The sequence below is a fragment of the Pseudomonas sp. xss_2 genome (assembly GCF_043104195.1).
GTDB classification, from domain to species: domain Bacteria; phylum Pseudomonadota; class Gammaproteobacteria; order Pseudomonadales; family Pseudomonadaceae; genus Aquipseudomonas; species Aquipseudomonas urmiensis.
In genome coordinates, this window is sequence record NZ_JBICKL010000091.1 from 1 (window position 1) to 57,293 (window position 57,293).

Sequence of the window (57,293 nt, forward strand, 5' to 3'; positions counted from 1 at the left end):
GGGCTTGCCCCGCGATAGAGCCCTGACAATGAGCGATAGCTGAATTACGCACCATTACGGTGCGCAACCTTTCAAAAACGCCTCTTATCAGTGCGTCGAAGCCCGCCCATCTCTGAATAAATGCCCCTAAACGCCTGCTTTTGTCCCGCCCTCGCCATTTTTGGGCACTGGCATGCAATTTGCTCCCTTGTGAGGCAGGTAAGCTTGGCCGACTATGCGCGCCCGGCGACACCCTTTTTCCAGGGCAGCGGCCCACCGCGCTCTAGACCATCCGGAGGACAACATGTCGAAGTCGGTTCAGCTCATCAAAGATCATGACGTCAAGTGGATTGATCTGCGTTTCACGGACACCAAAGGCAAGCAGCAACACGTCACCATGCCAGCTCGCGATGCGCTGGATGATGAGTTCTTCGAAGCTGGCAAGATGTTCGATGGCTCCTCCATCGAAGGTTGGAAAGGCATCGAAGCCTCCGACATGATCCTGCTGCCGGATGACAGCACCGCCGTGCTGGACCCGTTCACCGAAGAGCCGACCCTGATCCTGGTCTGCGACGTGATCGAGCCGTCCACCATGCAAGGCTACGACCGCGACCCACGCGCTATCGCCCGTCGCGCCGAAGAGTACCTGAAGACCACCGGTATCGGTGACACCGTCTTCGTCGGTCCAGAGCCTGAGTTCTTCATCTTCGACGACGTCAAGTTCAAGTCCGACATCTCCGGTTCGATGTTCAAGATCTTCTCCGAGCAAGGCTCGTGGATGACCGACCAGGACGTCGAAGGCGGCAACAAAGGCCACCGTCCAGGCGTCAAAGGCGGCTACTTCCCGCTGCCGCCGGTCGACCACGACCACGAAATCCGCACCGCAATGTGCAACGCCCTGGAAGAAATGGGCCAGGTCGTCGAAGTTCACCACCACGAAGTGGCAACTGCCGGCCAGAACGAAATCGGCGTCAAGTTCAACACCCTGGTAGCCAAGGCTGACGAAGTTCAGACCCTGAAGTACTGCGTGCACAACGTTGCCGACGCCTACGGCCGCACCGCGACCTTCATGCCTAAGCCACTGTACGGTGACAACGGCTCGGGCATGCACGTGCACATGTCGATCGCCAAAGAAGGCAAGAACACCTTCGCTGGTGAAGGCTATGCCGGCCTGTCGGAAACCGCCCTGTACTTCATCGGCGGCATCATCAAGCACGGTAAAGCCCTGAACGGCTTCACCAACCCGGCTACCAACTCCTACAAGCGTCTGGTACCAGGCTTCGAAGCTCCGGTCATGCTGGCCTACTCGGCCCGTAACCGTTCGGCTTCGATCCGTATCCCTTACGTTTCCAGCCCGAAAGCCCGCCGCATCGAAGCGCGCTTCCCGGACCCAGCTGCCAACCCATACCTGTGCTTCGCCGCACTGCTGATGGCTGGCCTGGACGGCATCCAGAACAAGATCCACCCAGGCGATGCCGCCGACAAGAACCTGTACGACCTGCCGCCTGAAGAGGCCAAGGAAATCCCACAGGTTTGCGGTAGCCTGAAAGAAGCCCTGGAAGAGCTGGACAAGGGCCGTGCGTTCCTGACCAAGGGCGGCGTGTTCTCCGACGACTTCATCGATGCCTACATCGAACTGAAGTCGGAAGAAGAAATCCGCGTTCGCACCTTCGTCCACCCGCTGGAATACGATCTGTACTACAGCGTCTGATGCAAGCGGCGCCTGGCGCCGCAATCATCACCAAGAAACGGCCTCCTTCGCGAGGCCGTTTCTGTTTTCAGGGGCACATTTTTCGGAAGTGTCTGACTGCCGCTATTTCAGACTGACTGCACACTTCGAGGCTCCACTGCCACAGGAGACTCATCATGCGCCTTGCCTCATTTGCGCTGTGCTGCGCACTCGCCCTCACTGGCTGCAGTGCCGAGCCAGTCGATCCCGCCCTGTCCCGATTACTCGACAACATCGAACGCCGGCTGGCGATTGCCGAAGCCGTGGCCCTGCACAAGTGGGACCGCCAGCAACCGGTCCAGGCCACTGCCCGCGAGCAATCGGTGCTCGACGCCGTGCGCCGCTCAGCCCCTGCCCATCAACTCAGCGCAGAACACGCCGAGGCGTTCTTCGCCGACCAGATGGAAGCCAACAAGCTGCTGCAATACGCCTTGTTGTCGCAATGGCGACTGGATGGCGAAGCCCCTGACCTGCCGCGCCAAGACCTGCAAAGCAAGATTCGCCCACGCCTGGATGTCCTGCAGGATGATCTGCTGCGCAACCTGGCGCGGTTCCGCCAGAGCCGTTCTGCCCATTGCCCGCAACAAGTCGCCGTGGCACTGCGACAGCGCGAGGGCGACTTCCTGCATCACCTGGCGATGATCCGCGCCACTGGCCAGCTGTGTGAATGAGCCAAGCGTCGCTATGCTCTATATTGGTGCATACAAAGTCTAAGTGCCCCGTGGTGCAGCCCAATTTGGGTCACGTGAAACGATAAACCACGATTTAAATCCCCCGAATGGCGCGGCCGCAGGTGTTTCTCGGGAAATTGCGCTTCTTTTCGGAGCCTTGGTTTGTTTCTTGCATTTTCAAGCCATCACACGGATCACCAGCGCGCCCGCCCTTGGCCCAGCCAACGGCGGCCCATGTGCCAAAAGAGGTCAACGACGCCCCATGACCATCAGCGATGCACAGCACCGTCTGCTTCTGGACAACCTGACCACCGCCACGCTGCTGCTCAATGCCGAGCTGCGCCTGGAGTACATGAACCCGGCTGCGGAAATGCTGCTGGCCGTCAGTGGCCAGCGCAGCCATGGCCAGTTCATCAGCGAGCTGTTCACCGAGTCGACTGAAGCGCTCAACTCGCTGCGCCAGGCGGTGGAACAAGCCCACCCGTTTACCAAGCGCGAAGCCCAACTGACCTCGTTGACCGGCCAGAGCATCACTGTCGACTACGCCGTCACGCCGATCCTGCATCAGGGCCAGACCCTGTTGCTGCTTGAAGTTCACCCGCGCGACCGACTGCTGCGCATCACTAAAGAAGAAGCCCAGCTGTCCAAGCAGGAAACCACCAAGATGCTGGTGCGTGGCCTGGCCCACGAGATCAAGAACCCGCTAGGCGGTATTCGCGGCGCGGCACAGTTGCTCGCGCGCGAACTGCCCGAGGATGGCCTGCGCGACTACACCAACGTGATCATCGAAGAGGCCGACCGCCTGCGCAACCTGGTCGATCGTATGCTCGGTTCGAACAAACTGCCGTCGCTTGCGATGACCAACGTGCATGAAGTGCTGGAGCGGGTGTGCAGCCTGGTCGAGGCCGAGAGCCAGGGCGGCATCACTTTGGTGCGCGATTACGACCCGAGCCTGCCGGACGTGCTGATCGACCGCGAACAGATGATCCAGGCCGTCCTCAATATCGTGCGCAACGCCATGCAGGCGATCAGTGGCCAGAACGAGCTGCGCCTGGGTCGTATCACTCTGCGCAGCCGTGCGGTGCGCCAGTTCACCATCGGCCACATCCGTCATCGCCTGGTGGCTCGGGTCGAAATCACCGACAACGGCCCCGGCATCCCGGCGGAACTGCAAGACACCCTCTTCTATCCCATGGTCAGCGGACGCCCGGACGGCACCGGGCTCGGCCTGGCCATCACCCAGAACATCATCAGCCAGCACCAGGGCCTGATCGAATGTGAAAGCCACGCCGGCCACACCACCTTCTCGATCTTCCTGCCCCTGGAACAAGGAGCCACAGCCCAATGAGCCGCAGTGAAACCGTCTGGATCGTCGACGATGATCGCTCCATCCGCTGGGTCCTGGAAAAAGCCCTGCAACAAGAAGGCATGACCACCCAGAGCTTCGATAGCGCCGACGGCGTCATGGGCCGCCTGGCCCGGCAGCAGCCGGACGTGATCATCTCCGACATCCGCATGCCTGGTGCCAGTGGCCTGGACCTGTTGGCGCAGATCCGCGAACAGCATCCGCGCCTGCCGGTGATCATCATGACCGCCCATTCCGACCTAGACAGCGCCGTTGCTTCGTACCAGGGCGGCGCGTTCGAGTACCTGCCCAAGCCATTCGACGTGGACGAGGCGGTATCGCTGGTCAAGCGCGCCAATCAGCATGCCCAGGAGCAGCAAGGCCTGGACGTACCGGCAACCCTGACCCGCACCCCGGAGATCATCGGTGAAGCGCCGGCGATGCAGGAGGTGTTCCGCGCCATTGGCCGGCTCAGCCACTCCAACATCACCGTGCTGATCAACGGCGAGTCGGGCACCGGTAAAGAGCTGGTGGCCCACGCCCTGCACCGCCACAGCCCGCGCGCGGCGTCGCCGTTCATCGCCTTGAACATGGCGGCGATCCCCAAGGATTTGATGGAGTCCGAGTTGTTCGGTCACGAGAAGGGCGCCTTCACCGGCGCGGCCAACCTGCGCCGCGGCCGCTTCGAACAGGCCGACGGTGGCACCCTGTTCCTCGACGAAATCGGCGACATGCCCGCCGACACCCAGACCCGCCTGTTGCGGGTGCTGGCCGACGGCGAGTTTTACCGGGTTGGCGGCCATGTGCCGGTCAAGGTCGACGTGCGCATCATCGCCGCGACCCACCAGAATCTGGAAACCCTGGTGCAGGCCGGCAAGTTCCGGGAAGACTTGTTCCATCGCCTGAACGTCATCCGCATCCATATCCCGCGCCTGGCGGATCGCCGCGAAGATATTCCGACCTTGGCGCGACACTTCCTCGGGCGTGCGGCCCAGGAGTTGGCGGTCGAGCCCAAACTGCTCAAACCGGAGACCGAAGAGTTCATTCGCAACCTGCCGTGGCCAGGCAACGTGCGCCAGTTGGAGAACACCTGCCGCTGGATCACCGTAATGGCCTCCAGCCGCGAAGTGCTGATCGGCGACCTGCCGCCCGAGCTACTCAACCTGCCGCAGGATGCCGCGCCGGTGACCAACTGGGAGCAGGCGCTGCGTCAGTGGGCCGACCAGGCGCTGGCCCGGGGTCAGTCGAACCTGCTCGACAGCGCAGTGCCCAGTTTTGAACGGATCATGATCGAGACGGCGCTCAAGCATACGGCGGGGCGTCGGCGTGATGCTGCGGTGTTGCTGGGTTGGGGGCGCAATACCCTGACGCGCAAGATCAAGGAACTGGGGATGAAGGTCGATGGCGGGGATGATGATGAAGGCGATGAGCATTGATCTACGCTAGCCATTGACCGGCATCGCGCGGCAGCCCCTCCTCACGCGGGAGCGGGCTTGCTCCGCGATAGCATTGTTGCAGACACATCCTGCTCCAATCCTGCCTGGCAACGGTTCACATTGCGGCCTACCTTGAGAGCTCATCCTTCAAGGAGACCGACATGGATCGTCCCGCCTCCAACCGCCTGCGCCGAGGCCGCTTTTCAGAGCCCGGCCGTATCTACCTGCTGACCAGTACAACGAAGGACCGGCGGCCCATATTCGCCGATTTCGGTGCTGCCCGCTGCCTCCCCCCGCTCCTCCACCAAGCCGAAATTGAAAACGCCCTTCGCTCTCTTGCCTGGGTAATCATGCCCGATCACTTCCACTGGCTGATCGAACTGCGCGACAGCACGCTGTGTAGCTTGATGCGGCGATTCAAATCCAGAAGCCGTTGCTCGCTATACAAACAAGGCAAGGTAGAGGGACGGTTATGGCAGCCTGGCTACCATGACCGGGCACTGAGGCGCGATGAGGATGTGCGCGACTTTGCGCGCTATATCGTGTGCAATCCGCTGCGGGCAGGCCTGGCAGAGCGCCTTGGCGATTACCCTCATTGGGACGCTGTTTGGCTGTGAGGATGCGATGGCGGGGCAAGCCCGCTCCCACGTTAATGCTCGTTGTTACGGGCTGAACCGCCCTACCATACCCCGCAATTGCTGCTCCAACTGCCCCAACTCGCCTTGCGTCAGGTGTTGTAAGGCCAACGAGACTTTGCCTGGGAGCGTTTGCGTGGGAGGCCTTAACTTTGTCTGGAATCGAACTGTCTGCATGCACCGTTGCTGTGCTTCATGCACCTCGCAAAGGCACAAATCCCCTCAAACACTGGCCGAACTGTCTTGAAACGCAATGTTTCCGGGCTTTACGAAACTGGCACGACACCTGCAATAAGTACTGTATCTCCAGTTTCGGGGACCTCGGTACAGGCAGGCCGGGAATTCCCCTCTTTTATTCGTGCAGTTCGCTGCACACCCGAACGCCCAGCGTGCTCCCGGCCTATCGCCGCGCTGCACGCTCCAGTTCTGGGGACCTCGGTACAGGCAGGCCGGGAATCCCCTCTTTTATTCGTGCAGCCTCACCTGCACTCGCCAGCGTCCCGCGTCCTCTGCACCGACCCAGTCGCCCTGCAGAGGGCGCGCGGCGACCACCGTCAGCAGCAAGCCTTCCTCGCTCTTCTGCACCCGCCAACCCACTGGCTTACCCTGCAACGTCAGCTGCCCACGTTGGGATTTGCCCTGTGCTTCGAAGACCACTGCAACCGTGCCTTCGACATTCTCGCCATGCAGCTTGGGCTCTTCGTTAAACCACAGGTCCAGGCCGCCCTGCACCACTTCTATCTGCTCCAGCACGCGCTCTTCAGGGGTGGTCAGGCGGCCGATCATCAGCCCGACCATCACCCCGACGATGGCCAGGGAAAACATCACGCGCGGGAAGGCTTTCGAACGCAGGTCGGGTTCGGGGGTAGAATGCCCGTCATCTTCATGCTTGGAGCCGTGCATGTTTCACGTCATCCTTTTTCAACCAGAAATTCCGCCGAATACCGGCAATATCATCCGCCTGTGTGCCAACAGCGGCTGCGCCCTGCACCTGATCGAGCCGATCGGCTTCGAGCTGGACGACAAGCGCTTGCGCCGGGCCGGGCTGGATTACCATGAGTATGCCACGCTCAAGCGCCACCAGAGCCTGGCCGGATGCCTGGAAAGCCTCGGCCAGCCGCGCCTGTTCGCCTTCACCACCAAGGGCTCGCATCCGTTTCACGAGGTCGCCTACCAGCCAGGCGATGCGTTCTTGTTTGGGCCTGAAAGTCGCGGGTTGCCCGCCGAAGTGCTGGACAATTTGCCAGCTGAGCAGAAGCTGCGCCTGCCGATGCGGCCGGGCTGTCGCAGCTTGAACCTGTCCAATACCGTTGCAGTGACGGTCTACGAGGCGTGGCGTCAGCAAGGATTTGCCTGACGGCCATGAAAAAAGCGCCCCAAGGGGCGCTTTTCGTTTCTCGCAAGCAGTACTTACTGCAGCGACGGTGCTTCGCCAGCGGCCTGCATGCGCTCCATCTCTTGCGCATACAGGGCGTCGAAGTTGACCGGCGACAGCATCAGGGCCGGGAACGAACCACGGGTCACCAGGCTGTCCAGGGTTTCGCGCGCGTACGGGAACAGGATGTTCGGGCAGAACGCACCCAGGGTGTGGCTCATCGATGGCGCGTCGAGGTTCTTGATCAGGAAGATACCCGCCTGCTGAACTTCGGCAATGAACGCCACTTCGTCACCGTTCTTGACGGTTACCGACAGGGTCAGTACGACTTCGTGGAAGTCACCTTCCAGGGCTTTCTGACGGGTGTTCAGGTCCAGCGAAACAGCCGGTTCCCACTGCTGACGGAAGATCTGCGGGCTCTTTGGCGCTTCGAACGACAGGTCGCGCACATAGATGCGCTGCATGGAAAATTGTGGGGCGTTTTCGTCGGCGGCGGCGCCGTTATTTTGTTGGTCAGTCATGGCAGATCCTTTTCCTAATGGGGTTCTAAGCGGTGTGAATCAGGCCGCGAGAAGGCTGTCGAGCTTGCCCGCCCGCTCCAGGGCATAGAGGTCATCGCAACCACCGACATGGGTACTGCCGATCCAGATCTGCGGCACCGAGGTACGGCCGGCCTTCTGGCTCATTTCGGCGCGAACCTGTGGTTTGCCGTCGACCTTGATTTCCTCGAACGCCACGCCCTTGCTCTCGAGCAGGTACTTGGCGCGCATGCAGTAGGGGCAGTAGTCGCTGGAGTAAACGATGACGGGCTTCATATCACTTCACCAGGGGCAGGTTATCGGCTTTCCAGCTGGAAATGCCACCGCTGAGCTTGGCGGCGGTGTAACCAGCCTTGAGCAGTTCACGGCAATGGGTACCAGACTGCTGGCCCATGCTATCGACCACGATCAGGGTCTTGTCTTTGTGTTTTTCAAGCTCTGCCATGCGAGTGGCGAGCTTGTCTTGCGGGATGTTCAGCGCACCGACGATGTGCCCTGCCGAATATTCCTTGCTCGGGCGGATGTCGATCACCAGACCCTTGTCGGCATTGACCAGGGCGGTCAATTGGCCGTTGCTCAGGCTCTGCCCGCCGCGACGAATTTCATTGACCAGCAGCAGGATCAGCAGAACGAAGAAGATCGCCACCAGAATGAAGTGGTTTGTGGCAAAAGTGATCAGGTTAGCAACCATCAGGTGTGTTCCACGCGATTGAAAATGGCGGCCAGTATACACAGCCCCAAAGGCCCACCAAAGCCCGTAGGCCAGGCAGGCGAACAGCTTTCATTGCAGCTGGTCGGGACGATGGTCGGGCAGCACGATGAATTTTCGCCCCAGATGGCGTATTTGCCCTAAAATGCGTGTCTTTATCATCTTCTAGCAACCGTGAGTGGGATTGATGACGAGCACGCCTAAACCCCTGGTCCTGATCATCCTGGATGGTTTCGGTCACAGCGAAAGCCCCGAGTACAACGCCATCTTTGCAGCCAACACCCCGGTCTACGATCGCCTGCGGGCTACCCAGCCCAACGGCTTGATCTCCGGTTCTGGCATGGATGTCGGCTTGCCCGACGGCCAGATGGGCAACTCTGAGGTCGGTCACATGAACCTCGGTGCCGGGCGCGTGGTGTACCAGGACTTTACCCGGGTGACCAAGGCCATCCGTGACGGCGAGTTCTTCCACAACCCCGTGCTGACCGGTGCCGTGGACAAGGCCGCCAGCGCCGGCAAGGCGGTGCACATCCTCGGCCTGCTCTCCGACGGCGGCGTACACAGCCATCAGGACCACCTGGTCGCCATGGCCGAACTGGCCGCACAACGTGGCGCCGAGAAAATCTACCTGCACGCCTTCCTCGATGGTCGCGACACCCCGCCGCGCAGCGCCCAGTCGTCGATCGAACTGCTCGACGCGACCTTCGCCAAGTTGGGTAAAGGCCGAATCGCCAGCCTGATCGGCCGCTACTTCGCAATGGACCGTGACAACCGCTGGGACCGCGTCAGCGCCGCCTACAACCTGATCGTCGACTCGGTGGCCGATTACACTGCCGATACCGCCGTGGCAGGCCTTGAAGCCGCCTACGCACGCGACGAGAGCGATGAGTTCGTCAAAGCCACGCGCATTGGCGAAGCGGTCAAGGTTGAAGATGGCGATGCGGTGATCTTCATGAACTTCCGCGCCGACCGTGCCCGCGAGCTGTCGCGCGTGTTCGTCGAGCCGGACTTCAACGAATTCCCGCGTGCCCGCCTGCCCAAGCTTGCCGCCTACATCGGCCTGACCCAGTACTCGGCCAAGATTGCTGCCCCTGCGGCCTTTGCCCCAGCCAGCCTGGACAACGTACTGGGCGAGTACCTGGCGAAAAACGGCAAGACCCAGCTGCGTATCGCCGAGACCGAGAAATACGCCCACGTGACGTTCTTCTTCTCGGGCGGGCGTGAAGAGCCGTTCGAAGGCGAAGAGCGCATCCTGATCCCGTCGCCGAAGGTCGCCACTTACGACCTGCAGCCTGAAATGAACGCCCCTGAAGTGACCGACCGCATCGTCGAAGCCATCGAGCAGCAGCGCTTCGATGTCATCGTGGTCAACTACGCCAACGGCGACATGGTCGGCCATACCGGCGTGTTCGAGGCAGCGGTCAAGGCTGTCGAGGCGCTGGACACCTGCGTTGGGCGCATCGTCGAGGCACTGGACAAGGTTGGCGGCGAAGCGCTGATTACCGCCGACCACGGCAACGTTGAACAAATGGAAGACGAGTGCACCGGCCAGGCGCACACCGCTCATACCACCGAGCCGGTGCCGTTCATCTATGTTGGCAAGCGCAAGCTCAAGGTCCGCGAAGGCGGCGTGCTGGCGGACGTGGCGCCGACCATGCTGCAACTGCTGGGCCTGGAAAAGCCAGCAGAGATGACCGGAACCTCGATCCTGGTTGACTAATTCACCTGGGAGCGGGCTTGCCCCGCGATAGCGCCGGCAGGTTCACCCCGTGCTGAAGCTGCCGGCGCTATCGCGGGGCAAGCCCGCTCCCACGTTGCAGTTCCAGCCCACTGCCGCGATTACCAGCGCTTTCCAGACAAACGCCTCGCCGCAGATGCCGCGAGGCGTTTTTTTTGCAGGCCCAGGCGGGCATACTAGGCCAGTCTCCATCCCTGGTACGCCCAACCTCATGCTTCGCGCCCTGATTCTTCTCGCCCTGTCTTGCCTGCTCAGCCCGGCCTTCGCCGATGAGCGTGCGCAGACCCAGCAACAACTGGACGCCACCCGCCAGGACATCGCCGAGCTCAAGAAGATGCTGGGCAAGCTCCAGGAGGAAAAGTCCGGCGTGCAAAAAGACCTCAAGAGCACCGAGACCGACATCGGCGCGCTGGAAAAACAGGTGGAGGCGTTGCAGCAAGAACTAAAAAAGACCGAGGGCGAACTGGAGCGCCTTGATACCGAGAAAAAAAAACTCCAGTCCGCCCGCGTTGAACAACAACGCCTGATCGCCATTCAGGCCCGTTCGGCCTACCAGAACAATGGCCGCGAGGAATACCTCAAGCTGCTGCTCAACCAGCAGAACCCTGAGAAATTCGCCCGCACCCTGACGTACTACGATTACCTGAGCAAGGCGCGCCTGGAGCAACTGCGCACCTTCAACGAAACCCTGCGCCAGCTGGCCAATGTCGAACAGGACATCGCCAGCCAACAGGCGCAACTGCTGGCCCAGCGCGGCAATCTCGACAGCCGCCGCCAAGAACTCGAAGCCGAGCGCAGCAAGCGCCAGCAGGTGCTGGCCAAGCTCAACAGCGACCTGAAAGCGCGCGACCAGAAGCTGCAAGCCCGCGAGCAGGATCAAGCCGAGCTGGGCAAAGTCCTCAAGACCATCGAGGAAACCCTTGCTCGTCAGGCCCGCGAAGCCGAGGAGGCGCGCCAGAAGGCCTTGCTCGCTCAGCAGGAGGCTGAGAAGCGTCGCCAGCAAGAAGCCCTGGCCGCTCGCCAAGCGCCAGAGCCGCCGAAGAAAAAGGCCCTGACCACCCTCGGCCCACTGGTTTCTGGTGATGGCGCCAACTACGGCGGCGCATTTTCTGCCGCTCGGGGAAAACTTCCATGGCCAGTCAATGGTCGACTACTGGCACGCTTCGGCGATGCACGCGGTGGCGATGCCCGAGCCAAATGGGATGGCGTGATGATCAGCGCCGCCACCGGCACCCAAGTGCGCGCTGTGCACGGCGGTAGAGTGGTATTTGCCGACTGGTTGCGCGGCGCTGGACTTCTGGTCATTCTCGACCATGGTAATGGTTACCTGAGCCTGTACGGCCACAACCAGAGCCTGCTCAAGAGCGCCGGTGACGTAGTCAAGGCCGGCGAAGCCATCTCCACCGTGGGTGACAGCGGTGGCCAGGATAGCGCAGGCTTGTACTTCGCCATTCGCCAGCAGGGCCGCCCCAGCGACCCCGCGCAATGGTGCCGTGGCTAGGCATTTTATTTTTACGGTGGCTGCACCGTGGCTCCTGCGGGAGCGCCAACAGGATCAGGAGTTCGTTCGACATGCTGCACTCGCCTCGCCTCACCCAACTGGCCCTGACCATCGCCCTGGCGATCGGCGCGCCCCTGGCCGTTGCCGCCGAGCCGGCCAAGCCAGCCGCGGTGCCAGCGCCGGTGCCTGCCACCGAGGTGACGGCCAAGTCGCCGCTGCCGCTTGAGGAGCTGCGCACCTTTGCCGAGGTCATGGACCGGATCAAGGCGGCCTATGTCGAGCCGGTGGACGACAAGACCCTGTTGGAAAATGCCATCAAGGGCATGCTCAGCAACCTCGACCCACACTCCGCCTACCTCGGCCCTGAAGACTTCCAGGAGCTGCAGGAAAGCACCAGCGGCGAATTCGGCGGTTTGGGCATCGAAGTCGGCATGGAAGACGGCTTCGTCAAAGTCGTCTCGCCGATCGACGACACCCCGGCCTCCCGCGCAGGCATCGAGGCGGGCGATCTGATCGTCAAGATCAACGGCGCGCCAACCCGCGGCCAGACCATGACCGAAGCGGTCGACAAGATGCGCGGCAAGATCGGCGAAAAAATCACCCTGACCCTGGTTCGCGATGGTGGTACGCCGTTCGACGTCACCCTCGCCCGCGCGGTCATCCAGGTCAAGAGCGTCAAGAGCCAGCTGCTCGAGAACGACTACGGCTACATCCGCATCACCCAGTTCCAGGTCAAGACCGGCGATGAAGTCGGCAAGGCCCTGGCCAAGATGCGCAAGGACAACGGCAAGAAGCTGCGCGGTGTGGTCCTGGACCTGCGCAACAACCCAGGCGGCGTGCTGCAGTCGGCGGTCGAAGTGGCCGACCACTTCCTCACCAAGGGCCTGATCGTCTACACCAAGGGCCGTATCGCCAACTCCGAACTGCGCTTCTCGGCCAACGCCGCCGACGCCAGCGAAGGTGTGCCGTTGGTGGTGCTGATCAACGGTGGCAGCGCCTCGGCCTCGGAGATCGTCGCCGGCGCCCTGCAAGACCAGAAGCGCGCCGTGCTGATGGGCACCGACAGCTTCGGCAAAGGCTCGGTTCAGACCGTGCTGCCGCTGGCCAATGACCGCGCCCTGAAGCTCACCACCGCCCTGTACTTCACCCCTAACGGCCGCTCGATCCAGGCCCAGGGCATCGTTCCGGACATCGAAGTGCGCCCAGCCAAGCTGACCGCCGAAGCCGATACCGAGAACTTCAAGGAAGCCGACCTGCAAGGCCACCTGGGCAACGGCAACGGCGGCGCCGACCGCCCGACCGGAAGCAGCAAACGCAAGGATCGCCCACAGGATGATGACTTCCAGCTGAGCCAGGCCCTGAGCCTGCTCAAAGGCCTGAACATCACCAAGGGCGATTGATCCTCTCGATGCGTTATCTGCTGTTTACGCTGTTCTGGCTGCTGGCTGGCACCGCCCATGCGGCGCCAGCCAAGGCTTATATGAGCATCATCATCGACGACCTGGGCCAGAACACCGAGCGCGACAATCGCACGCTCGCCCTGCCTGGGCCGGTCACCATGGCGATCATGCCCGACACGCCGCATGCCATCGATTTCGCCCGTCAGGCGCACAAGGCCGGCAAGACGGTCATCCTGCACATGCCGATGGATCCGGCCACCGGCCCCTACGCCTGGCACCCCGATATCCCTTTGCCGGAACTCGCTAGCCGGCTCAACGCCGCCCTGGCGAAGGTGCCCCACGCTGCCGGCATCAACAATCACATGGGCAGCCGCATGACCGCCCAGCGCACGCCAATGACCTGGTTAATGGCTGAGTTGCAGCAGCGTCACCTGTTCTTCGTCGACAGCCGCACCAGTGCCGCCACGGTCGCCGCCGCCGAAGCTCAGGCGATCGGCCTGGCGCATGTGTCGCGGGATGTGTTCCTGGATGATGTGCGCACCACAGAAGCGATCACCGCCCAGCTCCAGGTGGGTATTGCCCAGGCCCGCAAGCAGGGCTCGGCGGTACTGATCGGCCACCCCTATCCACAGACGCTGGAGGTTCTGCAACGGGAAATTCCGCGCCTGAAGAGCCAGGGCGTCGAGCTGATCGAGCTTTCACAGATGATTGCCGAGCGTGGTAACCAGGCCATGCCCGGACATGGCAAAAACGGCCGCTACAGCAACCGCTGACTATCTGTCAGATCTATCTACCGCTTGCCGCCCAGGCAGTTGAAAACAATGGAACTCCAAACATTACGGAGACTTCCATGTTCAAGCGCCACCCTTTCTGCCTGGGCGCAGCCCTGATCAGCCTGGCCATAACGGCCAGCGCCGAAGATACCGTCCAGCCTTCGGCCCCCACCCCTGAGCTGCTGACCAATGCCCACGGTGAGCGTCGCCAATGGACCGGCATTGGCCGCCTGACCCGGCCAGGCGGTAGCCAATGCATTGCCAGCCTGATCGACAGCCGCGCGCCCGGAATGGCCGCATCAGGCCCCGCCTACCTGGTCACCGCGGGGCATTGCGTGGACAAACGCAACGGCGTGATCGGCCATGACACTGAGATCGAAGGCAGCATCAGCTTCAACTTCTTCGTAGACACCCAGGACCAGCGCCACACCTTCGCCCTCAAACGCACGGTGTGGAGCAGCATGCAGGGCCTCGATCTGGCCCTATTGGAGCTGGACGCGAGTCTCAGCCAGGTCATGGCGCACGGCATTGTGCCGTTAGCGCTAGCCGCAGATTCTCCCCCTGGCGCAAACGTGCATGTCATCGGCGAGTCATCCGCCAATGAGCTTGGCTTGCGCCTGACAACCTGCAGCCAGGCCACTACCGACTTCGTGATCGCAGCCCCGTGGGTATGGCGCAACATCTACAGCAACGACTGCCTAGGCCTGGGACCCGGCTCCTCCGGCAGCCCAGTGATCGATGTGCAAAGTGGCCGCCTGCTCAGCGTGCTCAACAGCGTTTCTGAACCGATAAGCGGCAAAGTTGCCCCTTGTTCACTGAGCAGCCCCTGCCAAGTGCCGGTTCAAACCGATAAACCCGCGTTGACGACGGGCTTTTCCATACCACTGGGCCGCTTGCAAGGGTGTTTCGCTCAAGGCTTTGCCAATCTGTCACTGGACAGTTGCCAACTGCTGCCGGGCTTTGAGTTGATCGTCGAAAAAAATCCCCGATCGCTCACCAAGATCGCGACCGATGCAGAGGGTAACGAGCGTCTACCCAGGTGGGGCCTTAGCTTTTCCCTGAATACGCCACGCTACCGATACAAAACCGTGCGCAACCCGCTCGCCTGTGAAAACCCTGAGGGCTACAGCGGCACTATCGCTGCTGAGCAAAATCACATTGACGAGCCCATCGGTCCAGAACCAGGCTGGCACTTCCTCTGCCTGATCGGCGTGGACTCAGCCGAGCACAAGCCCTCCCCGGCCTTGATGGGCAATAGCCTGAGCCTAGCGACCCAGCTGCTTCCCGCAGCTCCCGTGCCAGACCCCGACATGACCGTCACAGCGCTGCCCAATGGCAATGTACAAGTCAGTTGGCGCACCGCACCGCCGCACCTGACCCTGTACCGGGTAAAGCGCGGGCCACCTGCGACGACTGACTGCCAGGATCCCGCTGGCTTTCGTCACCTGCGCCATAAGCGCTATGAGTTCAAGGCCCAGCAACTACCACTGACGCTGTGCACGGTCAGTGAAGACTTGATAGAGCAACGCTCTGCAGTACGCACCGATCTGTTACAACCAGCGGCTTCAGGGAAAAAATGAGCGGCGCAACGAGAAAGGGCCCTGTTCTCACGAACAGGGCCCTTCTCTTTTGCTTCAACCGTTGTCAGCTATAGACACGGCCAAGCAACTGGCGATGGCTCTCGAACTGATCGAGCACATCACGCACCACCTGCTCCGGGGTAAAGCCCATCAGGTCGTACTCCTGGCTGCCGTCGTGCAGGTACACCTCGGCGCGGTAGAAACGCTGACGGACTTCCGGCTCACCTTCGACCGGTGCCTCGCTCGGCGCGGCCATGTAGCCGTCCAGGCTCACTTCATAGACGAATGGATTACCCTCTTCCATCATCACCCGCAGGCCCATCATGTTGCGCGACTGGCCCACTCGGGTTTCGACCTCGAAGCCCAGGGTGCGCAACTGTGCGGCGGCATCCTTGAGCGCAGGGCTGACCTGCTTGTCCATGAAGCGCTGAACCACGGCCTGAGTCGGCTGCAGGTCCATCGCACTGAGGCGCTCGCTGAAACCGCGACGACCACGGGCGGCCAGTTCGGCACGCTCCTGCTCAAGCTGCGAATCCTGCTTCATGGCCTTGTACAGGCCAAACATGAACAGCACCAACACCACCGAGAACGGCAGCCCGGCCAGTACCACCATGGTCTGCATCGCCGCGAAGTTACCCGCGAACAGCAAACCGATGGTGACCAGGGTAATCACCACCGACCAGAACACCACCATCCAATGCGGCGCGTCTTCGTCGACCTGGCCACCTTTGCACGACAGGTTGGCCATCATCACCGCGCCGGAGTCGGCTGGGGTGAGGAACAGCACGAAGCCCACGAACACCGCTACACCAATGACGATCTTGGCCGCTGGGAAATACTCCAGCAGCTGGTAGATCGACATCGACGGCTGCTCCAATGCGGTTTTGCCCAACTCCACGGCGCCATGGTTCATCACCAGGTCCAGCGCAGTGTTGCCGAAGATCGACAGCCAGGCCAGGGTGAAGCCCAGCGGGATCAACAGCACGCCCGCGACCAGCTCACGCACGGTGCGGCCTTTGGAAATACGGGCAATGAACATGCCGACGAATGGGCCCCAGGAGATCCACCAGGCCCAGTAGAACACGGTCCACAGGCCCAACCAGCGCTCGGACTTGCCGGCCTCGCCTTCATAGACGTAGAGGTCGAAGGTCTTGAGCACGATGCCGTTGAGGTAGTCGCCAATGTTCTGCACGAAGCCGTTGAGCAGGTGCAGGGTGTCACCCGCCAGCAGGACAAAGATCAACAGGCCGCTGAACAGCAGGATGTTCAGGTTGGACAGACGGCGGATGCCATTTTCCACACCGGAAACCGCCGCCACCGTGGCGACCGTGGCCATGACCAGGATCACGATCAGCAGGTTGGTCTTGCTGTGGTCCATGCCGAACAGGTATTCCAGGCCCGAGGCCACCTGCATCGAGCCGATACCCAGGTTGGTCACCAGGCCCAGCAGGGTCACGAACATACCGAAGATGTCCACTGCGTGACCGGCGCCACCCTTGACCCAACGCTCGCCCATCAATGGGTACAGCGCCGAGCGCAATGCCAGCGGCTGGTTGTGGCGGTAGGCGAAGTAACCCACGGCCAGGCCGACCAGGGCGTAGATCGCCCAGCCATGCAGGCCCCAGTGCAGGAAGGTCAGTTGCAGGCCCTGGCGCGCAGCCTCGGCGCTGGCCGAAGGTCCTTCAGGCGGATTGAAGTAGTGGTCCAGCGGCTCGGAGGCGCCAAAGTACAGCAGCGAGATACCGATACCGGAGGAGAACAACATGCCAGCCCAGGCGCCGTAGCTGAAGTCAGGCTGGTCATCCTTGCCGCCAAGCTTGAGCTTGCCGAAATTGGAGAAGGCCAGGACCACCACGAATACCAGGTATCCGCCGATCACCAGCATGTAGTACCAGCCGAAAGTGCGGGTCAGCCAAGTCTGGGCGACGTTGAGAGCTTCACCGGCTTTTTCCGGTACAGCGATAAGCAAGGCAGTCAACACAAGGATCAGCAGCGCGGAGGTGATGAACACCACGTTGTTGACCCGGACCCTCTCGGCGGGGGGTTTGGTTAGGGAGGCAGAACTCATTGCACGAATGCTCCGGGGAGTGCGGCTGTGGAGGCTAATCAGTCATTTCCCGCGCAATTGGTGCAATAGCCCTACTGCGTCAGGTGTTATAAAAGCACCTTGGAAACCGTGATCCCGAATCGAAACGTTGCAAAAAACCAGACAGATGGCCTGTGTGCGAGCCGCCTCCCATGCCTGGGTGCGCGCATTAGCCACAGCTCATCTCGCCCGCTCCAAGGGCCTGTCGCACGGTCAGTGACCGTTCGGCAGAATCTGTCATTCGCATCGCTCTAGCCCGTCAACGCCTTGTATTCCGGGGGTTACACGATTTCCTGGGGTGACAATCAGTGCCGCTTGAAACAGCTGAAAAACTGTCAATGGCACAAATTGTCGCAGAGCTTATTCTTTATTGATTGAACGTTCAATCAAAACAAAATAGACTGGCCTTCGCCGAGGCAGCCGCTTGTCGTCTGCCCGCAGGCCTGAGGAGAAAGCAAGATGCCCAAGGTCGGTATGCAACCCATCCGCCGCCAGCAGTTGATCGAAGCCACCCTGCAGGCGGTCGATCAGGTCGGACTGGGGGACGCCAGCATTGCGCTTATTGCCCGTTTGGCCGGGGTGTCGAATGGCATCATCAGTCACTACTTTCGGGACAAGAACGGCCTGATCGCAGCGACGATGCGTTACATCATGAACATGCTCAACGAAGGCGTAAGAGCACGTCGCCAGGCCCTGACGGACGACAGCCCGCGCGCTCACCTGAAGGTGATCATCGAGGGCAACTTCGATGCCAGCCAGGTGAACGGCCCGGCAATGAAAACCTGGTTGGCCTTCTGGGCTTCCAGCATGCACCAACCGGATTTGCACAGGTTGCAGCGGATCAACGATCACCGCTTGTATTCCAACCTGTGCTGTCAGTTCCGCCGCGCCCTGCCGCTCTACCATGCGCGTAAGGCAGCCCGCGGGCTGGCAGCGCTGATCGACGGCCTTTGGCTGCGTGGCGCTCTGTCGGGAGATGCATTCGACACCGAGCAGGCAATACGAATTGCCTACGAATACATGGATCTACAACTGGCTAAGCAGCACACCCTGGCCACAACCGACCAGGCCGCTGAACAAGCGCGCACGGCACTTGCCCACCCGGCAGGAGCGTGACGCGCAAAGCCAACCACACACTGCACTTGCGAGGACACTATGGCCCGTTTCGGAACGCAAAAACTCTACATCGATGGTGGTTATGTCGACGCTGGCTCTGACGCCACCTTCGAAGCCATCAACCCGGCTACCGGCGAAGTCCTCGCCCACGTGCAGCGTGCTACCCAGGCTGACGTCGAAAAAGCCGTCGAAAGCGCCGAGCGTGGCCAGAAAGTCTGGGCGGCGATGACCGCCATGCAGCGTTCGCGCATCCTGCGTCGCGCCGTCGACATCCTGCGCGAGCGCAATGACGAGCTGGCCCAGCTGGAAACCCTGGACACCGGCAAGTCGTACTCGGAAACCCGCTACGTCGACATCGTCACCGGCGCCGACGTGCTGGAATACTACGCAGGCTTGGTACCGGCCATCGAAGGCGAGCAGATCCCCCTGCGTGAAAGCTCCTTCGTCTACACCCGTCGCGAGCCGCTGGGCGTCACCGTCGGTATCGGCGCGTGGAACTACCCGATCCAGATCGCCCTGTGGAAATCCGCTCCAGCCCTGGCCGCTGGCAACGCGATGATCTTCAAGCCGTCGGAAGTCACCTCGCTGACCACCCTGAAACTGGCTGAAATCTACACCGAAGCTGGCCTGCCAAACGGCGTCTTCAACGTTCTGACCGGCAGCGGTCGCGAAGTCGGCACCTGGCTGACCGAGCACCCGCGCATCGAGAAAGTTTCCTTCACCGGCGGCACCACCACCGGCAAAAAAGTCATGGCCAGCGCTTCGAGCTCCTCGCTCAAGGAAGTGACCATGGAACTGGGCGGTAAATCGCCGCTGATCATCTGCGCCGACGCCGACCTGGACAAGGCAGCCGACATCGCCATGATGGCCAACTTCTACAGCTCCGGTCAGGTCTGCACCAACGGCACTCGGGTGTTCATCCCTGCCGCGATGAAAGCCGCCTTCGAAGCCAAGATCGCCGAGCGCGTTGCGCGCATCCGTGTCGGCAACCCAGAAGACGAGAACACCAACTTCGGCCCGCTGGTCAGCTTCCAGCACATGGAAAGCGTGCTGGGTTACATCGCCAAGGGTAAAGAAGAAGGTGCCCGCGTCCTGTGCGGCGGCGAGCGTCTGACCGAAGGTGATTTCGCCAAGGGCGCATTCGTTGCCCCAACCGTGTTCACCGACTGCACCGACGACATGACCATCGTCAAAGAAGAGATCTTCGGCCCAGTGATGAGCATCCTCTCCTACGAGAGCGAAGAAGAAGTCATCCGCCGCGCCAACGACACCGAGTACGGCCTGGCCGCTGGCGTATGCACCAACGACATCAGCCGCGCCCACCGTATCATCCACCAGCTTGAAGCTGGCATCTGCTGGATCAACGCCTGGGGTGAGTCGCCAGCTGAAATGCCAGTGGGCGGCTACAAGCAGTCGGGCGTTGGCCGTGAAAACGGCGTCAGCTCGCTGGCCCAGTACACCCGCATCAAGTCGGTCCAGGTTGAGCTGGGCGGCTACTCGTCGGTCTTCTGACCAACCGTTTCCAGCTGCTAGCTTCAAGCTGCAAGAAAGAGCCGGTCGGCGTCATGCCACCGGCCCTTGCAGGCCTCATCCATTCGCGAGCTTTGCACAACTGCTTTTCTTGCAGCTTGTAGCTTGAAGCTTGCCGCTCAAATGGGAGAAACCCATGGAATACGATTACATCATCGTCGGCGCAGGTTCGGCTGGTAACACGATCGCCACCCGCCTGACCGAAGACGCCAACGTCAGCGTACTGCTGCTCGAAGCCGGCGGTCCGGACTACCGCTTCGACTTCCGCACCCAGATGCCAGCCGCCCTGGCCTTCCCGCTGCAGGGCCGCCGCTACAACTGGGCCTACGAGACCGATCCAGAGCCACACATGGACGGCCGCCGCATGGAATGTGGCCGCGGCAAGGGCCTGGGTGGCTCCTCGCTGATCAACGGCATGTGCTACATCCGTGGCAACGCCCTGGACTTCGACGGCTGGGCCAAGTTGCCAGGGCTGGAAGACTGGACTTACCTGGACTGCCTGCCGTACTTCCGCAAAGCGGAAACCCGTGACATCGGCCCGAACGATTACCACGGCGGCGAAGGCCCGGTCAGCGTCACCACGCCTAAAGCCGGCAACAACCCGCTGTTCCACGCCATGGTCGAAGCCGGCGTGCAGGCCGGCTACCCGCGCACTGAAGACCTCAACGGCTACCAGCAGGAAGGTTTCGGTCCGATGGACCGTACCGTGACCAAGAAAGGCCGTCGCGCCAGCACCGCTCGCGGTTACCTGGACCAGGCCAAGAAGCGTCCGAACCTGACCATCGTCACCCACGCCCTGTCTGACCGCATCCTGTTCGACGGCAAGCGCGCCGTGGGCGTGACCTACCTGGTCGGCGACAGCGAAGAGCGCGTCGAAGCGCGTGCCCGCAAGGAAGTCATCGTCAGCTCCGGCGCCATCGCTTCGCCGCAACTGCTGCAACGCTCCGGCGTCGGCCCCCGCGCCCTGCTGGAAAGCCTCGACGTACCGGTGGTGCACGACCTGCCGGGCGTCGGCGAGAACCTGCAAGACCACCTGGAGCTGTACCTGCAGTACGCCTGCACCCAGCCGGTCTCGCTGTATCCGTCGCTGCTGTGGTGGAACCAGCCGGCCATTGGCGCCGAGTGGTTGTTCAATGGCACTGGCATCGGCGCCAGCAACCAGTTCGAGGCCGGTGGTTTCATCCGTACTCGTCCTGAGTTCGAGTGGCCGAACATCCAGTACCACTTCCTGCCGGTAGCGATTAACTACAACGGTTCCAATGGCGTGAAGGAACACGGCTTCCAGGCGCACATGGGCTCGATGCGTTCGCCAAGCCGCGGCCGTATCCAGCTCAAGTCCAAGGACCCGCGCCAGCACCCGAGCATCCTGTTCAACTACATGGCCACCGAGCAGGACTGGCAGGAATTCCGCGACGGCATCCGCCTGACCCGCGAGATCATGGCCCAGCCAGCGCTGGACCCGTACCGTGGTCGCGAGATCAGCCCGGGTGAGCATGTGCAAACCGACGAAGAGCTGGACAAGTTCATCCGTGAGCACGCCGAGACCGCGTTCCACCCATCCTGCTCGTGCAAGATGGGCAGCGACGAGATGGCGGTGGTCGACAACGAAGGCCGCGTGCATGGCATGCAAGGCCTGCGCGTGGTCGATGCCTCGATCATGCCGATCATCATCACCGGCAACCTCAACGCCACCACGATCATGATCGCCGAGAAAATCTCCGACAAGATCCGTGGTCGCAAGCCACTGCCGCGCAGCACGGCCAAGTACTACGTGGCTAATGGTGCACCGGTCAAAGGCAAGCCGATGCGTGAAGTCAAGCAAGGCTGATTTGCGTGTTATCCGCTTTGGGGCTGCTACGCAGCCCCAAGCTTCATCATGAGCACACGCTCAGGTTGGGATAGGGAAAAACCGCCGCATCAACGAGTCATCATCTGTCCCCAGTCGCCGCGCCAACACCTCCCGATCAAACACCTCCCCCGTACGCATCTCATACACCCTCGCCCCGGCCGGCACCTGACCCAATCCCTTCAGCCGCACCTCCATGAACCGATGGTTCGCCCCCTGCACAGCGGTCACTTTCTCGACCTGGAGATAACGCCCCGGCAGCATCAACGACTCGACCTCATCCGGCCGTCGCGAGAACGGCGCCACAGGTGTAGCCTCAACAAACACGCCTGGTTCCAGCACATACACCACCGCATGGTCATCAAATACCGTCTTGCCGCTAACCTGCGCCTGTGGGTTGTTGAACACTTCCCAAAGCGCGTAGGGGTTCTCGGTGAACGAGGTGAAATCGGTGGTCACCAGCACATCACCCACCCCTACCCCACCCTCGCGAAACACCGACGTGCCGGTACCGCGTAATACCGACGCTGCCCGGTACAGCGTTAACTGATTGTTCACCCCAATCTGGCCCAGCGCATGCGCCAGGTCGTGGCTTCGCTGAACACTGACGCTGCGCCTGCCCTCGAGCGGCAAGCCACGCCAGAGGTTGTTGTAGCGCTCCGGTGAGCTGGTGTATTCGGCGATGGCTGCCGAACCATAGCCATACTCGTCGCGGTACACCGGATAGGGCTCGCTGAAGGCATCCAGGTATTCGCCACTAGTACCCAATACATCCAGATCAGCCCAGGGCACTGCGCCCATCAGCGACTCTTGACGCGCCAGAGCGCGATCGGAATACGCCAGAAGCTCATCTGCTGCGGGCAGCATGTAACGCTCCCAGTCAGGCCCGGAAACGGCCAGTTCGCTCTGCGCGCCGATCCGCAGCGGTTGCCGCGCACCGGCAAACAACTCGCCACTGCGCATCATCGCCGCGTCCAACAAGATGAACAGGATATCCAGCACCACTGCCGACCACGCCGCTGTGCGCCAGGCCGACTTACCATTGATGGCGCGATCCAGATGCAAGCCAAGACTGCCCACGCCAAGCCCCAGCGAAGTCAGCACCACCGGCCATCCAAACGGCGCCATGGGTGCGATGATCAGGCTGGTAGCCTGCAACCCGGCCAGCCAATCCGCCTTGCGCAGTTCGGCATTACTGGTCAGGCGCTCATGGGCGTTGTTGACCAGTTGCGCCATGGCTTGCTCGCGCAAGCGTACGAACAGATCGCCAGTGATGGCCTGCCCGGCGATGCCGATATCGCCCCGCGCTTGTGCCAACAACTTCAAGTAGTTGCGCAGGCGCGGCCGCAGTGATTGCGCCAGGACATCACCGCCGATGAAGTAGCCGATCAAATGCTCACGGCCCACGGACGTGCCCGCCTGTTCGCTCAACCACGCCTGCAGTGCGTGTCGATCATCGAACACCCGTAGCGAATCCTGCTCATCCGCCAGGTACAGGCAGCGCCTGCCCGTGCCGAGCGTTCGCTGGAACAGGGTCCGGGCGGCGATGCCGCCAATGCTCAAGGCACTCCAGCCGCTCTGCGCCGAGGCCGCACAGCTGCGACGCAGCGCCTGCACAGTGATTGGCACAGTGGCTATAACGAGGCTCGCTGCCAGCACCTCGGCGCGCTCCGCCTCGGTAAGCGCCGACCGTTCAAGCGCGGCCAGAAACCGCGCCCGGGCCAGCACACAGAAGTCCTCACTGTGTTGCGCCTGAAAAGCTTGCAGCAGCTGCGTGTAGCGATCAGAGAAGTTCATCTGCCAGAACATATCCAGCACCGCTTGGGGCGCCAGGCGAACTTCGTTGCGCTCGTCATATTCGCCATGGCTGGCATCCACCCGATAGAAACCGCCATAGACAGACAGCTGGTCAGCGTCGGTTTGCTGCGCCGGACTGAATCGCTGCATCACCAGCTCAGTTAACGTCAGCGAGCGCCGCGGCGGCCCCCGATGACGCCAGCCGGTGTAACTCAGCGAGCTGCTGGCGGCCGATTCGAACTCATGCCAATAGAGCGTGTCAGGATCGAGCCAGTACCCCAGCAGGCGCTGCAGCACGTGGCCGGCAGCCTGCCGGGCAAGGCCATGCAAATCAGGAAATCGACCCAGGAAACGCTGGGCAATGTGTTCAAGTGTCTGGTTGTTGCCGCTACTCATGGTGCTCTGCCTAAGTGAAGGTGGAGCAGCACTTCAGCTCAAGTCGCCTGCCGCCATGCGGTAACGCTTTACAGCCCGCGCCGGCATCAGGTTAGAATCGATTGGCACGCAACCTGCGTGCTCGGCGTCAGCCTTCCCTTCGCGTTTCCCCCGGAGTACTGCCTTTGGATGCAAGCACCATCAATAGCCTGTTCCTGATCGGCGCATTGCTGGTGGGTGCAAGTATCCTGGTCAGTTCGCTGTCATCGCGCCTGGGCATCCCTATTCTGGTCATCATCCTCGCGGTCGGCATGGTCGCTGGAGTCGATGGTGGCGGCATCATCTTCAACAACTATCCAACCGCCTACCTGGTGGGCAACCTGGCCTTGGCGGTGATCCTGCTCGACGGCGGCCTGCGCACGCGGGTGGCGAGCTTTCGCGTAGCCTTGTGGCCGGCGTTGTCGCTGGCCACAGTGGGCGTTTTGATCACCACGGCGTTGACCGGCATGGTCGCCGCCTGGCTGTTCGACCTGAGCCTGATCCAAGGGCTGCTGATCGGCGCCATCGTCGGTTCGACCGACGCCGCAGCGGTGTTCTCGCTGCTCGGCGGCAAGGGTCTGAACGAACGGGTCACCGCTACGCTCGAGATCGAATCGGGCAGCAACGACCCGATGGCGGTGTTTCTCACCGTCACCCTGATTGACATGATCGCCAGCGGCCAGACTGGCCTGCACTGGAGCCTGTTGACCCACCTGCTGCGCGAGTTCGGCATCGGCGGCCTGCTGGGCCTGGGCGGCGGCTGGCTGATGTTGCAGCTGGTCAACCGGATCAACCTGGCCGGCGGCCTGTACCCGATCCTGGTGGTCGCCGGTGGTTTGGTGGTGTTCTCCCTGACCAACGCCCTGCATGGCAGCGGCTTCCTTGCTGTGTACCTGTGCGGCCTGGTGTTGGGCAACCGACCCATTCGCAGCCGTCACGGCATCCTGCACATGCTCGACGGCATGGCCTGGCTGGCGCAGATCGGCATGTTCCTGGTGCTCGGCCTGCTGGTCACGCCGCACGACTTGCTGCCGATCGCCCTGCCCGCGCTGGGCCTGGCGCTGTGGATGATCCTGGTCGCCCGCCCCCTTTCGGTGGTCGCCGCCCTGTTGCCGTTCAAGGCTTTCCATGGCCGCGAGAAAGGCTTCATCTCCTGGGTTGGCCTGCGCGGTGCAGTGCCGATCATTCTTGCGGTGTTCCCGCTGATGGCCGGGCTGCCGCAGGCGCAGCTGTTCTTCAACCTGGCGTTCTTCATCGTGCTGGTATCACTGCTGGTGCAGGGCACCAGCCTGCCGTGGATGGCCAAGCTGCTGAAGGTTACGGTGCCGCCGGACCCAGCGCCGATCTCCCGCTCCGCGCTGGAGGTGCACGTCACCAGCGAGTGGGAGCTGTTCGTCTACCGCCTGGGCGCTGAAAAATGGTGCATCGGCGCCGCCCTGCGCGAGCTGAAGATGCCTGAAGGCACGCGAATTGCCGCGCTGTTTCGCGGCGAGCAATTGCTCCACCCCTCGGGCAGCACCGTGCTGGAGGTGGGCGACATGCTCTGCGTAATCGGTCATGAGCACAATCTGTCGGCGCTGGGCAAACTGTTCAGCCAAGCGCCCCAGCGGGGTTTGGATCTACGCTTCTTTGGCGACTTCGTCCTTGAAGGTGATGCCGAGCTGGGTGCAGTGGCGGCACTTTATGGCCTGAAACTCGATGGCCTGGACGCGAAAATGCCGTTGGCGCAGTTCATCCGACAAAAGGTCGGAGGCGCTCCAGTAGTAGGGGATCAGATCGAATGGCACGGCACAATCTGGACCGTCGCGGTGATGGACGGGAACAAGATCCACAAAGTCGGCGTCAGATTCCCGGAAGGTACTCGGCCTGGCCCCGGGTTGTTCCTCTAGACTTCGACTTGCCTCGTTTTACAAGAACCCTGCACAAGACTCTGCCTATGTCCCTGCGCGTGTATCTCCGCGCAGCCCTGCTCGGGCTGTGCTTGTCCCTCTCGTTCGCCGTCAGCGCGGCCGAGGCTCCAACCACCGCCGGCATCCAGAACAGCCTCGACAAGATTGCCGATCGCAAGCTTCCGGAGGCCGAGCAGAAGGCTCTGCAGCAGGTCCTCGAAGACACCTTGAGCCTGCTCGGCAGCAAGGAAGACAGCGAGAAGAAGCTCGCCGCGCTCAAGCAACAGCTGGCCGACGCCCCGCGCCTGACCAGCGAAAGCCAGCGCGAACTGATCAAGCTCAAGACCAGCAAGACCGTACCGGTCGCCCAACGCTACGCCAGCCTCAGCGTGCCGCAGTTGGAACAGCTGCTCAGCGAACGCAGCACCCTTCAGGGTGAGCTGCAAAAAGCGCTGTCCGAAGCCAACAGCCTGATCATCAACTCGCAGACCCGCCCCGAGCGCGCCCAACGCGAGATCAGCAACAACCAGACTCGCGCCCAACAGATCAACAGCAGCCTCAAGTCCGGCAAGGACAACGGCAAGACCCTGTCCGCCGACCAGCGCAACCAGCTCAATGCCGAACTGGCCTCGCTCAACGCCGTGACCCTGCTGCGCCGCCAGGAACTGGCTGGCAACGGCCTGCTGCAAGACCTGGGCAACGCTCAGCACGACCTCTTGATCGAACGCGCAGCGCGTCTGGAGCAAGAAATCCAGGACCTGCAGACGCTGATCAACGACAAGCGCCTGGCCCAGTCGCAGCAAACCGTCACCCAGCAGTCGATCGAAGCGCAAAAAGCCGGTGGCAGCAGCCTGTTGGCCACCGAGAGCGCTGCCAACCTCAAGCTCTCCGACTACCTGCTCAAAAGCACCGACCGCCTCAACGAGCTGACCCAGCAGAACCTCAAGACCAAGCAGCAGCTCGATAGCCTGACCCAGGCCGACCAGGCCCTGGACGAGCAAATCAACGTGCTCAAGGGCAGCCTGCTGCTGTCCAAGATCCTCTACAAGCAGAAGCAGACCCTGCCGCACCTTAAGCTCGACCGCGACCTGGCCGACCAGATCGCCGACATCCGCCTGTACCAGTTCGAGATCAACCAGCAGCGCGAGCAGATGAGCAACCCAGTGGGCTACGTCGACCGCCTGCTGGCCACGCAGCCCGAGCAGGATGTCACCCCACAACTGCGCAAAGCCCTGCTGGAAGTGGCGATTACCCGCAGCGACCTGCTTGAACGGCTGAACCGCGAACTGTCCGCCCTGCTTAACGAGTCGATCACCCTGCAGCTCAACCAGAAGCAGCTGCTGAGCACTGCCCAGGGCCTGCGTACCACCCTGGAAGAGCAGATGTTCTGGATCCCCAGCAACAAGCCGCTGGATTGGGAATGGCTGCGCAGCGTGCCGCAACGCTTCGTCGACCAGGTCGCCAACCTGCCCTGGGGTTCGGGGATCAAGGAGCTGACTGACGGCCTGATCCAGCGGCCGCTGCTGTTCCTGCCGCTGTTCCTGGTCATCGGCGGGCTGTTGTGGCGCCGCAAATACCTGTACCAGCGGCTGGGTAAGGTTCACCAGGACATCGGCCACTTCAAGCGCGATAGCCAGTGGCATACGCCCCAAGCCATCCTGATCAACATTCTCCTGGCCTTGCCGGTCAGCATTGCCCTGGCCCTGGGCAGCTACGCACTACAGATCGACGCGCGTGGGCAGAACGCCAACCTCGGCGCGGCCCTTTGGCAACTGGCCCAGGCCTGGTTGGTGTTCTACACCGCCTATCGCATCCTTGCCCCGGGCGGAGTGGCAGAAATCCACTTCCGCTGGCACAAGCCGCAAGTCGAGTTCCTGCGTGGCTGGGTGCGCCGCCTGGGTACCGTGGTGCTGGCATTGGTCGGCGTGGTGGCGGTGGCTGAACACCAGCCCTCGGCGTTGGCCGACGACGTCCTGGGGATCGGCGTGGTGCTGACCTGCTACGCGCTGATGGCCTGGCTGCTCAGCCGACTGCTGCTCAGCAGCCCGGCGCACCGCGATACCTCGCTGTTCCGCAAAGCAGTCGGGGTGGCCTTCACGGCCCTGCCGATCGCGCTGTTCGTGGCCGTGTGCTTTGGTTACTACTACACCGCGCTGAAGCTCACCGACCGGCTAATCTACACCCTCTACCTGCTGCTGTTCTGGCTGGTGATCGAGGCCGCCTTCGTCCGGGGCCTGTCGGTGGCCGCTCGGCGCCTGGCCTACCAACGTGCGCTGAGCAAGCGCCAGGCGACCAAGGAAGGGCTCGATGGCGAGGTCATCGCCGAGGAGCCGACGCTGGACATCGAGCAGGTCAACCAGCAGTCGCTGCGCCTGATTCGCCTGGCCCTGCTTGGGGGGTTCATTGGCGGCCTGTACTGGGTCTGGTCGGACCTGATCACGGTGTTCGCCTACCTCAACAACTTCACCCTCTACGAGTACACCAGCGGCACCGGTGCCGCCGCCAGCATGGTGCCGATCAGCCTCGGCGATCTGCTTGGCGCGCTGGTGATAGTCGGTATCACCTTCGCCCTGGCGGGCAACTTGCCTGGCTTGCTGGAAGTGTTGGTGCTGTCGCGCTTGAACCTGGCCCAGGGCAGCGCCTACGCCACCACCACGTTGCTGTCGTATGTGATTGCCGGGGTGGGCTTCGTCAGTACCCTGTCGACCCTCGGGGTGAGCTGGGACAAGTTGCAATGGCTGGTCGCCGCGCTATCGGTGGGTCTGGGCTTTGGCATGCAGGAGATCTTCGCCAATTTCATCTCCGGCATCATGATCCTGTTCGAACGCCCGGTGCGCATCGGCGACACCATCACCATCGGCAACCTGTCCGGCACGGTGAGCAAGATCCGCATCCGCGCCACCACCATCACCGACTTCGACCGCAAGGACATCATCGTCCCCAACAAGACCTTTATCACCGGCCAGCTGATCAACTGGTCGCTGACCGACACGGTCACCCGGGTGACCTTGAAGCTGGGCATCGACTACGGTTCGGACCTGGACCTGGTGCGCGACCTGCTGCTCAAGGGCGCCCATGAGAACCCGCGGGTGCTCAAGGATCCGGAGCCGCTGGTGTACTTCCTCAACTTCGGCGAAAGCTCGCTCGATCACGAGCTGCGCATGCACGTGCGCGATCTAGGCGACCGCAACCCGACCCTGGATGAGATCAACCGCTACATCAACCGCGAGTTCAAGGCGCACAACATCAAGATTTCGGTACGTCAGGTCGAGGTGTTCCTGATGGATACCCAGGGGCAGAAGCAGAAGTTGATTGCTGTCGAGGGGGGTGATGGCACTGCACCGCAGAGCACTCGGCCGGTGTAACTGGACTCCAAAGGGCGTGAACCGCAGAATTGCGTCGAGGGCTACGCCCTCGTTCGCAGGCAAGCCCGCCCCACAGGAGCCGCATAATCCCTGTAGGCGCGGGCTTGCCTGCGAAGGGCCGCACCGCGGCCGCCAATTCTCCAACCAGGAGCCGGCCCTTGAAAGCCCTCGACCAACTGACCTTCGACAACCGCTTCGCTCGCCTGGGCGATGCGTTCTCCACCCAGGTCTTGCCCGACCCGATCGCCGACCCACGGCTGGTCGTCGCCAGCCACTCAGCCATGGCCCTGCTCGACCTCGACCCCGCGCAAGCCGAGCTGGCGCTGTTCGCCGAGCTGTTCAGCGGGCACAAGTCATGGCAAGACGCCGACCCACGGGCGATGGTCTATTCGGGCCACCAGTTCGGCTCCTACAACCCACGCCTGGGCGACGGCCGCGGCCTGCTGCTCGGCGAAGTGGTCAACGATGCTGGCGAGCACTGGGACCTGCACCTCAAGGGCGCCGGCCAGACCCCTTACTCACGCATGGGCGATGGCCGCGCGGTGCTACGCTCGTCGATCCGCGAGTTCCTTGGCTCCGAAGCCCTGCACGCCTTGGGTATCCCCAGCAGCCGTGCCCTGTGCGTAGTCGGCTCCAGCACGCCGGTCTGGCGCGAAACCCGCGAAAGCGCGGCGATGCTCCTGCGCGTTGCTCAAAGCCATGTCCGTTTCGGCCACTTCGAGTATTTCTACTACACCCGTCAGCCAGAACAGCAACAGCTGCTGATCGATCATGTGCTGGAACAGCATTACCGCGAATGCCGCGAGGCCGAGCAGCCGTACCTGGCCATGTTCCGCAGCATCGTCGAGCGCAATGCCGAGCTGATTGCCCGCTGGCAAGCCTATGGCTTCTGCCACGGGGTGATGAACACCGACAACATGTCGATTCTGGGTATCACCTTCGACTTCGGCCCGTTCGCCTTCCTCGACGACTTCGACGCCAATTTCATCTGCAACCACTCCGATGACCGAGGCCGCTACAGCTACTCCAACCAGGTGCCAATCGCCCACTGGAACCTCAGCGCCCTGGCCCAGGCCCTGACACCCTACATCGAGGTCGAGGCGCTCAAACAAGCGCTTGGGCTGTTCCTGCCGCTGTACCAGGCGCATTACCTGGACCTGATGCGCCGCCGCCTGGGTTTGACCAGCGCCGAGGACGATGACCTGGCGCTGGTCGAGCGCTTGCTGCAACGCATGCAAAGCGGCGGCGTCGACTACACGCTGTTCTTCCGCCGGCTTGGCGAGCAGCCGGTGGCCGAGGCGCTGAAGGTGGTGCGTGATGATTTCATCGACCTCGCCGGCTTCGATGCCTGGGGCGCAGATTATCTGGCCCGCTGCGAGCGGGAGCCTGGCAATGCCGAAGGGCGGCGTGAGCGGATGCATGCGGTGAATCCGCTGTATGTGCTGCGCAACTACCTGGCGCAGAAAGCCATCGAAGCGGCTGAGGGCGGCGATTACAGTGAAGTGCGGCGGTTGCATCAGGTGCTGAGCAACCCCTTCGAAGAACAACCCGGGATGCAGGCCTATGCTGAACGGCCGCCAGAGTGGGGTAAGCATCTGGAGATCAGTTGCTCATCGTAAACGGACCACTTTCGGGGGCGCAAAGCGGCCCAAAAACACCCAGGAGTTTCTATGTCAGAACCATTACTGATCCCCTGCCCGCACTGCAACGGCCTCAACCGCCTGCCCGCCGCACGCCTGAACGACGCCCCCAAATGCGGCCGTTGCAAACAGAACGTACTCCTGAACAAACCCTTCGACCTCAGCGAAAGCAGCTACACCAGCCAGATCAAAGGCGACCTGCCGCTCCTGCTGGACGTGTGGGCCGACTGGTGCGGCCCATGCAAATCCTTCGCACCGATCTTTGAACAGGCTGCCAGCCAACTCAGCGGCCGCTGCCGCCTGGCCAAGCTCGACAGCGAGGCCAATCGCAACCTCGCCGGGCAACTGGGCATCCGCTCGATTCCCAGCCTGATCCTGTTCAACAATGGCCGCGAAATCTGCCGCCAAGCGGGCGCCTTGCCACTCCAGTCATTGCTGGAGTGGTTGCGGAGCCAAGGGGTCTAGAGGGAAAACCTGGAGATGCTGGCGCTATTGATCAGGTGCCAGCCAAGAGAGACTCATACGGAATGCGCAGCCCATCATGAAGACGTTTGATCATGGACAGGCTCAGCCCGCGCTTGCCATTCAACACTTCAGAAACCCGTCCGCTTGGCCCGATGAATCGCTCCAGATCTCGCGGAGTCAGGCCCTGTTGATCCATGCAGAACTTAATGGCCTCAACAGGATTTGCGGGATGGATTGGATAGTGCTTGTTCTCATAGACCTCAATGAGGGTCACCAGCACTTCCATTTCGTCAGCTTCCGACGTTCCGGCATCTGCCTGGAAGATTGCCTCCAGCCGCTGAAAAGCAGCTCGCAGGTCCTCATCATTACGGATCGGTTTAATATTCATTGATCGTCTCCACGTCTATTTCGTCATAGCGCTTGTGCGTACCGATGAATTTCACCCAAGCGATACCGGCTCGATACTGCATCTCAACCACCAGCCGGTACTTGTTGCCCCCAATGTTGAAGACCACACGATTGTTGCCACAGATACTGGCATTACCGATATGTGCCTTGACGTCCTGTGGCGTCCGCCAATCAGCTTTCAGGGTTAAATCGTGCCAGCTTTCCAACGGTGCCTTGGAATCCTCGAACCCGGGTATTTCCCAAAACTTCACCAGGGTACTTTTGGCAATCACACGCATCCAAGCTTATCTCCCGTTTTGGGAGATAATAGTACCTTCACTCACTGCGCTCAAGCAGATCATGCAACTCGACAAACTGCTGAGTCAGCTTGTGCCGGGGCTCCAGATGGATCAGCGGCAAGCTGGCGTGGTGCGATTCGCGCATCTTCACCGAGCTGCTCAGGTACACCGGCAACACCGGCAAACCCTCTTCGAGTAGCTCGTCGAGCATCTGTTGCGGCAGAGTGGCGCGTGACTGGAACTGGTTGACGACAATGCCTTCAACCACCAAGTCTTCGTTGTGGTCATCCTTGAGCTCTTCGATCTCAGCCAGCAGGCCATACAGCGCCTGGCGCGAGAAGCTGTCGCAATCGAACGGAATCAGCACTCGATCGGCAGCGATCAACGCGGAAACTGCATAGAAATTCAGCGCAGGCGGGGTATCGATGTAGATGCGCTCGTAATCCTCATCCAGATCATCGAGCAGTTTGCGCAGCTTGTTGATCTTGTGTTTGGCCTCAAGCTTGGGCTGCAGGTCGGCCAGCTCCGGGGTCGCGGTGACCACGTGCAGGTTGTCGAACGGTGTTTCGTAGATATCGACCTTGTTCTTCTTGGCAAACGGCCCGCTGGACAGGCTCTGCTTGAAAAAGTCGGCGATACCCATGGGGATGTCCTCACCAGTCAGCCCGGTCAGGTATTGGGTCGAGTTGGCCTGGGCATCCAGGTCGATCAGCAGGGTCCGATAGCCCTCATTGGCGCTCACCGCCGCCAGGTTGCAGGCGATGCTCGACTTGCCCACACCACCTTTCTGATTGAATACCACGCGCCGCATGAGAGACCTCCGTGTATCAACGAATGCCCGAGTATGTGTGCAGCGGCCGGGCTTGACCAGTACCGTTGCTCAACCTTCTCCTACAACAACCGATACCTTGTCCAGGCACTGTTATCAGACGCATCTGGCTCGCCAGCAAAGCCATGTATCGCTAACCTCGTGATTTTTCCGCTGGCCACGGTCTAAGCATTTGCTACAGCTCGGCAGCACCGGGATAATGCGCGCCAGTCGGCGAATGCCAATTCCCTGTCAGGCCGTTGTGGCGCTCATTTCAATGGCGAACGCGTCTCCACAGGGCGGGAAACAGACACATCGTGATCACCTTCGACATCAGCCAATGGCGCGCTTGGGCTCCAGGCCTGCAGACGCTTGCCGATTGGCAGGCCTGGGCCGATGGCGCCGATCTTCCTGCAGATGACGGCCAAGCGCCAGACGTAGGGTTCTTGCCGGCCATGCAACGGCGGCGCCTGAGCTATCTGGCGCGCATGGCGTTTGCGGTCGGCTGGCCGCTGGCCGAAGGTATCGAGGCCTTGCCGCTGGTGTATGTCTCGCGCCACGGCGAAACCCCGCGCACCTTCGCCCTGCTCAGCGAGCTGGCCGAGCGCCAGCCGTTGTCACCCACCCAGTTCAGTTTGTCGGTGCACAACGCGGTGATCGGCTTGTGGTCGATCCTGCGCGGCGAAACCAGCGAAATGACCGCCCTGGCGGCGGCCGGCGACGGTTTCGAGCAAGGCGTGATCGAAGCCGCTGGCCTGCTCCATGAGGGGGCGCCGGCGGTCCTGCTGATCGTCGCCGAAGAGCAGCCGCCAGTCGCTTACCGGCCGTGGATCGACGATGTGCCCTGCGCCTACGCCGTGGCCCTGCTGCTAACCCCCGGCACGCAGTGGCAACTGACCCTCGGCCAAGCGGTCTCAGGGCAAGCAGCACCAGGCCCTGCGCCGCTGCCGCATGCACTGAGCTGGCTACGCGCCCTGCTCAGCGAGCAAACCCGCCTCACTCACCCAGGAAAGCAGCGCTCATGGACCTGGCAACGACAGCCATGAACACGCCTCGCGACGCCTACTATTGGCGCCTGCTGGCGACCGCCCTGAGCTTCTTGCTGTTCGGCGTCGGTGGCCTGTGCCTGCGGCTGCTGGTGTTTCCTTTGCTCGCCTGCCTGCCAGGTGATGCCGAGCGCCATCAACAACGCGCCAGGCGCACCATCGGCTGGCTGTTCTGGCACTTCATCCGCTTCATGCGTGCCAGCGGCGTGCTGACTTATGAGATCATTGGCGCCGAGCGCCTGGGGCGCCCTGGGCAGATGATCATTGCCAACCATCCGTCGCTGATCGATGTGGTGTTTCTTATCGGCCTGGTGCGCAACGCCAACTGCGTAGTCAAGCAAAGCCTGTTCGCCAACCCGTTCACCCGTGGCCCGGTCCGCGAGGCGCAGTACCTGGGTAACGATGGCAGCATGCAGATGTTCGATGCGGCAGTCGATGCACTGCACCAGGGCCAGCCACTGATCATCTTCCCGGAAGGCACCCGCACCGAACCCGGCAAACCACCGGCCTTTCATCGTGGCGCCGCCGCAATCGCCCTTCGCGGTGCGAAGATCATCACGCCTGTGACCATCAGCGTCAGCCCCACCACGCTGACCAAGAACGAGCCGTGGTACCGCATCGCCCGGCGCCGCGTGCACGTGCGCCTGAAGGTCGGCGGCGACATCGACCCGGCGACTTTCGCAGCCCAGGGCCCGGCGCCCATGGCCTCGCGCCGGCTCAACGACTATCTGCATCACTATTTCATCAAGGAGCTCGCCGAAGATGAGCGATCCACAGCAACACCTGAACCGTGATATCAAGCAGTTGATCATCGATGCCCTGGGCCTTGAAGACATCACCGTGCAGGACATCGACGACCAACAGCCCCTGTTCGGCGAAGGCCTGGGCCTGGATTCGGTGGACGCGCTCGAACTCGGCCTGGCCCTGCAGAAGCACTTCGGCATCAAGATCGACGCCGATGCCAAGGACACCCGTAGCCATTTCAGCAACGTCGCCAGCCTGGCGGCGTTCGTCACTGCCCGTCAGGCCGCCTGAGACCGCCCCATGCAAAACCGTGAAGACATCTTCAATATCCTGCGCGACGCCTTGGTCGAGCTGTTCGAAACCAACCCTGCCAGCATCACCCTGGACTCCAACCTGTACCAGGACCTGGAGATCGACAGCATCGATGCCATCGACCTGATCGACCATATCAAGCGCCAGACCGGCAAGAAGATCAGCGCCGAAGACTTCAAGAGCGTGCGCACCGTGGGCGATGTGGTCGAAGCCGTATTCCGCCTGGTCAACACGGCGGCATGAAACGCCTGGTCGGCCTGGGCCTGGTGCTGGCCGGCGTGCTGTATCCGTTTGCCGTGCATTTCGGTCTCGGCCATTTCGCGCCCTGGCAGTTCGCCGTGCTGCTCGGCGGCCTGTGGCTGGCCCGCAGCGTCAGCGCACCGCGCCGCCCCGGCAACCTGTGGATGGCGGCAGTAGCGCTGACGTTCTGCGCCGTGCTCGCGCTTTCCGACAGCAGCCAACTGCTGCGTTGGTATCCGGTGCTGGTCAACGCCTTCATGCTGGTGCTGTTCGGTTCGAGCCTGAAATACGGCCCGCCGCTGGTTGAGCGCTTGGCCCGCTTGCGCGAACCGCAGCTGCCTGAAGCGGCGCTCAGCTACACCCGCCGAGTGACCCAAGTGTGGTGTGGCTTCTTTGTGCTCAACGGCGGGATCGCTGCGGCTCTCACCCTCTGGGCGCCGCTGAACTGGTGGACCCTGTACAACGGCCTGATTGCCTATATCGCCATGGGCCTGCTGTTTGCCGGTGAATGGCTGACACGACAACAGGTGCGAGGACGCGCATGAACTGGATCAACCCCGAGCAGCTGTTGCGCCCCGTGGACGGGCCGCGCTTGGTCACGCAGGCGCCCGCCCTGACGCATGCCGAGCTGTGTGAACAGGCCCTGCGCCTGGCCGGTGGCCTGCAAGCGAAAGGTATCCAGCGCCTGGCGGTGCACCTGCAAGACGCTGCCGCGCTGGCCATCGCGTTGCTCGGTGCCTGGCGCGCCGGCGTGCAGGTCTTGCTACCGGCCGACCTGCAAGCGCAGACCCGCGCACGCTGGGACGATCAGGTCGACCTGTGGATAAGTGACCAGCCCGGTGACCTCAGCATCGCCGACCTACAGGGCGAACCGCTGTCGCCCGCCGAGCTGGATCTCGATAAGTGCCGGATTGGCCTGTGCACCTCAGGTTCCAGCGGCCAAGCCAAGCTGATCGACAAGCGCCTGCGCCAGCTGGCCAATGAAGTCGCCGCCCTGGAGCACCTGTGGGGCGCGGCCCTTGGCGATGCCTGGATCATCGGCAGCGTGGCCACCCAGCATATCTACGGCCTGTTGTTCCGCGTGCTTTGGCCTCTCTGTGCCGGCCGGGGTTTCCTGCGCCAGCCAATGCCCTTCCCCGAAGATCTGCAGCGGGCCAGCCGCGAACTGCCAAGCTTTGCCTGGGTGGCCAGCCCGGCGCTGCTCAAGCGCATGGGCGATAACCTCGATTGGCCAGCGTTGAGCCAGGTGCGCAAAGTGTTCTCATCAGGGGGCGAGCTGCCGGCCGCGGCAAGTGCACGTCTGCAGCAGCGGCTTGGCCAATGGCCCGTGGAGATCCTCGGCAGCTCGGAAACCGGCGGTATCGCCTGGCGAGAGGGCGGCGACCTGTGGCAACCCTTCGCAGGCGTGCAACTTGCTGTGGATGAACAGGGCGCCCTGCGCATCGCCTCGCCCTACTTGCCGCCTGGCCATATCGAACAAAGTGCCGACGCTGCTGAACTGTTCAGTGATGGCCGCTTGCGCCTGCTCGGCCGCCTCGACCGCATCGTCAAGCTGGAAGAAAAACGTATCGCCCTGCCCATGCTCGAACAGGCGCTGTGCCGCCACGCCTGGGTCAGCGAAGCGCGCCTGGGCGTGATCGAGGAAGGCCGTGCCTCGCTGGGCGCCTTGTTGGTGCTTAGCCCAGCCGGCGTGCACGCCTTGCGCAACCAGGGCCGGCGGACCTTGCTCGACAGCCTGCGCCAGCACCTGGCCCAGTATTGCGAGGCGCTGGCCCTGCCGCGGCGCTGGCGGCTGCTACGGCAACTGCCGATGAACGCCCAAGGCAAGCTAGCCGAGGCGCAGGTCCAGGCCCTGCTCAAAGCACCACGGGCGAATGATCCACAGGTGCTTGAGCGGCTGGAAGAGGGCGCTCTGCTGCGCCTGTGGGTACCTGCGGACCTGCCCTGCTTCACCGGCCACTTCCCGAGCACGCCGATCCTGCCGGGCGTGGTGCAGATCGACTGGGCCATTACCCTCGGCGCAGCACTGGTGCCGCCAGGGCTGCGTTTCGCTGGCATGGAAGTGCTCAAGTTCCAGCAACTGGTGCGCCCCGCAGACGAGCTCGAACTGAGCCTGCGCTTCGACCCGCAACGCAGCAAGCTGTACTTTGCCTTCAGCCGCGCCGGCCAACCCTGCTCCAGCGGCCGTATTGTGTTGGAGGCCGCCTGTGCATAAGCCTTGTGCGGTGATCCCGGTGTACAACCACGAACGGGCGGTGCCTGCCGTGGTCGCTGAATTGCGCCGGGCGGGCTTACCCTGCGTGCTGGTGGACGACGCCAGCCATCCGCCCTGCGCCGAAGTGCTACGCCAGCTGGCTGGCCAGCCGCAGGTGTTCCTGGTCACCCTGAGCAGCAACCAGGGCAAGGGCGGCGCGGTGATGGCCGGTTTGCGCGAGGCGGCGCGGCTGGGTTTTAGCCACGCCCTGCAAGTGGACGCCGATGGCCAGCATGACCTGGCCGATATCGCCACTTTCCTGGCCCATTCGCAGGCCCATCCACAGGCGCTGATCTGCGGTTATCCACAGTACGACGCCAGTGTGCCCAAGGGCCGCCTGTATGCCCGCTACCTGACTCACGTATGGGTGTGGATCAACAGCCTGTCGCTGGCGATCCCTGATTCGATGTGCGGTTTTCGGGTTTACCCGCTGCCAGCGACCCTGGCCCTGATCGACTCGGTGCAACTGGGCCTGCGAATGGATTTCGACACGGAAATTCTCGTGCGCCTGGCTTGGCGCGAGCAACCGATGCGCTGGCTGCCAACCCGTGTGCATTACCCGCGGGACGGCGTCTCGCACTTTCGCCTGGTGCACGACAACGCGCTGATTTCGCGCATGCACGCGCGCTTGTTCTTCGGCATGCTGCTGCGCGCGCCACTGATCCTCTGGCGTCGGTGGCGACGATGAACAGCCCATCACGGCACTGGGCCGAGCAACGCGAACGCGGCAGTTTCTGGTTGATGAAGCTGACCGCCGGGCTGGTGCGCCTGCTTGGCCGGCGCCTGCTCAGCCCGCTGATCCACGCCATCGTGCTGTACTTTTTCCTGTTCGGCCGCCGTGCCCGGCGCAGCGCCTGGCAGTATCAACAACGGCTGGCTGCGTACAGCGGCGCAGCCACGCCAGCGCCCAGCCACTGGCAGGTGTTTCGCCAGTTCATGGCCTTCGCCGACTCCCTGCTGGACAAGCTCGACGCCTGGAACGGCAAGCTGCGCCTGCAAGATATCGAAATCGACGACCCTGCCGGCCTGCGCCAGCAACTGCGTGGCAGCCGCGGGCAAATGCTGGTCGGCGCGCACCTGGGCAACCTCGAAGTCTGCCGGGCCTTGGCCGAGCTGGGCGAGCAGGTGACCATGAACGTACTGGTGCACACCCACCATGCCGAACGCTTCAATCGCTTGCTGGGCGAAGCCGGGGCCAGCCACCTGCGGCTGATCCAGGTCAGCGAGCTGGACCCGGCGATCATGCTGCAGCTGTCCGAACGCCTGGAGCGCGGCGAATGGCTGGCGATTGCTGGCGACCGCGTGCCCCTGCATGGCGCGCGTACGGTCGAGGTGGATTTCCTCGGCCATCCGGCGGCATTTCCCCAAGGCCCCTGGTTGCTGGCAGGGTTGTTGGGTTGCCCGGTCAACCTGCTGTTCTGCCTCAAGCGCGAAGGCCGCTATCGGATCACTCTTGAGCCGTTCGCCGAGCGCCTGCTCTGGCGGCGCGACAACCGCGAACAGGTAATCGGCGAATGGGCTGCGCGCTACGCTGCGCGACTGGGCCATTATTGCCAGCAGGCGCCCACCCAATGGTTCAACTTCTACCCCTTCTGGAAAGACCGATGACGACGCATGAGTCTGTAACCTTCGGCGAGGCGCCGCTCGCCATCGAGGATGTCCTGGCCCTGAGCCAGCGCCAAGCAGCCGCACGCCTGGAAGAGGATCCCGCCTATCGTGAGCGGATCGCTCGCGGCGCGCGTTTTCTCGACACCCTGCTGGACAAGGAAGGGGTGATCTACGGCGTCACCACCGGCTATGGCGACTCGTGCGTGGTGGCTGTACCGCCGGAGCACGTCGAAGCCCTGCCGATCCACCTGTACACCTTCCATGGCTGCGGCCTGGGCAAGCTGCTCGAGCCTGCGGCCACCCGCGCGGTGCTGGCAGCGCGGCTGCGCTCGCTGAGCCATGGGATGTCGGGGGTGCGCCTGGAGTTGCTGGAACGGCTGCGCGCGTTCCTCGAACACGACATCCTGCCGCTGATCCCCGAAGAGGGCTCGGTGGGCGCCAGCGGCGACCTGACCCCGCTGTCATACGTAGCGGCGACCCTGTCTGGCGAACGCGAGGTGCTGTACCGCGGTGAAAAGCGCAGCAGCGCCGAGGTACATCGGGAACTCGGCTGGCAACCGCTGGTGCTGCGCCCCAAGGAAGCCCTGGCATTGATGAACGGCACCGCCGTGATGACCGGCCTGGCCTGCCTGGCCTTTGGCCGCGCCGACTACCTGCTCAAGCTGGCCACCCGGATCACCGCACTCAACGTGATTGCGTTGCAGGGCAACCCTGAGCATTTCGACGAGCGCCTGTTCGCCGCCAAACCGCACCCCGGCCAGACCCAGGTCGCCGCCTGGCTGCGCCAGGATCTGGCCATCGACGCCCCAGCAGCCCCGCTGCACCGCCTGCAAGACCGCTACTCGCTGCGCTGCGCACCCCATGTACTGGGGGTGCTGGCCGACAGCCTGGGCTGGTTGCGCAGTTTTATCGAAACCGAGCTCAATAGCGCCAACGATAACCCGATCATCGACGGCGACGCCGAGCGAGTTCTGCATGGCGGGCATTTCTATGGCGGGCATATCGCCTTCGCCATGGACAGCCTGAAGACCCTGGTGGCCAACGTCGCCGACCTGCTCGACCGCCAGCTCGCGCTGCTGGTCGACGCACGCTACAACCATGGCCTGCCGAGCAATCTGTCGGGTGCCGAAGCAGGCCGTGCGATGCTCAACCATGGCTTCAAGGCAGTGCAGATCGGCGCCAGCGCCTGGACCGCCGAGGCGCTCAAGCAGACCATGCCCGCCAGCGTGTTTTCCCGCTCCACCGAATGCCACAACCAGGACAAGGTAAGCATGGGCACTATCGCCGCACGCGATGCCTTGCGCGTTCTTGAGCTGACCGAGCAGGTCGCTGCGGCAACCCTGCTGGCAGCCAATCAGGGCGTCTGGCTGCGTCGCCGCCAAGCAGGTGAGCGACCGCTGCCGCCGGCGCTGGCCGAGATGCATGCGGCGTTGCTGGAAGATTTCGCCCCCGTCATCGAAGACCGCGCGTTGGAGCGAGAACTGCGCCTGTGCCTGAGCCGTATCGCTGAGCGACATTGGAGGCTGCATGCGTAGCCCCGGCGTGTTCCACGTCGATACTGAGATCGTCGTGCCGTTCTTCGATGTCGACAGCATGCATATCGTCTGGCACGGGCACTACGTCAAGTACCTGGAAGTCGCCCGCTGTGCCTTGCTCGACAAGCTCGAGCACGACTATCGGCAGATGCACGCCAGCGGCTACATGTGGCCGGTGATCGACTTGCAGCTGCGCTACATCCGTGGCGCCACGTTCGGCCAGCGCCTGAACGTGCGCGCCAGCCTGGTGGAATGGGAAAGTCGACTGAAGATCAATTACCTTATCAGCGATGCCGCAAGCGGCGAGCGCATGACCCGCGCCAGCACAGTGCAGGTTGCAGTGCACATCGACAGCGGCGAAATGCAACTGGCCTCACCGCAGGTGATGCTGGACGCGGTGCAGAAGGTGCTGTCATGAAATGTGCCACTGGGCCTGCGTTGCAGGCCATCACAACACTGCAAAGCCTTGTGGGAGCGGGCTTGCCCGCGAAGGGTCGTAGCGCGACCGCAAACCCTCCAAACCACTCCATGGCGCTGGCGTTACGCGCCCTCACCACGTTAGCCCTGCTGCTCACCAGCCCACTAACCTTCGCCTTCACCCTCGAAGACCTGCAAAAGCAGCTAAGCGAACCCGCCGTAGTCAAAGGCCCCTTCATCCAGGAAAAACACCTGCGCGCCCTCCCCCAGCCCCTGGTCAGCCGCGGCCAATTCGTCCTGGCCCGCGACCACGGCCTGCTCTGGCTGTTGCAAACACCGCTGCGCCAGGACTACCGCATCAGCGCCAGCGGCATTGCCCGGCGTGATCCATCCGGCTGGCAAACCCTGCCCAGCCGTAGCGCCGGCGCCGAGCAGAACCGTCTGTTTTTCGCTGTCCTGCAAGGCGACAGCAGCGGCCTGCAACGCGACTTCGAACTGAACTTGCAAGGCACCGCCGAGCACTGGCAACTGCAGCTGAACCCTCGCTCGCTGTTGCTCAAGCAGATCTTCCGCCGTATCGACATCGCCGGCGGCCAGTACGTCGAGCGCATCGAGCTTGAAGAAAGCCAAGGCGACAGCACCGTGCTGCGCATGCCAGCCAGCAGCGGCGCCACCGCCCTGAGCGATACGGAGCGCAGCGATTTTGCCGATTGAACGTCTGTTGCCACGGCTGTTCCTGGCCTTGCTGATTGCTGTGCTCGCCGTCGCCGGCTGGCAGTGGCAGCGTGGCGCGCCGCTGTCGGGCGACTTGATGGCGCTGGTGCCGGGCGACACCCAGGATCCGTTGGTACAGCGCGCCGAGCAACGCATGCAGGCACCGCTGAACCGCGAGATGCTGGTGTTGGTCGGCGACCAGGACCGCCAGCGCGCCGTGGCGCTCGCCGAACGCCTGGCCAAACAGTGGCAAGCCAGCGGCCTGTTCGAAAAGGTCCAGTGGAGCTTGCAGACCGACCTGCAAGCAGTGCGCGAACAATTGCTGCAAGGCCGCCTGGCAATGCTTTCGGCCGCTGATCGCAGGCAGCTGGTCGAACAGCCCGAGGCCTTTATCGAACAACGCGTGCAAAGCCTGTTCGACCCCTTCACCGGCTTTAGCCTGGTCCCCAGCCAGGACGATTGGCTAGGCCTGACTGGACGCATCCAGGCCAGCCAGCCGAAGCCCGCCAATGTCCAGCTCGACACCGCCAGCGGTGCGCTGATCGCCGAGGCTGACGGCAAGCACTGGGTATTGCTGCGCGCGCGCAGCCAGGGCGATGCCTTCGACCTGAAGTTGCCGTTGCAGGTCGCCGACCTGCTGGCCGCCAGCCGGCTCCAAGCCGAGCAGAGCGGGGCCCAACTGATGGCGGTCAGCGGCCTGTTGCACGCCGCCAATGGTCAGCGCCAGGCCAGCCGGGAGATCACCTGGGTCGGCGGTGGCGCCACCCTGGGCATTCTTCTGCTGTTGCTGCTGGCGTTTCGCCGCTGGCGGGTGTTGCTGGCATTCGTGCCGGTGCTGGTTGGCATGCTGTTCGGCGCGGTGGCCTGCGTGGCGCTGTTCGGCAAGATGCATGTAATGACCTTGGTCCTGGGTTCCAGCCTGATCGGGGTGGCGGTGGACTATCCGCTGCACTACCTGTCCAAGAGCTGGAGCCTGCGCCCTTGGCGCAGCTGGGCGGCGCTGCGGCTTACCTTGCCGGGGCTGAGCCTGAGCCTGGTCACCAGCTGCATCGGTTACCTGGCCCTGGCGTTCACCCCGTTCCCGGCACTGACCCAGATCGCTGCATTCTCGGCGGCGGGCCTGGTCGGCGCCTACCTCAGCGCAGTGTGCCTGCTACCGGCACTGCTGCAGTCTGTCGAGCTGCGCCCGGCAGACTGGCCGCTGCGCATCGCCCAGGCCCTCACCGACCTACGTGAACGCCTGCTGAGCAAAGTCCCCAGTGCCGTGTTGCTGGGCCTTTTGATGCTGTTCTGCGCCGCAGGCCTGTGGCAACTGGACAGCCGTAACGATATCCGCCAGTGGGTCGGTAGCTCACCGCAGTTGCTGCAAGAGGCGCAGGCCGTCGCACGCATCACCGGTTACCAGCCGACCAGCCAGTTCTACCTGGTCCGCGCCGCCGACCAAGGCCAACTGCTCGAACGCTTGCAGGGGTTGAGTACACAGCTCGACGAGCTGGCTGAGCTGGACAAGCTCAAGGGCTACATGAGCCTCAGCCAACTGGTCGCCAGCGCTGGCGCTCAGCAACAGCTACGCCAGGCGCTGGCGCAATTGCCTGCCCATTGGCAACCGTTGCTGGCGCTGGGCGTGCCGCAAGATGCATTGGCCGCAGAGCTTGAACAACTGCGCAGCCTGCCCGATCGTTCGATCGAGCACGTCCTGGCTGGCCCGCTCGGCGAGGCTTGGCGACCGTTGTGGCTGGGCGAGGATGGCCATGGCGTGGCGGCGATCGTCAGCCTGCAAGGGCTCAATGATCCGGCGCTGCTGCGCTTGCAGACCGATGAACTGCCAGGGGTGCAACTGGTGGATCGGCTCGGTCAGCTGAACCAGTTGTTCGCCGCTACCCAAGTCAGCGCCGCTGAGTTGAAACTGCTGTCGTGCGCGCTGATCCTATTGCTGTTGGTCGTGCCCTTCGGTTTGGCTGGCGCCCTACGGCTGGTAGCCCTGCCGCTGCTGGCCGCGCTGTGCAGCCTGGCCAGCCTTGGCTGGCTGGGGCAACCGCTGACCCTGTTCAGCCTGTTCGGCCTGCTGCTGGTAACGGCGATCAGTGTCGACTACGCGATCCTCATGCACGAACGGATCGGCGGCGCTGCGGTCAGTCTGCTCGGCACCTTGTTGGCGGCGCTCACCACCTGGCTGTCGTTTGGCCTGTTGGCACTGTCCAGCACGCCGGCGGTGAGCAACTTTGGTCTGGCAGTGAGCCTGGGCCTGGCCTTCAGTTTCGTCCTGGCGCCTTGGGCCGCCGCCCGTGATAGAGAACCCGCGCAATCATGAAACCCCTGCTGCTGTTGCTGACCTTGCTGCTGAGCGCCTGCGCTGCGCGGCCACCGCTACCGGAGCGCCTACCCCAGCTGACGCTGCCGCAGCAATTGCACGTGCAACGCGAACAAGCCGGGCAACGTCAGGACTGGTTGTTGGTGGTGCAGCGTGAAAATGGCCACCTGCGCTGGTCGCTGCTCGACCTGATGGGCATCCCCCAGGCGCGGCAATTGCTCGATGGCCAGGACTGGCAAGCCGATGGCCTGCTGCCGCCCAACCCCGCTGCGCGCGAGTTGTTCGCCGCCGTGCTGTTCGCGCTAACTCCCGAGCAGCAACTGCTGCAGCTTTATCCACAGGCCCGGCAGCAGGAGCAGCGGCGCTGGCTGGATACGCGCTGGCAGGTCGACTATCGCCAGGCCGACCACTTCACCTTGAACCTCGGCCAGGGCCTGCGTTACCTCGTCAGCCCTCTGCCCAATGAGACTGCGCCATGACCACCTACCTCAATGCCCTGGGCCTGGTCTGCGCCCTTGGCCAGGGCCAGGCCGAAGTCGCCCGCAAGCTGTTCGCCGGTGACTGCTCAGGCATGCAAGCGCAGGACGGCTGGGTGCCGCAGCGCCGCCTGCCGGTCGGCGCCGTGGCCGGCCCGTTGCCGCAGCTACCCCTAGCAGGCCAGCAAAGCCGCAACAATCAGCTGCTGTATGCCGCTGCCCTGCAGATCGAGCCGGCCATCCGCCAGGCCATCGAGCGCCACGGCGTACAGCGGGTCGGCGTGGTGCTAGGCACCAGCACCTCGGGAATCGACGAAGCCAGCGCCGGCATCGCCCACTACCTGGACGCTGGGCACTTCCCTGCGGACTATCGCTATGACCAGCAGGAACTGAGCGCACCGGCCAACTTCCTGGCCGCTTGGCTGCAACTCGAAGGCCCGGCCTATGTCATCTCGACCGCCTGCACCTCCAGTGGCCGCGCCCTGTTGAGCGCACGCCGACTGCTCGATTTGGGCCTGTGCGATGCGGTGCTGTGCGGCGGCGTCGACAGCCTGTGTGGCCTGACCGTCAATGGCTTCAACGCCCTGGAGGCCGTCAGCTCACAGCGCTGCAACCCGTTGTCGGTCAACCGCGCTGGGATCAATATCGGCGAAGGCGCGGCGCTGTTCCTGATGACCCGCGAAGGTCCAGGCATTGCCCTGCTCGGCGCAGGCGCCAGCTCAGACGCGCACCACATTTCCGCCCCCGAACCGAGCGGCAAGGGCGCCTTGCAGGCCATGGGCAAAGCGCTGGACAATGCCCGTCTCAAGCCCGCGCAGATCGATTACCTGAACCTGCACGGCACCGCCACCGAGCACAACGACGCCATGGAATGCCGGGCCGTGCACAACCTGTTCGGCGCCCAGCTGCCTTGCTCATCGAGCAAGCCGATGACCGGCCATACCCTCGGCGCCGCCGGCGCCCTGGAAGCAGCCTTCTGCTGGCTGAGCCTGAGCGAGCACAACCCACTCGGCCTGCTGCCGCCGCATGTGTGGGATGGCCAGGCCGACCCACAACTGCCCGCGCTCAATCTGGTCGATGGCAGCCAGCGCCTGGCCCTGCACGGCCCGCGCCGGTTGATGAGCAATTCGTTCGCCTTCGGCGGCAACAATGTCAGCCTGATTCTCGGAGATGCACCATGACCACCTGGCCCCTGGCCGACCTGCTGCCGCACGCCGGTGACATGATCCTCATCGATGGCATCGACAGTTGTGACGAGGAGCAGATCCACACCCACGCAACGGTCCGTGCCGGCGGCCAATTCAACCGTGCCGACGGCAGCCTGCCCGCCTGGCTGGCGCTGGAGCTGATGGCGCAGAGCGTGGCGGCCTATGCCGGCTGTCGCGCACGGCGCCTGGGCCAGCCGGTGGAAATGGGCTTTCTGCTCGGCACGCGCAAGTTCGAGTGCTCAGTCGAACACTTCCCCGTCGGCGCCCAACTGCGTATCCATGCCCTGCGCTCGTTGGAAGACGACAACGGCATGGGTGTGTTCGAATGCCACCTGCGCGGCGACGGCATCCAAGCCAGCGCCCGCCTGAATGTCTATCGCCCGCCCCAGGCAAGCCAGTACCTGGCCGAGCCGGCACCCGAGGAACACCCGCATGACTGACACCATCCTGGTCACCGGCTCCAGCCGCGGCATTGGTCGCGCTATCGCCCTGCGTCTGGCCCGCGCCGGCTACGATCTGGTCCTGCATTGTCGCAGTGGCCGCAGCGAGGCCGAGGCGGTTGCCGAACAGGTCCGCGCGCTGGGGCGCCAGGCACGCATCCTGCAATTCGATATCGCCGATCGGGCTGCCTGCGCTGCCATCCTCAATGAGGATGTTGAAGCGCATGGCGCTTACTACGGCGTGGTGTGCAACGCCGGGCTGACTCGCGATGGCGCCTTCCCGGCCCTGAGCGAGGACGATTGGGACCAGGTCATGCGGACCAATCTGGATGGTTTCTACAACGTCCTGCACCCCTTGATGATGCCGATGATCCGCCGCCGTGCGCCGGGGCGCATCGTCTGCATCACCTCGGTTTCCGGGCTGATCGGCAATCGCGGCCAGGTCAACTACAGCGCCTCCAAGGCCGGCCTGATCGGTGCGGCCAAGGCCCTGGCGATCGAACTGGGCAAGCGCCGGATCACGGTCAACTGCGTCGCCCCAGGGCTGATCGACACGGCCATGCTCGACGAGCACGTACCGGTCGAGGAGTTGCTCAAGATGATTCCGGCCCAGCGCATGGGCACCCCGGAGGAGGTCGCCGGCACGGTCAACTTCCTGATGTCCAGTGAAGCGGCCTACATCACCCGCCAGGTCATCGCGGTCAACGGAGGGTTGTGCTGATGCGCCGTGTCGTGGTCACCGGCATGGCCGGCATCACTGCCCTGGGCAATGACTGGGAAACCCTCTCCAGGCATTTTGTGAACAACCGCAGTGGCATTCGCCGCATGCACGAATGGGACGTTTTCGAAGACCTCAATACCCGCCTGGGCGGGCCCATCGACGACTTCGCAGTGCCCGCGCACTGGACCCGCAAGCAACTGCGCAGCATGGGCCGGGTCGCCCGCCTGGCGGTAGCGGCTGCAGAACGAGCGCTGGCCGATGCCGGTCTGCTCGACGACCCGAGCATCCGCGATGGCCGCATGGGCGTGGCGTGCGGCTCCTCTGCTGGTAGCACCGACGAGATCAAGGCGTTCGGCAACATGCTGCTCAACGCCAGGGCCGATGGCCTCAATGCCAACTCCTACGTGCGCATGATGCCGCACACCACTGCGGCCAACATCAGTATCTTCTTTGGCCTCACCGGCCGGCTGATCCCCACCTCCAGCGCCTGCACCAGTGGCAGCCAAGGGGTCGGCTATGCCTACGAGGCGATCAAGTTCGGCCGCCTGCCGATGATGCTCGCTGGTGGCGCCGAAGAGCTGTGCCCGACCGAGGCCATGGTGTTCGATGCCCTGTATGCGACCAGCCTGATGAACGACACCCCTGAACTGAGCCCGCGCCCTTACGACAGCGCGCGCGATGGGCTGGTAGTGGGTGAGGGTGGCGGCATGCTAGTGCTGGAGGAGCTGGAGCATGCGCTGGCCCGTGGCGCGCGCATTCATGCCGAGATCATTGGTTTTGGCAGCAATGCCGACGGCCAGCACATCACGCGTCCTGAACAGACCACCATGCGCCGCGCCATGGAGCTGGCGCTGGAGGATGCCGGGTTGGCGCCCGAGGCGATTGGCTACGTCAACGGCCATGGCACGGCCACTGAACAGGGCGATATCGCCGAGACCCTGGCTACCAGCGAACTGTTTGGGCCGCGGATGCCGATCAGCTCGCAGAAGAGCTTCCTCGGCCATACACTGGGCGCCTGTGGTGCGCTGGAGTCGTGGTTCAGCATCGAGATGATGAATCGCGACACGTACGTGCCCACCCTTAACCTCGACAACATCGACCCGCGCTGTGGCGAGCTCGACTACTTGCGTGGCGGCATGCGGGTGATGAGCAATGAGTACGTGATGAACAACAATTTTGCCTTTGGCGGGGTGAATACCTCGTTGATCTTCCGGCGCTGGCCAAGGGCTTAACGGCGCCTGCATCGGCCTCTTCGCGGGCCAGCCCGCTCCCACAGGGTCCGGTGGTGCTGCATATCTTTGTGGAGGCGGGCTTGCCCGCGAAGAGGCCAGTACGGGCTACAGGGTACTTTCGCGGGTCAGCAGCTCGGCAAATGCCCTGGCCATCGCCGAGCCACCCGCCTGACGCTGGACCAGCCACACCGCTGTCCCCGCGCCCTCATCGAGCAGGGTGCGATACACCACGCCATCAATACGCATGCGCTGGAACGACGCCGGCAGCACCGACACCCCCAACCCCGCCGACACCAGGCCAATGATGGTCATCGCCTCCCCCGCCTCCTGGGCAAAATGCGGGCTGAACCCCGCTTGCCGGGCCAGGCTCAATAACTGCGCATGCAAGCCGCTGCCATAGCTGCGCGGAAAGAACACGAACGGCTCATGGGCCAGCGCCGCCATGTACACGCCCTGCTCGCTCCCCTGCGCCAGCGGGTGCGAGGCGTTGATCACTGCCACCAGCGGCTCTCGGAACAACTCAGTGACGACCAATCCCTCTGGCAGCGGCATTGGCCGCATCAGGCCGACTTCGATCGACTCGTCGAATACCGCCTCGGCGACATCTCGACTGCTCATCTCCTTGAGGTTCAAGTGCACGGCGGGAAAGCGCTGGCGAAATGCATGAATCGCCTTGGGAATCTTCGAGGTAAACGGCGCCGAAGAGGTGAAGCCGATCTTCATCTCACCCAACTCGCCCAGTTGCGCTCGACGGGCGACATCAGCGGCTTTTTCCACTTGGGCGAGTACCTGGCGCGCCTCCTCTAAAAACAACCGGCCCGCTTCGCTCAGCTCGACCCGACGATTGGTGCGCTCGAACAGACGCGCGCCCAGCTCCTGCTCCAGCGCCTGGATCTGCTGACTCAGGGGGGGCTGGGAAATCCCCAGCTGCTGCGCGGCGCGGCCAAAGTGCAGCTCCTCGGCAACGGCGATGAAGTAGCGCAGGTGACGCAATTCCATGAGCAGCTCCAAACAAGTCGTACAACGTCTTAAATAGGTCGAACAATATATTGGATCTAATCATTAGCCAGCTATATGCTTTTTACAATTCGCAACACCGGCCCGCGTGCCCGAGGGACCCCTTCGTGAAAACTGCTGTAGCGCCTCTACCTGTCGACCCTGAGCCTGCCCCGCTGAACGAGATCTGGATCGAGAAAGGCACTCCCGCCTTCCTCAAGACCGTACTGGCATTGTTCAGCGGCGGCTTTGCCACCTTCGCCCTGCTCTACTGCGTGCAACCGATGATGCCGCTGCTGTCGCAGGAGTTCTCCATCAACGCCGCGCAGAGCAGCCTGGTGCTGTCGGTGTCGACGGCGATGCTCGCTTTTGGCCTGCTGGTCACCGGGCCGATCTCGGACCGGATCGGCCGCAAGCCGGTGATGGTATTCGCCCTGGTCTGCGCTGCGCTGTCGACCCTGGCCAGTGCGGTTATGCCAAGTTGGGAGTTGGTGCTGGCGACCCGGGCCTTGGTTGGCTTGTCGCTAAGCGGCCTGGCAGCGGTGGCAATGACCTACCTGAGTGAGGAGATTCATCCGCAGCACATCGGCTTGGCCATGGGCCTGTACATCGGCGGCAACGCCATCGGCGGCATGAGCGGGCGGCTGATCACTGGCGTGCTGATCGACTTCGTCAGCTGGCACACGGCGATGCTGACCATTGGCGGGCTGGCCCTGGCAGCGGCGGTGGTGTTCTGGAAAGTGCTGCCCGAGTCGCGCAACTTCCGCCCACAAGCGATGAACCCGCGCAGTCTGCTCGACGGCTTTGTCATGCACTTTCGCGACGCCGGGTTGCCGTGGTTGTTCCTTGAAGCGTTCCTGCTGATGGGCGCCTTCGTCACCCTGTTCAACTACATCGGCTACCGCTTGCTGGCCGAGCCGTATCACATGAACCAAGCGCTGGTGGGCTTGCTCTCGGTGGTTTACCTGTCGGGTATCTACAGTTCGGCGCAGGTCGGTGCCCTTGCTGACAAGATGGGGCGGCGCAAGGTGTTCTGGGCGAGCATCCTGGTGATGGCAGGTGGACTGTTGCTGACCCTGTCCAGCCCGCTGGTAATGGTGATCCTGGGCATGCTGGTGTTCACCTTTGGCTTCTTTGGCGCGCACTCGGTAGCCAGCAGCTGGATTGGCCGACGCGCATTGAAGGCCAAGGGCCAGGCGTCTTCGCTGTACCTGTTCTGCTATTACGCCGGATCGAGTGTGGCCGGGACGGCCGGTGGGGTGTTCTGGCACATGGCCGGATGGAATGGGATTGGCCTGTTCATTGGCAGCCTGTTGGCGGTGGCGTTGCTGGTTGCGTTGCACCTAAGCCAATTGGCGCCCAAGACCACGTGAAGCCGGGGCCGCTTTGCGGCCCTTCGCGGGCAAGCCCGCTCCCACAGAGTCTTGCAGCGCTGTCGAACCCTGTGGGAGCGGGCTTGCCCGCGAAGGGTCGCAAAGCGACCCCAGTCCTCTGGATCAGTTAATGATCTCGACGATATCCACATCCACTTCGCGGCTCATCAGGTTCTTCTCGACTTCACCGGTCAGCTTGACCTTGGTCTTGTCGTTGAAGCCTGCCGCTGGCATGTCCTCATCGTCGATCTCGACTTTGATGGTGCCGGTGTTGTCCTTGAATTCGTACTTGTCGTCGTTATCCAGCTTCTTGGTCACGAAGCCTTGCAGGACCACGCGGGTGTCGTCAGCGGCGTCGTTGGCAGCAGCCACAGTGGTGACCGGTTGAGCACCTGGACCGGTGTAGGTATTGGCCAGGGCAGCGGTGCTGAACAGCGGCGCGAGAATCAGGGCGAAGTAGCGAGCTTTCATGAGGTTCAGGTCCTGTATCGGTTGAGATGGGACCAGATTAACGACGATCGCTGAATTAAACCTTAATCCAAACGCATCGCGGGGCAAGCCCACTCCCACGCCTCGTCCCTGAGGACTTTTGCGTAGGAGCGGGCTTGCCCCGCGATAAATTCAACGCTTACTGATGATACTGCGCGGACAGCTCGTGCACCGCGTTGATGAACGCGCCTGCGTGCTCTGGATCGACCTCTGGGGTAATGCCATGCCCCAGGTTGAATACATGCCCAGTGCCCTTGCCGTAGCTGGCCAGAATCCGCGCAACTTCCTGGCGAATCGCGGCAGGCTTGGCATACAGCACGGTTGGGTCCATGTTGCCCTGCAGGGCCACCTTGTCGCCGACCCGGCGGCGGGCATCGCCAATCTCGCAGGTCCAGTCCAGGCCCAACGCGTCAGCGCCAGCCTCGGCGATGCTTTCCAGCCACATGCCGCCGTTCTTGGTGAACAGGATCACCGGCACCTTGCGCCCGTCGTGCTCGCGGATCAAGCCGCTGACGATCTTGCGCATGTAGGCCAGGGAGAACTCCTGGTAGGCCGCCGCCGACAGGTTGCCACCCCAGGTGTCGAAGATCTGCACCGCCTGGGCACCGGCCTGGATCTGGCCGTTGAGGTAGCTGGTGACCGACTGGGCCAGCTTGTCCAACAGCAGGTGCAGGGCCTGCGGGTTGTCGTAGAGCATGGCCTTGGTCTTGCGGAAGTCCTTGGAGGAGCCGCCTTCAACCATGTAGGTGGCCAGGGTCCAGGGGCTGCCGGAGAAGCCGATCAGCGGTACACGACCATTGAGCTCACGGCGGATGGTGCTGACCGCGTCCATCACGTAGCCCAGGTCTTTGTGCGGATCAGGGATCGGCAGCGCTTCGATGTCCGCCAGGGTGCTGATGACCTTCTTGAAACGCGGGCCTTCGCCAGTTTCGAAGTACAGGCCCTGGCCCATGGCATCGGGGATGGTGAGGATGTCCGAGAAGAGGATCGCTGCGTCCAGCGGGTAACGGTCCAGCGGCTGCAGGGTAACCTCGCAGGCGAACTGCGGGTTCATGCACAGGCTCATGAAGTCACCCGCCTTGGCCCGGCTGGCGCGGTACTCCGGCAGGTAGCGGCCGGCCTGGCGCATCATCCAGACTGGAGTGACGTCTACGGGTTGCTTGAGCAGTGCACGCAGGAAACGATCGTTCTTCAGGGCAGTCATGTCGGCATCCGGAAAAAAAGTGCGGGCATTTTCTCAGACGTACAGAGAAAAGGCACGGTTGTTTGTCTATCCGTCTGCCTTGGATCAATTATTTTTGTATACAAAACGCATCGCGGGGCAAGCCCGCTCCCTCGCAGCACACTCATCTGCATGGGAGCGGGCTTGCCCCGCGATAGCGATGGGTCAGACTTCGAGGTAGTCCAGGATCCCTTCGGCAGCGGTGCGCCCTTCGAAGATCGCCGTCACCACCAGGTCAGAACCGCGCACCATGTCGCCACCGGCAAACACTTTAGGATTGCTGGTCTGGTGCTTGAACTTGGCCTTCTCAGGTGCAACCACCCGCCCTTGGCTGTCGGTTTGAATGCCGTACTGCTCGAACCACGGCGCTGGGCTCGGACGGAAACCGAAGGCGATCACCACGGCATCGGCCGGTAGGATCTCCTCGGAGCCCGGAATCGGCTCAGGGCTGCGACGGCCACGGGCATCCGGCTCGCCGAGACGGGTCTCGACCACCTTTACGCCTTCGACCTTGTCTTCGCCAACGATGGCGATCGGCTGGCGGTTGTAGAGGAATTTCACCCCCTCTTCCTTGGCGTTCTTCACCTCTTTGCGCGAACCGGGCATGTTCGCCTCGTCACGACGATAGGCACAGGTCACCGACTTGGCGCCCTGGCGGATCGAGGTGCGGTTGCAGTCCATCGCGGTATCGCCACCGCCAAGCACCACCACCTTCTTGCCCTGCATGTCGACGAAGTCTTCCGGCGACTTTTCAAAGCCCAGGTTGCGGTTGACGTTGGCGATCAGGAAGTCCAGTGCATCGTGCACGCCCGGCAGGTCTTCACCCGGGAAACCGCCCTTCATGTAGGTGTAGGTGCCCATACCCATGAACACTGCGTCGTACTCGGCGAGCAGTTGTTCCAAGGTGATGTCCTTGCCCACTTCGGTGTTCAGGCGGAACTCGATGCCCATGCCGGTGAAGACTTCGCGGCGATTGCTCAGCACGGTCTTTTCCAGCTTGAACTCGGGGATGCCGAAGGTCAGCAGGCCACCGATTTCAGGGTTGCGGTCGAACACCACCGGAGTCACCCCGGCACGCACCAGCACGTCAGCGCAACCCAAGCCCGCAGGGCCGGCACCGATGATGGCGACACGCTTGCCGGTCGGCTTGACCTTGGACATGTCCGGACGCCAGCCCATGGCGAAGGCGGTGTCGGTGATGTACTTCTCCACCGAGCCGATGGTCACGGCGCCAAAGCCGTCGTTGAGGGTGCAGGCACCTTCGCACAGACGATCCTGCGGGCACACGCGGCCACAGACTTCCGGCAGGGTGTTGGTCTGGTGCGACAGTTCCGCCGCGGCCAGGATGTTGCCCTCGGAGACAAGCTTCAACCAGTTGGGGATGAAGTTGTGCACCGGGCATTTCCATTCGCAGTACGGGTTGCCGCAACCCAGGCAACGGTGCGCCTGGTCGACGGACTGCTGGGGCTTGAAGGGTTCGTAGATCTCGACGAACTCCTTCTTGCGCTGACGCAGCAGCTTTTTCTTCGGGTCTTTGCGCCCGACTTCGATGAACTGGAAGTCGTTATTCAGACGTTCAGCCATTTTTCAAAACCTCTCAACAGCAGCTGCAAGCGATAAGCTGCAAGCCGCAAGACGATCACGTAAGCCCGGCAAACCTCGCACTGCGGTCACTTGCAGCTTGAGGCTTGCCACTTGCAGCTGCTTTTACTGCGGGTTGGCACGGGTACTGGACAGCAATTGCTTGAGATTGGCCGCCTTCGGCTTGACCAGCCAGAAGCGCCGCACGTAGTCGTCCAGGTTCTCCGAGAGCTCACGCCCCCACTCGCTGCCAGTCTCTTCGACGTATTCGGCAAGGACCCGCGCCAGGTGGCTACGGTAAGCCTCCATCGCTTCACCACTGATACGCTGGATTTCCACCAGCTCGTGGTTGAGCTTGTCGACGAAGCTGTTGTCCATGTCGAGCACGTAGGCGAAGCCGCCAGTCATGCCAGAACCGAAGTTGTAACCGGTCTTGCCCAAGACGCAGACAAAGCCGCCGGTCATATATTCACAGCAGTGATCGCCGGTGCCCTCGACCACAGCGTGGGCGCCGGAGTTACGTACAGCGAAGCGCTCACCTGCGGTACCGGCAGCGAACAGCTTGCCGCCAGTGGCACCGTACAGGCAGGTATTGCCGACGATGGCGCTGTCCTGGGTTTTAAACGGGCTGCCAGCAGGCGGCACGATGGTCACCTTGCCACCGGTCATGCCTTTGCCGACGTAGTCGTTGGCATCGCCTTCGAGCAGCAGGTTCAGGCCACCGGCGTTCCACACGCCGAAGCTCTGCCCGGCAGTACCCTTGAAGCGGAAGGTGATCGGCTTGGCGGCCATGCCCTGGTTGCCGTACAGCTTGGCGATTTCGCCAGAGATGCGCGCACCAATCGAACGGTCGCAGTTGCAGATGTCCAGGCTGAACTCACCACCGGCCTGGTCGCGGATCGCCGGCAAGGCCATCTCGACCATCTTCTCGGCCAGCTCGCCTTGGTCGAACGGCGGGTTCTTGTCGACTTCGCAGAACTGCGGCTTGTCAGCCGGGATGTGCGAGCTGCCCAACAGCGGGCTGAGGTCGAGGTACTGCTGACGCTCGGTGTCGCCTGGCAATACTTCGAGCAGGTCGGTGCGACCGATCAGCTCGCCGAGGCTGCTGACGCCGAGCTTGGCCAGCCACTCACGGGTTTCTTCGGCGACGAAGGTGAAGAAGTTGATCACCATGTCGACCGTGCCGATGTAGTGATCCTTGCGCAGCTTGTCGTTCTGGGTGGCGACGCCAGTGGCGCAGTTGTTCAGATGGCAGATACGCAGGTATTTGCAGCCCAGGGCGATCATCGGCGCGGTGCCGAAACCGAAGCTTTCGGCGCCGAGAATGGCGGCCTTGATCACGTCCAGGCCGGTTTTCAGGCCACCGTCGGTCTGCACCCGAACCTTGCCGCGCAGGTCGTTGCCGCGCAGGGTCTGGTGGGTCTCGGCCAGGCCCAGCTCCCACGGTGCACCGGCGTACTTGATCGAAGTCAGCGGCGAAGCGCCGGTGCCGCCGTCGTAGCCGGAGATGGTGATCAGGTCGGCATAGGCCTTGGCCACGCCGGCGGCGATGGTGCCCACGCCAGCTTCAGCGACCAGTTTGACCGAGACCAGCGCCTGCGGGTTGACCTGCTTGAGGTCGTAGATCAGCTGGGCCAAGTCTTCGATCGAGTAGATGTCGTGGTGCGGCGGCGGCGAGATCAGGGTCACGCCCGGAACCGCATAACGCAGCTTGGCGATCAGGCCATTGACCTTGCCGCCCGGCAGCTGACCACCTTCGCCCGGCTTGGCACCCTGGGCCACCTTGATCTGCAGCACTTCGGCGTTGACCAGGTATTCGGGGGTGACACCAAAGCGGCCAGTGGCGACCTGCTTGATCTTGGAGCTACGCACGGTGCCGTAACGCGACGGGTCTTCACCGCCCTCACCGGAGTTGGAGCGCGCGCCCAGGCGGTTCATCGCCTCGGCCAGGGCCTCGTGGGCTTCTGGCGACAGCGCCCCCAGGGAGATACCGGCAGAGTCGAAGCGCTTGAGGATCGCCTCCAGCGGCTCGACCTGATCCAGCGCCAGCGGCTGCTCGGCCACCTTGACCTTGAGCAGGTCGCGGATCATCGACACCGGCCGGGTGTCGACCAGCGTGGTGTATTCCTTGAACTTGGCGTAGTCGCCCTGCTGCACGGCGGCCTGCAAGGTGTTGACCACATCCGGGTTGTAGGCGTGGTATTCGCCACCATGGACGAACTTGAGCAGCCCGCCTTGCTGGATCGGCTTGCGCGCGCTCCAGGCTTCGGCGGCGAGCAGCTTCTGGTCGCCTTCCAGGTCGACGAAACGCGCGCCCTTGATGCGGCTCGGCACGCCCTTGAAGCTCAGGCCGACCACTTCGTCGGACAGGCCGATGGCTTCGAACAGCTGCGCGCCACGGTACGAGGCGATGGTCGAGATACCCATCTTCGACAGGATCTTCAGCAGCCCCTTGGAGATGCCCTTGCGGTAGTACTTGAACACTTCGTCCAGATCGCCCAACACTTCGCCGGTACGGATCAGGTCGGCCAGCACTTCGTAGGCTAGGTAGGGGTACACCGCCGAGGCACCGAAGCCCAGCAGCACGGCGAAGTGATGCGGGTCGCGGGCGGTAGCGGTCTCTACCAGGATGTTGCTGTCGCAGCGCAGGCCCTGTTCGGTCAGGCGGTGATGCACCGCGCCCACGGCCAGCGAAGCGTGCACCGGCAGTTTGCCAGGGGCGATGTAACGGTCGCTCAGCACCAGCTGGGTCTTGCCAGCCCGCACCGCTTCTTCAGCCTGATCGGCGATGTTGCGGATGGCAGCTTCCAGGCCAATGCTTTGTTCGTAGTTGAGGTCGATCAGCTGGCGCTCGAAGCCTTCGCGCTCCAGGTTCATCAGCGAGCGCCACTTGGCTGGCGAGATCACTGGCGAGCTGAGGATCACCCGCGAAGCATGCTCCGGGGACTCCTGGAAGATGTTGCGCTCGGCCCCCAGGCAGATCTCCAGCGACATCACGATCGCTTCGCGCAGCGGGTCGATCGGGGGGTTGGTCACCTGGGCGAACTGCTGGCGGAAGAAGTCGTACGGCGAACGCACGCGCTGCGACAGCACTGCCATCGGCGTGTCATCACCCATAGAGCCGACCGCTTCCTGGCCCTGCTCGCCGAGCGGACGCAGGACCTGGTCACGCTCTTCGAAGGTGACCTGGAACATCTTCATGAATTGCTTGAGCTGGTCAGCATCGTAGCTGGCCGCGCCTTGGTCATCGCTCAGGGTCGCCTGGATGCGCGTGGCGTGCTGGCGCAACCAGCGCTTGTACGGATGGCGCGACTTGAGGCGG

Annotated in this window: 49 protein-coding genes and 1 pseudogene (1 of these 50 running past the window's edge); 36 read left to right on the forward strand and 14 right to left on the reverse strand. The window is 62.9% G+C overall.

What is annotated here, in order from left to right:
- Positions 1-283: 283 nt before the first annotated feature.
- The 5 genes from glnA (at position 284) to ACF8K2_RS23095 (ending at position 5,777) form a co-directional block, all read left to right on the forward strand.
- Positions 284-1,690: a glutamate--ammonia ligase gene (gene glnA / locus ACF8K2_RS23075; protein ID WP_186557617.1), complete on the forward strand. Its 1,407-nt coding sequence runs from the start codon at positions 284-286 to the stop codon at positions 1,688-1,690.
- A gap of 155 nt (positions 1,691-1,845) precedes the next feature.
- On the forward strand, positions 1,846-2,379 hold the full coding sequence (locus tag ACF8K2_RS23080; protein WP_392467827.1) for a chorismate mutase: 534 nt from the start codon (positions 1,846-1,848) through the stop codon (positions 2,377-2,379).
- 262 nt (positions 2,380-2,641) lie between these two features.
- Positions 2,642-3,727 carry a nitrogen regulation protein NR(II) gene (gene glnL, locus ACF8K2_RS23085; protein ID WP_186557615.1) on the forward strand — a complete coding sequence of 362 codons (1,086 nt, stop codon included), beginning with the start codon at positions 2,642-2,644 and terminating at the stop codon, positions 3,725-3,727.
- A complete protein-coding gene (ntrC, locus tag ACF8K2_RS23090; RefSeq protein ID WP_186557614.1) occupies positions 3,724-5,160 on the forward strand; it encodes a nitrogen regulation protein NR(I) in 1,437 nt (478 codons plus the stop codon). Before glnL ends, ntrC begins: the two co-directional genes overlap by 4 nt.
- A 161-nt stretch (positions 5,161-5,321) precedes the next feature.
- A complete protein-coding gene (locus ACF8K2_RS23095; RefSeq protein WP_392467830.1) occupies positions 5,322-5,777 on the forward strand; it encodes a transposase in 456 nt (151 codons plus the stop codon).
- Positions 5,778-6,260: 483 nt separating this feature from the next.
- Here the strand turns inward: ACF8K2_RS23095 and ACF8K2_RS23100 are convergent, their stop codons facing one another.
- On the reverse strand, positions 6,261-6,698 hold the full coding sequence (locus tag ACF8K2_RS23100) for a hypothetical protein (RefSeq protein ID WP_186557612.1): 438 nt from the start codon (positions 6,696-6,698) through the stop codon (positions 6,261-6,263).
- Here ACF8K2_RS23100 and trmL point away from each other — a divergent pair.
- The gene (gene trmL / locus ACF8K2_RS23105; protein WP_186557611.1) at positions 6,697-7,152 is read left to right on the forward strand and encodes a tRNA (uridine(34)/cytosine(34)/5-carboxymethylaminomethyluridine(34)-2'-O)-methyltransferase TrmL; all 456 of its coding nucleotides are present in this window, start codon (positions 6,697-6,699) and stop codon (positions 7,150-7,152) included. The genes ACF8K2_RS23100 and trmL overlap by 2 nt on opposite strands.
- A gap of 53 nt (positions 7,153-7,205) precedes the next feature.
- On the opposite strand, the gene secB is transcribed toward trmL, so the two are convergent.
- Genes secB through ACF8K2_RS23120 form a run of 3 tightly spaced genes read right to left on the reverse strand, consistent with a single transcriptional unit; the run spans position 7,206 to position 8,400 of the window.
- Positions 7,206-7,691 (reverse strand): protein-export chaperone SecB, encoded by a 486-nt coding sequence (secB, locus tag ACF8K2_RS23110; RefSeq protein ID WP_186557610.1) that lies wholly within the window; start codon positions 7,689-7,691, stop codon positions 7,206-7,208.
- Positions 7,692-7,730: 39 nt separating this feature from the next.
- A complete protein-coding gene (grxC, locus tag ACF8K2_RS23115) occupies positions 7,731-7,985 on the reverse strand; it encodes a glutaredoxin 3 (protein WP_186557609.1) in 255 nt (84 codons plus the stop codon).
- Position 7,986: 1 nt separating this feature from the next.
- Entirely contained in the window at positions 7,987-8,400 is a 414-nt protein-coding gene (locus tag ACF8K2_RS23120; RefSeq protein WP_186557608.1) for a rhodanese-like domain-containing protein, read from the reverse strand.
- A 205-nt stretch (positions 8,401-8,605) separates the two neighbouring features.
- On the opposite strand from ACF8K2_RS23120, the gene gpmI reads away from it, so the two are divergent.
- From gpmI to ACF8K2_RS23145, 5 genes are all read left to right on the forward strand, one after another.
- A complete protein-coding gene (gpmI, locus tag ACF8K2_RS23125) occupies positions 8,606-10,138 on the forward strand; it encodes a 2,3-bisphosphoglycerate-independent phosphoglycerate mutase (RefSeq protein ID WP_186557607.1) in 1,533 nt (510 codons plus the stop codon).
- A gap of 229 nt (positions 10,139-10,367) precedes the next feature.
- Entirely contained in the window at positions 10,368-11,657 is a 1,290-nt protein-coding gene (locus ACF8K2_RS23130; RefSeq protein ID WP_392467835.1) for a murein hydrolase activator EnvC family protein, read from the forward strand.
- Between the two features lie 71 nt (positions 11,658-11,728).
- Complete coding sequence (locus ACF8K2_RS23135; protein ID WP_186556607.1) at positions 11,729-13,057, forward strand: S41 family peptidase; 1,329 nt, start codon at positions 11,729-11,731, stop codon at positions 13,055-13,057.
- 8 nt (positions 13,058-13,065) lie between these two features.
- Positions 13,066-13,830, forward strand: coding sequence for a divergent polysaccharide deacetylase family protein (locus ACF8K2_RS23140; protein ID WP_392467838.1), 765 nt, complete (start codon positions 13,066-13,068; stop codon positions 13,828-13,830).
- A gap of 77 nt (positions 13,831-13,907) precedes the next feature.
- Entirely contained in the window at positions 13,908-15,410 is a 1,503-nt protein-coding gene (locus tag ACF8K2_RS23145) for a trypsin-like peptidase domain-containing protein (protein WP_392467840.1), read from the forward strand.
- Positions 15,411-15,474: 64 nt separating this feature from the next.
- On the opposite strand, the gene ACF8K2_RS23150 is transcribed toward ACF8K2_RS23145, so the two are convergent.
- Entirely contained in the window at positions 15,475-17,478 is a 2,004-nt protein-coding gene (locus ACF8K2_RS23150; RefSeq protein WP_392467842.1) for a BCCT family transporter, read from the reverse strand.
- A gap of 477 nt (positions 17,479-17,955) precedes the next feature.
- Between ACF8K2_RS23150 and betI the strand changes: the two genes are divergently transcribed.
- From betI to betA, 3 genes are all read left to right on the forward strand, one after another.
- Positions 17,956-18,612, forward strand: coding sequence for a transcriptional regulator BetI (gene betI, locus ACF8K2_RS23155; protein WP_186556604.1), 657 nt, complete (start codon positions 17,956-17,958; stop codon positions 18,610-18,612).
- A 39-nt stretch (positions 18,613-18,651) separates the two neighbouring features.
- Complete coding sequence (gene betB, locus ACF8K2_RS23160) at positions 18,652-20,124, forward strand: betaine-aldehyde dehydrogenase (RefSeq protein ID WP_264235642.1); 1,473 nt, start codon at positions 18,652-18,654, stop codon at positions 20,122-20,124.
- A gap of 154 nt (positions 20,125-20,278) precedes the next feature.
- Positions 20,279-21,970: a choline dehydrogenase gene (gene betA / locus ACF8K2_RS23165; protein WP_392467844.1), complete on the forward strand. Its 1,692-nt coding sequence runs from the start codon at positions 20,279-20,281 to the stop codon at positions 21,968-21,970.
- A 60-nt stretch (positions 21,971-22,030) separates the two neighbouring features.
- On the opposite strand, the gene ACF8K2_RS23170 is transcribed toward betA, so the two are convergent.
- A complete protein-coding gene (locus tag ACF8K2_RS23170; protein WP_392467846.1) occupies positions 22,031-24,181 on the reverse strand; it encodes a dermonecrotic toxin domain-containing protein in 2,151 nt (716 codons plus the stop codon).
- Positions 24,182-24,345: 164 nt separating this feature from the next.
- On the opposite strand from ACF8K2_RS23170, the gene ACF8K2_RS23175 reads away from it, so the two are divergent.
- From ACF8K2_RS23175 to trxC, 4 genes are all read left to right on the forward strand, one after another.
- A complete protein-coding gene (locus ACF8K2_RS23175) occupies positions 24,346-26,088 on the forward strand; it encodes a potassium/proton antiporter (protein ID WP_264235645.1) in 1,743 nt (580 codons plus the stop codon).
- A gap of 47 nt (positions 26,089-26,135) precedes the next feature.
- The gene (mscK, locus tag ACF8K2_RS23180; RefSeq protein WP_392467849.1) at positions 26,136-29,453 is read left to right on the forward strand and encodes a mechanosensitive channel MscK; all 3,318 of its coding nucleotides are present in this window, start codon (positions 26,136-26,138) and stop codon (positions 29,451-29,453) included.
- Positions 29,454-29,611: 158 nt separating this feature from the next.
- Complete coding sequence (selO, locus tag ACF8K2_RS23185; RefSeq protein WP_392467851.1) at positions 29,612-31,072, forward strand: protein adenylyltransferase SelO; 1,461 nt, start codon at positions 29,612-29,614, stop codon at positions 31,070-31,072.
- A 51-nt stretch (positions 31,073-31,123) separates the two neighbouring features.
- The gene (trxC, locus tag ACF8K2_RS23190) at positions 31,124-31,558 is read left to right on the forward strand and encodes a thioredoxin TrxC (RefSeq protein ID WP_392467853.1); all 435 of its coding nucleotides are present in this window, start codon (positions 31,124-31,126) and stop codon (positions 31,556-31,558) included.
- Between the two features lie 31 nt (positions 31,559-31,589).
- Here the strand turns inward: trxC and ACF8K2_RS23195 are convergent, their stop codons facing one another.
- Genes ACF8K2_RS23195 through ACF8K2_RS23205 form a run of 3 tightly spaced genes read right to left on the reverse strand, consistent with a single transcriptional unit; the run spans position 31,590 to position 33,055 of the window.
- Positions 31,590-31,946: a type II toxin-antitoxin system HigA family antitoxin gene (locus ACF8K2_RS23195; RefSeq protein WP_392467855.1), complete on the reverse strand. Its 357-nt coding sequence runs from the start codon at positions 31,944-31,946 to the stop codon at positions 31,590-31,592.
- Positions 31,936-32,244: a type II toxin-antitoxin system HigB family toxin gene (locus tag ACF8K2_RS23200; RefSeq protein WP_264235650.1), complete on the reverse strand. Its 309-nt coding sequence runs from the start codon at positions 32,242-32,244 to the stop codon at positions 31,936-31,938. The genes ACF8K2_RS23195 and ACF8K2_RS23200 overlap by 11 nt, the downstream gene beginning before the upstream one ends.
- A gap of 37 nt (positions 32,245-32,281) precedes the next feature.
- Entirely contained in the window at positions 32,282-33,055 is a 774-nt protein-coding gene (locus ACF8K2_RS23205) for a ParA family protein (RefSeq protein ID WP_392467857.1), read from the reverse strand.
- A gap of 314 nt (positions 33,056-33,369) precedes the next feature.
- Between ACF8K2_RS23205 and ACF8K2_RS23210 the strand changes: the two genes are divergently transcribed.
- The 17 genes and pseudogenes from ACF8K2_RS23210 to ACF8K2_RS23290 all read left to right on the forward strand — a co-directional run bounded on the left by ACF8K2_RS23210 (position 33,370) and on the right by ACF8K2_RS23290 (position 48,310).
- Entirely contained in the window at positions 33,370-34,098 is a 729-nt protein-coding gene (locus tag ACF8K2_RS23210) for a beta-ketoacyl synthase chain length factor (RefSeq protein WP_392467859.1), read from the forward strand.
- Positions 34,074-34,892, forward strand: a complete 819-nt coding sequence (locus tag ACF8K2_RS23215) for a lysophospholipid acyltransferase family protein (RefSeq protein WP_392467861.1) — start codon at positions 34,074-34,076, stop codon at positions 34,890-34,892. Before ACF8K2_RS23210 ends, ACF8K2_RS23215 begins: the two co-directional genes overlap by 25 nt.
- Positions 34,861-35,133 carry a phosphopantetheine-binding protein gene (locus ACF8K2_RS23220; RefSeq protein ID WP_186556593.1) on the forward strand — a complete coding sequence of 91 codons (273 nt, stop codon included), beginning with the start codon at positions 34,861-34,863 and terminating at the stop codon, positions 35,131-35,133. The genes ACF8K2_RS23215 and ACF8K2_RS23220 overlap by 32 nt, the downstream gene beginning before the upstream one ends.
- Before the next feature lie 9 nt (positions 35,134-35,142).
- Positions 35,143-35,397 (forward strand): acyl carrier protein, encoded by a 255-nt coding sequence (locus ACF8K2_RS23225; protein ID WP_186556592.1) that lies wholly within the window; start codon positions 35,143-35,145, stop codon positions 35,395-35,397.
- Complete coding sequence (locus ACF8K2_RS23230) at positions 35,394-35,939, forward strand: hypothetical protein (protein ID WP_392467864.1); 546 nt, start codon at positions 35,394-35,396, stop codon at positions 35,937-35,939. Before ACF8K2_RS23225 ends, ACF8K2_RS23230 begins: the two co-directional genes overlap by 4 nt.
- Complete coding sequence (locus tag ACF8K2_RS23235) at positions 35,936-37,609, forward strand: AMP-binding protein (protein WP_392467867.1); 1,674 nt, start codon at positions 35,936-35,938, stop codon at positions 37,607-37,609. The genes ACF8K2_RS23230 and ACF8K2_RS23235 overlap by 4 nt, the downstream gene beginning before the upstream one ends.
- Positions 37,602-38,336: a glycosyltransferase family 2 protein gene (locus ACF8K2_RS23240; RefSeq protein ID WP_392467869.1), complete on the forward strand. Its 735-nt coding sequence runs from the start codon at positions 37,602-37,604 to the stop codon at positions 38,334-38,336. The genes ACF8K2_RS23235 and ACF8K2_RS23240 overlap by 8 nt, the downstream gene beginning before the upstream one ends.
- Positions 38,333-39,266, forward strand: a pseudogene (locus ACF8K2_RS23245) (glycosyl transferase). Before ACF8K2_RS23240 ends, ACF8K2_RS23245 begins: the two are co-directional and overlap by 4 nt.
- On the forward strand, positions 39,253-40,791 hold the full coding sequence (hutH, locus tag ACF8K2_RS23250) for a histidine ammonia-lyase (RefSeq protein WP_392467871.1): 1,539 nt from the start codon (positions 39,253-39,255) through the stop codon (positions 40,789-40,791). The pseudogene ACF8K2_RS23245 and the gene hutH overlap by 14 nt, the downstream one beginning before the upstream one ends.
- On the forward strand, positions 40,784-41,209 hold the full coding sequence (locus ACF8K2_RS23255) for a thioesterase family protein (RefSeq protein ID WP_186556586.1): 426 nt from the start codon (positions 40,784-40,786) through the stop codon (positions 41,207-41,209). Before hutH ends, ACF8K2_RS23255 begins: the two co-directional genes overlap by 8 nt.
- Before the next feature lie 110 nt (positions 41,210-41,319).
- Entirely contained in the window at positions 41,320-41,922 is a 603-nt protein-coding gene (locus tag ACF8K2_RS23260; RefSeq protein WP_392467873.1) for an outer membrane lipoprotein carrier protein LolA, read from the forward strand.
- Entirely contained in the window at positions 41,912-44,233 is a 2,322-nt protein-coding gene (locus ACF8K2_RS23265) for an MMPL family transporter (protein WP_392467874.1), read from the forward strand. Before ACF8K2_RS23260 ends, ACF8K2_RS23265 begins: the two co-directional genes overlap by 11 nt.
- A complete protein-coding gene (locus tag ACF8K2_RS23270) occupies positions 44,230-44,712 on the forward strand; it encodes a hypothetical protein (RefSeq protein ID WP_189661932.1) in 483 nt (160 codons plus the stop codon). Before ACF8K2_RS23265 ends, ACF8K2_RS23270 begins: the two co-directional genes overlap by 4 nt.
- Entirely contained in the window at positions 44,709-45,890 is a 1,182-nt protein-coding gene (locus ACF8K2_RS23275) for a beta-ketoacyl-[acyl-carrier-protein] synthase family protein (RefSeq protein ID WP_392467876.1), read from the forward strand. Before ACF8K2_RS23270 ends, ACF8K2_RS23275 begins: the two co-directional genes overlap by 4 nt.
- Positions 45,887-46,357, forward strand: coding sequence for a 3-hydroxylacyl-ACP dehydratase (locus ACF8K2_RS23280; protein WP_392467878.1), 471 nt, complete (start codon positions 45,887-45,889; stop codon positions 46,355-46,357). Before ACF8K2_RS23275 ends, ACF8K2_RS23280 begins: the two co-directional genes overlap by 4 nt.
- Entirely contained in the window at positions 46,350-47,078 is a 729-nt protein-coding gene (fabG, locus tag ACF8K2_RS23285; RefSeq protein WP_186556581.1) for a 3-oxoacyl-ACP reductase FabG, read from the forward strand. Before ACF8K2_RS23280 ends, fabG begins: the two co-directional genes overlap by 8 nt.
- Positions 47,078-48,310: a beta-ketoacyl-ACP synthase gene (locus ACF8K2_RS23290; RefSeq protein ID WP_392467881.1), complete on the forward strand. Its 1,233-nt coding sequence runs from the start codon at positions 47,078-47,080 to the stop codon at positions 48,308-48,310. Before fabG ends, ACF8K2_RS23290 begins: the two co-directional genes overlap by 1 nt.
- Positions 48,311-48,415: 105 nt before the next feature.
- Here the strand turns inward: ACF8K2_RS23290 and ACF8K2_RS23295 are convergent, their stop codons facing one another.
- Complete coding sequence (locus ACF8K2_RS23295; RefSeq protein ID WP_392467882.1) at positions 48,416-49,309, reverse strand: LysR substrate-binding domain-containing protein; 894 nt, start codon at positions 49,307-49,309, stop codon at positions 48,416-48,418.
- Between the two features lie 125 nt (positions 49,310-49,434).
- Between ACF8K2_RS23295 and ACF8K2_RS23300 the strand changes: the two genes are divergently transcribed.
- On the forward strand, positions 49,435-50,679 hold the full coding sequence (locus ACF8K2_RS23300; RefSeq protein ID WP_392467884.1) for an MFS transporter: 1,245 nt from the start codon (positions 49,435-49,437) through the stop codon (positions 50,677-50,679).
- A 123-nt stretch (positions 50,680-50,802) separates the two neighbouring features.
- Here ACF8K2_RS23300 and ACF8K2_RS23305 read toward each other — a convergent pair whose 3' ends face one another.
- The 4 genes from ACF8K2_RS23305 to gltB form a co-directional block, all read right to left on the reverse strand.
- Complete coding sequence (locus ACF8K2_RS23305; RefSeq protein ID WP_186556577.1) at positions 50,803-51,150, reverse strand: YgiW/YdeI family stress tolerance OB fold protein; 348 nt, start codon at positions 51,148-51,150, stop codon at positions 50,803-50,805.
- A 157-nt stretch (positions 51,151-51,307) separates the two neighbouring features.
- Positions 51,308-52,372, reverse strand: coding sequence for a uroporphyrinogen decarboxylase (gene hemE, locus ACF8K2_RS23310; protein ID WP_186556576.1), 1,065 nt, complete (start codon positions 52,370-52,372; stop codon positions 51,308-51,310).
- Between the two features lie 183 nt (positions 52,373-52,555).
- On the reverse strand, positions 52,556-53,974 hold the full coding sequence (locus ACF8K2_RS23315; RefSeq protein WP_186556575.1) for an FAD-dependent oxidoreductase: 1,419 nt from the start codon (positions 53,972-53,974) through the stop codon (positions 52,556-52,558).
- A 123-nt stretch (positions 53,975-54,097) separates the two neighbouring features.
- On the reverse strand, positions 54,098-57,293 hold the 3' portion of the coding sequence (gene gltB, locus ACF8K2_RS23320) for a glutamate synthase large subunit (RefSeq protein WP_186556574.1). Its footprint extends 1,250 nt past the window's final position; 3,196 of the gene's 4,446 nt are visible here — the last part of the coding sequence; its start codon lies off the right edge, out of view — the gene reads right to left on this strand; the stop codon is at positions 54,098-54,100.

Bases quoted from the DNA above. Each gene is read 5' to 3' on its own strand.
- glnA (WP_186557617.1), top strand. From the start codon at position 284: ATGTCGAAGTCGGTTCAGCTCATCAAAGATCATGACGTCAAGTGGATT.
- ACF8K2_RS23080 (WP_392467827.1), top strand. From the start codon at position 1,846: ATGCGCCTTGCCTCATTTGCGCTGTGCTGCGCACTCGCCCTCACTGGC.
- glnL (WP_186557615.1), top strand. From the start codon at position 2,642: ATGACCATCAGCGATGCACAGCACCGTCTGCTTCTGGACAACCTGACC.
- ntrC (WP_186557614.1), top strand. From the start codon at position 3,724: ATGAGCCGCAGTGAAACCGTCTGGATCGTCGACGATGATCGCTCCATC.
- ACF8K2_RS23095 (WP_392467830.1), top strand. From the start codon at position 5,322: ATGGATCGTCCCGCCTCCAACCGCCTGCGCCGAGGCCGCTTTTCAGAG.
- trmL (WP_186557611.1), top strand. From the start codon at position 6,697: ATGTTTCACGTCATCCTTTTTCAACCAGAAATTCCGCCGAATACCGGC.
- ACF8K2_RS23100 (WP_186557612.1), bottom strand. From the start codon at position 6,698: ATGCACGGCTCCAAGCATGAAGATGACGGGCATTCTACCCCCGAACCC.
- secB (WP_186557610.1), bottom strand. From the start codon at position 7,691: ATGACTGACCAACAAAATAACGGCGCCGCCGCCGACGAAAACGCCCCA.
- grxC (WP_186557609.1), bottom strand. From the start codon at position 7,985: ATGAAGCCCGTCATCGTTTACTCCAGCGACTACTGCCCCTACTGCATG.
- ACF8K2_RS23120 (WP_186557608.1), bottom strand. From the start codon at position 8,400: ATGGTTGCTAACCTGATCACTTTTGCCACAAACCACTTCATTCTGGTG.
- gpmI (WP_186557607.1), top strand. From the start codon at position 8,606: ATGACGAGCACGCCTAAACCCCTGGTCCTGATCATCCTGGATGGTTTC.
- ACF8K2_RS23130 (WP_392467835.1), top strand. From the start codon at position 10,368: ATGCTTCGCGCCCTGATTCTTCTCGCCCTGTCTTGCCTGCTCAGCCCG.
- ACF8K2_RS23135 (WP_186556607.1), top strand. From the start codon at position 11,729: ATGCTGCACTCGCCTCGCCTCACCCAACTGGCCCTGACCATCGCCCTG.
- ACF8K2_RS23140 (WP_392467838.1), top strand. From the start codon at position 13,066: ATGCGTTATCTGCTGTTTACGCTGTTCTGGCTGCTGGCTGGCACCGCC.
- ACF8K2_RS23145 (WP_392467840.1), top strand. From the start codon at position 13,908: ATGTTCAAGCGCCACCCTTTCTGCCTGGGCGCAGCCCTGATCAGCCTG.
- ACF8K2_RS23150 (WP_392467842.1), bottom strand. From the start codon at position 17,478: ATGAGTTCTGCCTCCCTAACCAAACCCCCCGCCGAGAGGGTCCGGGTC.
- betI (WP_186556604.1), top strand. From the start codon at position 17,956: ATGCCCAAGGTCGGTATGCAACCCATCCGCCGCCAGCAGTTGATCGAA.
- betB (WP_264235642.1), top strand. From the start codon at position 18,652: ATGGCCCGTTTCGGAACGCAAAAACTCTACATCGATGGTGGTTATGTC.
- betA (WP_392467844.1), top strand. From the start codon at position 20,279: ATGGAATACGATTACATCATCGTCGGCGCAGGTTCGGCTGGTAACACG.
- ACF8K2_RS23170 (WP_392467846.1), bottom strand. From the start codon at position 24,181: ATGAGTAGCGGCAACAACCAGACACTTGAACACATTGCCCAGCGTTTC.
- mscK (WP_392467849.1), top strand. From the start codon at position 26,136: ATGTCCCTGCGCGTGTATCTCCGCGCAGCCCTGCTCGGGCTGTGCTTG.
- trxC (WP_392467853.1), top strand. From the start codon at position 31,124: ATGTCAGAACCATTACTGATCCCCTGCCCGCACTGCAACGGCCTCAAC.
- ACF8K2_RS23195 (WP_392467855.1), bottom strand. From the start codon at position 31,946: ATGAATATTAAACCGATCCGTAATGATGAGGACCTGCGAGCTGCTTTT.
- ACF8K2_RS23200 (WP_264235650.1), bottom strand. From the start codon at position 32,244: ATGCGTGTGATTGCCAAAAGTACCCTGGTGAAGTTTTGGGAAATACCC.
- ACF8K2_RS23205 (WP_392467857.1), bottom strand. From the start codon at position 33,055: ATGCGGCGCGTGGTATTCAATCAGAAAGGTGGTGTGGGCAAGTCGAGC.
- ACF8K2_RS23215 (WP_392467861.1), top strand. From the start codon at position 34,074: ATGGACCTGGCAACGACAGCCATGAACACGCCTCGCGACGCCTACTAT.
- ACF8K2_RS23220 (WP_186556593.1), top strand. From the start codon at position 34,861: ATGAGCGATCCACAGCAACACCTGAACCGTGATATCAAGCAGTTGATC.
- ACF8K2_RS23225 (WP_186556592.1), top strand. From the start codon at position 35,143: ATGCAAAACCGTGAAGACATCTTCAATATCCTGCGCGACGCCTTGGTC.
- ACF8K2_RS23230 (WP_392467864.1), top strand. From the start codon at position 35,394: ATGAAACGCCTGGTCGGCCTGGGCCTGGTGCTGGCCGGCGTGCTGTAT.
- ACF8K2_RS23235 (WP_392467867.1), top strand. From the start codon at position 35,936: ATGAACTGGATCAACCCCGAGCAGCTGTTGCGCCCCGTGGACGGGCCG.
- hutH (WP_392467871.1), top strand. From the start codon at position 39,253: ATGACGACGCATGAGTCTGTAACCTTCGGCGAGGCGCCGCTCGCCATC.
- ACF8K2_RS23255 (WP_186556586.1), top strand. From the start codon at position 40,784: ATGCGTAGCCCCGGCGTGTTCCACGTCGATACTGAGATCGTCGTGCCG.
- ACF8K2_RS23260 (WP_392467873.1), top strand. From the start codon at position 41,320: ATGGCGCTGGCGTTACGCGCCCTCACCACGTTAGCCCTGCTGCTCACC.
- ACF8K2_RS23270 (WP_189661932.1), top strand. From the start codon at position 44,230: ATGAAACCCCTGCTGCTGTTGCTGACCTTGCTGCTGAGCGCCTGCGCT.
- ACF8K2_RS23275 (WP_392467876.1), top strand. From the start codon at position 44,709: ATGACCACCTACCTCAATGCCCTGGGCCTGGTCTGCGCCCTTGGCCAG.
- ACF8K2_RS23280 (WP_392467878.1), top strand. From the start codon at position 45,887: ATGACCACCTGGCCCCTGGCCGACCTGCTGCCGCACGCCGGTGACATG.
- fabG (WP_186556581.1), top strand. From the start codon at position 46,350: ATGACTGACACCATCCTGGTCACCGGCTCCAGCCGCGGCATTGGTCGC.
- ACF8K2_RS23290 (WP_392467881.1), top strand. From the start codon at position 47,078: ATGCGCCGTGTCGTGGTCACCGGCATGGCCGGCATCACTGCCCTGGGC.
- ACF8K2_RS23295 (WP_392467882.1), bottom strand. From the start codon at position 49,309: ATGGAATTGCGTCACCTGCGCTACTTCATCGCCGTTGCCGAGGAGCTG.
- ACF8K2_RS23305 (WP_186556577.1), bottom strand. From the start codon at position 51,150: ATGAAAGCTCGCTACTTCGCCCTGATTCTCGCGCCGCTGTTCAGCACC.
- hemE (WP_186556576.1), bottom strand. From the start codon at position 52,372: ATGACTGCCCTGAAGAACGATCGTTTCCTGCGTGCACTGCTCAAGCAA.
- ACF8K2_RS23315 (WP_186556575.1), bottom strand. From the start codon at position 53,974: ATGGCTGAACGTCTGAATAACGACTTCCAGTTCATCGAAGTCGGGCGC.